Source organism: Achromobacter piechaudii NBRC 102461, assembly GCF_001571245.1.
GTDB classification, from domain to species: domain Bacteria; phylum Pseudomonadota; class Gammaproteobacteria; order Burkholderiales; family Burkholderiaceae_B; genus Achromobacter; species Achromobacter piechaudii.
Genome location: NZ_BCTK01000014.1, coordinates 166907 through 223287, shown reverse-complemented (window position 1 = coordinate 223287; position 56381 = coordinate 166907). Strand labels below are relative to the sequence as shown.

Annotated in this window: 55 protein-coding genes (2 of these 55 running past the window's edge); 36 read left to right on the top strand and 19 right to left on the bottom strand. The window is 65.1% G+C overall.

What is annotated here, in order from left to right; all coding sequences use genetic code 11:
- On the top strand, positions 1–538 hold the 3' portion of the coding sequence (locus API01S_RS25760) for an Ldh family oxidoreductase (RefSeq protein WP_006216315.1). 512 nt of this gene lie to the left of the window's left edge; 538 of the gene's 1050 nt are visible here — the last part of the coding sequence; its start codon lies beyond the left edge, outside the window; the stop codon is at positions 536–538.
- Between the two features lie 100 nt (positions 539–638).
- On the opposite strand, the gene rodA is transcribed toward API01S_RS25760, so the two are convergent.
- From rodA to API01S_RS25735, 5 genes are all read right to left on the bottom strand, one after another.
- A complete protein-coding gene (rodA, locus tag API01S_RS25755; protein WP_006216316.1) occupies positions 639–1775 on the bottom strand; it encodes a rod shape-determining protein RodA in 1137 nt (378 codons plus the stop codon).
- Positions 1772–3700 carry a penicillin-binding protein 2 gene (gene mrdA, locus API01S_RS25750; protein WP_050728490.1) on the bottom strand — a complete coding sequence of 643 codons (1929 nt, stop codon included), beginning with the start codon at positions 3698–3700 and terminating at the stop codon, positions 1772–1774. The genes rodA and mrdA overlap by 4 nt, the downstream gene beginning before the upstream one ends.
- A gap of 15 nt (positions 3701–3715) precedes the next feature.
- Positions 3716–4276 carry a rod shape-determining protein MreD gene (gene mreD, locus API01S_RS25745; protein ID WP_006216318.1) on the bottom strand — a complete coding sequence of 187 codons (561 nt, stop codon included), beginning with the start codon at positions 4274–4276 and terminating at the stop codon, positions 3716–3718.
- Positions 4263–5147 carry a rod shape-determining protein MreC gene (mreC, locus tag API01S_RS25740; protein WP_039882480.1) on the bottom strand — a complete coding sequence of 295 codons (885 nt, stop codon included), beginning with the start codon at positions 5145–5147 and terminating at the stop codon, positions 4263–4265. Before mreC ends, mreD begins: the two co-directional genes overlap by 14 nt.
- 84 nt (positions 5148–5231) lie before the next feature.
- Positions 5232–6275, bottom strand: a complete 1044-nt coding sequence (locus API01S_RS25735) for a rod shape-determining protein (RefSeq protein ID WP_006216320.1) — start codon at positions 6273–6275, stop codon at positions 5232–5234.
- Between the two features lie 227 nt (positions 6276–6502).
- Here API01S_RS25735 and gatC point away from each other — a divergent pair, with 227 nt between their 5' ends.
- From gatC to API01S_RS25710, 5 genes are all read left to right on the top strand, one after another.
- Complete coding sequence (gene gatC / locus API01S_RS25730) at positions 6503–6811, top strand: Asp-tRNA(Asn)/Glu-tRNA(Gln) amidotransferase subunit GatC (protein WP_006216321.1); 309 nt, start codon at positions 6503–6505, stop codon at positions 6809–6811.
- 3 nt (positions 6812–6814) lie between these two features.
- Positions 6815–8341: an Asp-tRNA(Asn)/Glu-tRNA(Gln) amidotransferase subunit GatA gene (gatA, locus tag API01S_RS25725; RefSeq protein ID WP_050728489.1), complete on the top strand. Its 1527-nt coding sequence runs from the start codon at positions 6815–6817 to the stop codon at positions 8339–8341.
- A 106-nt stretch (positions 8342–8447) separates the two neighbouring features.
- Complete coding sequence (gatB, locus tag API01S_RS25720; protein WP_061306491.1) at positions 8448–9905, top strand: Asp-tRNA(Asn)/Glu-tRNA(Gln) amidotransferase subunit GatB; 1458 nt, start codon at positions 8448–8450, stop codon at positions 9903–9905.
- Positions 9906–10003: 98 nt separating this feature from the next.
- On the top strand, positions 10004–10252 hold the full coding sequence (locus API01S_RS25715; protein WP_050728487.1) for a hypothetical protein: 249 nt from the start codon (positions 10004–10006) through the stop codon (positions 10250–10252).
- Positions 10249–10707, top strand: a complete 459-nt coding sequence (locus tag API01S_RS25710; RefSeq protein WP_061306490.1) for a type II toxin-antitoxin system VapC family toxin — start codon at positions 10249–10251, stop codon at positions 10705–10707. Before API01S_RS25715 ends, API01S_RS25710 begins: the two co-directional genes overlap by 4 nt.
- Positions 10708–10749: 42 nt before the next feature.
- Here the strand turns inward: API01S_RS25710 and pyrE are convergent, their stop codons facing one another.
- A complete protein-coding gene (gene pyrE, locus API01S_RS25705) occupies positions 10750–11469 on the bottom strand; it encodes an orotate phosphoribosyltransferase (RefSeq protein ID WP_156487185.1) in 720 nt (239 codons plus the stop codon).
- A gap of 98 nt (positions 11470–11567) precedes the next feature.
- On the opposite strand from pyrE, the gene API01S_RS25700 reads away from it, so the two are divergent.
- Both API01S_RS25700 and gdhA read left to right on the top strand, forming a co-directional pair.
- The gene (locus API01S_RS25700) at positions 11568–12356 is read left to right on the top strand and encodes an exodeoxyribonuclease III (RefSeq protein ID WP_039882487.1); all 789 of its coding nucleotides are present in this window, start codon (positions 11568–11570) and stop codon (positions 12354–12356) included.
- A gap of 474 nt (positions 12357–12830) precedes the next feature.
- Entirely contained in the window at positions 12831–14177 is a 1347-nt protein-coding gene (gene gdhA, locus API01S_RS25695; protein ID WP_061306488.1) for an NADP-specific glutamate dehydrogenase, read from the top strand.
- Positions 14178–14198: 21 nt separating this feature from the next.
- Here the strand turns inward: gdhA and API01S_RS25690 are convergent, their stop codons facing one another.
- Together API01S_RS25690 and API01S_RS25685 are read right to left on the bottom strand one after the other, a co-directional pair.
- Positions 14199–14690 carry a copper chaperone PCu(A)C gene (locus API01S_RS25690; RefSeq protein ID WP_006216329.1) on the bottom strand — a complete coding sequence of 164 codons (492 nt, stop codon included), beginning with the start codon at positions 14688–14690 and terminating at the stop codon, positions 14199–14201.
- Between the two features lie 19 nt (positions 14691–14709).
- Positions 14710–15609, bottom strand: a complete 900-nt coding sequence (locus tag API01S_RS25685; RefSeq protein WP_061306487.1) for a LysR family transcriptional regulator ArgP — start codon at positions 15607–15609, stop codon at positions 14710–14712.
- Positions 15610–15757: 148 nt separating this feature from the next.
- Between API01S_RS25685 and API01S_RS25680 the strand changes: the two genes are divergently transcribed.
- From API01S_RS25680 to API01S_RS25655, 6 genes are all read left to right on the top strand, one after another.
- A complete protein-coding gene (locus API01S_RS25680; protein WP_061306486.1) occupies positions 15758–16390 on the top strand; it encodes a LysE/ArgO family amino acid transporter in 633 nt (210 codons plus the stop codon).
- Between the two features lie 239 nt (positions 16391–16629).
- Positions 16630–17571, top strand: a complete 942-nt coding sequence (locus API01S_RS25675) for a LysR substrate-binding domain-containing protein (RefSeq protein WP_050728484.1) — start codon at positions 16630–16632, stop codon at positions 17569–17571.
- Positions 17572–17883: 312 nt separating this feature from the next.
- Positions 17884–19047 (top strand): ABC transporter substrate-binding protein, encoded by a 1164-nt coding sequence (locus tag API01S_RS25670; protein ID WP_006216334.1) that lies wholly within the window; start codon positions 17884–17886, stop codon positions 19045–19047.
- Between the two features lie 142 nt (positions 19048–19189).
- On the top strand, positions 19190–20062 hold the full coding sequence (locus API01S_RS25665; protein WP_006216335.1) for a branched-chain amino acid ABC transporter permease: 873 nt from the start codon (positions 19190–19192) through the stop codon (positions 20060–20062).
- A 3-nt stretch (positions 20063–20065) separates the two neighbouring features.
- On the top strand, positions 20066–21988 hold the full coding sequence (locus API01S_RS25660) for a branched-chain amino acid ABC transporter ATP-binding protein/permease (RefSeq protein WP_050728482.1): 1923 nt from the start codon (positions 20066–20068) through the stop codon (positions 21986–21988).
- An 18-nt stretch (positions 21989–22006) separates the two neighbouring features.
- Positions 22007–22729: an ABC transporter ATP-binding protein gene (locus tag API01S_RS25655; RefSeq protein WP_050728481.1), complete on the top strand. Its 723-nt coding sequence runs from the start codon at positions 22007–22009 to the stop codon at positions 22727–22729.
- Between the two features lie 88 nt (positions 22730–22817).
- Here the strand turns inward: API01S_RS25655 and API01S_RS25650 are convergent, their stop codons facing one another.
- From API01S_RS25650 to API01S_RS25640, 3 genes are all read right to left on the bottom strand, one after another.
- Positions 22818–23243: an organic hydroperoxide resistance protein gene (locus API01S_RS25650; RefSeq protein ID WP_061306485.1), complete on the bottom strand. Its 426-nt coding sequence runs from the start codon at positions 23241–23243 to the stop codon at positions 22818–22820.
- Positions 23244–23414: 171 nt separating this feature from the next.
- Positions 23415–23888, bottom strand: coding sequence for a MarR family winged helix-turn-helix transcriptional regulator (locus API01S_RS25645; protein ID WP_006216339.1), 474 nt, complete (start codon positions 23886–23888; stop codon positions 23415–23417).
- A gap of 65 nt (positions 23889–23953) precedes the next feature.
- Positions 23954–24661 (bottom strand): Crp/Fnr family transcriptional regulator, encoded by a 708-nt coding sequence (locus API01S_RS25640; RefSeq protein ID WP_006216340.1) that lies wholly within the window; start codon positions 24659–24661, stop codon positions 23954–23956.
- A 169-nt stretch (positions 24662–24830) separates the two neighbouring features.
- On the opposite strand from API01S_RS25640, the gene API01S_RS25635 reads away from it, so the two are divergent.
- From API01S_RS25635 to API01S_RS25605, 7 genes are all read left to right on the top strand, one after another.
- Positions 24831–26807 carry an AMP-dependent synthetase/ligase gene (locus tag API01S_RS25635; RefSeq protein WP_006216341.1) on the top strand — a complete coding sequence of 659 codons (1977 nt, stop codon included), beginning with the start codon at positions 24831–24833 and terminating at the stop codon, positions 26805–26807.
- A 5-nt stretch (positions 26808–26812) separates the two neighbouring features.
- Positions 26813–27610 (top strand): ABC transporter ATP-binding protein, encoded by a 798-nt coding sequence (locus API01S_RS25630; protein WP_006216342.1) that lies wholly within the window; start codon positions 26813–26815, stop codon positions 27608–27610.
- 11 nt (positions 27611–27621) lie between these two features.
- Positions 27622–28551 (top strand): branched-chain amino acid ABC transporter permease, encoded by a 930-nt coding sequence (locus tag API01S_RS25625; protein ID WP_006216343.1) that lies wholly within the window; start codon positions 27622–27624, stop codon positions 28549–28551.
- A gap of 25 nt (positions 28552–28576) precedes the next feature.
- Positions 28577–29641: a branched-chain amino acid ABC transporter permease gene (locus API01S_RS25620; RefSeq protein ID WP_061306484.1), complete on the top strand. Its 1065-nt coding sequence runs from the start codon at positions 28577–28579 to the stop codon at positions 29639–29641.
- A gap of 278 nt (positions 29642–29919) precedes the next feature.
- Positions 29920–31260, top strand: a complete 1341-nt coding sequence (locus API01S_RS25615) for an ABC transporter substrate-binding protein (protein WP_006216346.1) — start codon at positions 29920–29922, stop codon at positions 31258–31260.
- A 60-nt stretch (positions 31261–31320) separates the two neighbouring features.
- Positions 31321–32187, top strand: a complete 867-nt coding sequence (locus API01S_RS25610) for an ABC transporter ATP-binding protein (RefSeq protein WP_006216347.1) — start codon at positions 31321–31323, stop codon at positions 32185–32187.
- A 17-nt stretch (positions 32188–32204) separates the two neighbouring features.
- Positions 32205–33473 carry a phenylacetate--CoA ligase family protein gene (locus API01S_RS25605; RefSeq protein ID WP_050728479.1) on the top strand — a complete coding sequence of 423 codons (1269 nt, stop codon included), beginning with the start codon at positions 32205–32207 and terminating at the stop codon, positions 33471–33473.
- A gap of 71 nt (positions 33474–33544) precedes the next feature.
- Here the strand turns inward: API01S_RS25605 and API01S_RS25600 are convergent, their stop codons facing one another.
- Genes API01S_RS25600 through API01S_RS25590 form a run of 3 tightly spaced genes read right to left on the bottom strand, consistent with a single transcriptional unit; the run spans position 33545 to position 34729 of the window.
- Positions 33545–33964, bottom strand: coding sequence for a YeeE/YedE family protein (locus tag API01S_RS25600; RefSeq protein WP_050728478.1), 420 nt, complete (start codon positions 33962–33964; stop codon positions 33545–33547).
- A 1-nt stretch (position 33965) separates the two neighbouring features.
- Entirely contained in the window at positions 33966–34397 is a 432-nt protein-coding gene (locus API01S_RS25595; RefSeq protein WP_061306483.1) for a YeeE/YedE family protein, read from the bottom strand.
- Positions 34394–34729, bottom strand: a complete 336-nt coding sequence (locus API01S_RS25590; RefSeq protein ID WP_006216351.1) for an ArsR/SmtB family transcription factor — start codon at positions 34727–34729, stop codon at positions 34394–34396. The genes API01S_RS25595 and API01S_RS25590 overlap by 4 nt, the downstream gene beginning before the upstream one ends.
- A 95-nt stretch (positions 34730–34824) precedes the next feature.
- Between API01S_RS25590 and API01S_RS25585 the strand changes: the two genes are divergently transcribed.
- The 4 genes from API01S_RS25585 (at position 34825) to API01S_RS25570 (ending at position 38166) form a co-directional block, all read left to right on the top strand.
- Complete coding sequence (locus API01S_RS25585; RefSeq protein ID WP_061306482.1) at positions 34825–35679, top strand: MBL fold metallo-hydrolase; 855 nt, start codon at positions 34825–34827, stop codon at positions 35677–35679.
- Between the two features lie 81 nt (positions 35680–35760).
- On the top strand, positions 35761–37227 hold the full coding sequence (pap, locus tag API01S_RS25580; RefSeq protein ID WP_061306481.1) for a polyphosphate:AMP phosphotransferase: 1467 nt from the start codon (positions 35761–35763) through the stop codon (positions 37225–37227).
- A 28-nt stretch (positions 37228–37255) separates the two neighbouring features.
- Positions 37256–37705 carry a GNAT family N-acetyltransferase gene (locus API01S_RS25575; RefSeq protein ID WP_061306480.1) on the top strand — a complete coding sequence of 150 codons (450 nt, stop codon included), beginning with the start codon at positions 37256–37258 and terminating at the stop codon, positions 37703–37705.
- Complete coding sequence (locus API01S_RS25570) at positions 37702–38166, top strand: HIT family protein (protein ID WP_061306479.1); 465 nt, start codon at positions 37702–37704, stop codon at positions 38164–38166. Before API01S_RS25575 ends, API01S_RS25570 begins: the two co-directional genes overlap by 4 nt.
- 130 nt (positions 38167–38296) lie before the next feature.
- Here API01S_RS25570 and API01S_RS25565 read toward each other — a convergent pair whose 3' ends face one another.
- Positions 38297–39448, bottom strand: a complete 1152-nt coding sequence (locus tag API01S_RS25565; RefSeq protein ID WP_061306478.1) for a glycosyltransferase family 4 protein — start codon at positions 39446–39448, stop codon at positions 38297–38299.
- Positions 39445–39825 carry a hypothetical protein gene (locus tag API01S_RS29255; RefSeq protein WP_039882496.1) on the bottom strand — a complete coding sequence of 127 codons (381 nt, stop codon included), beginning with the start codon at positions 39823–39825 and terminating at the stop codon, positions 39445–39447. The genes API01S_RS25565 and API01S_RS29255 overlap by 4 nt, the downstream gene beginning before the upstream one ends.
- A 319-nt stretch (positions 39826–40144) precedes the next feature.
- Between API01S_RS29255 and nhaA the strand changes: the two genes are divergently transcribed.
- The 5 genes from nhaA to API01S_RS25535 all read left to right on the top strand — a co-directional run bounded on the left by nhaA (position 40145) and on the right by API01S_RS25535 (position 46534).
- A complete protein-coding gene (gene nhaA / locus API01S_RS25555; RefSeq protein ID WP_232294646.1) occupies positions 40145–41377 on the top strand; it encodes a Na+/H+ antiporter NhaA in 1233 nt (410 codons plus the stop codon).
- A gap of 179 nt (positions 41378–41556) precedes the next feature.
- Positions 41557–42342: a 3-hydroxybutyrate dehydrogenase gene (locus API01S_RS25550; RefSeq protein WP_061306477.1), complete on the top strand. Its 786-nt coding sequence runs from the start codon at positions 41557–41559 to the stop codon at positions 42340–42342.
- 36 nt (positions 42343–42378) lie between these two features.
- A complete protein-coding gene (locus tag API01S_RS25545; RefSeq protein WP_061306476.1) occupies positions 42379–43140 on the top strand; it encodes a uracil-DNA glycosylase in 762 nt (253 codons plus the stop codon).
- A 278-nt stretch (positions 43141–43418) separates the two neighbouring features.
- Positions 43419–45212 carry a DEAD/DEAH box helicase gene (locus API01S_RS25540; RefSeq protein ID WP_006216361.1) on the top strand — a complete coding sequence of 598 codons (1794 nt, stop codon included), beginning with the start codon at positions 43419–43421 and terminating at the stop codon, positions 45210–45212.
- Positions 45213–45346: 134 nt separating this feature from the next.
- Entirely contained in the window at positions 45347–46534 is a 1188-nt protein-coding gene (locus API01S_RS25535) for a class I SAM-dependent methyltransferase (protein WP_061306475.1), read from the top strand.
- 30 nt (positions 46535–46564) lie between these two features.
- Here the strand turns inward: API01S_RS25535 and API01S_RS25530 are convergent, their stop codons facing one another.
- Positions 46565–47674 carry a tRNA CCA-pyrophosphorylase gene (locus API01S_RS25530; protein ID WP_006216363.1) on the bottom strand — a complete coding sequence of 370 codons (1110 nt, stop codon included), beginning with the start codon at positions 47672–47674 and terminating at the stop codon, positions 46565–46567.
- Complete coding sequence (locus API01S_RS25525; RefSeq protein WP_061306474.1) at positions 47671–49812, bottom strand: lytic transglycosylase domain-containing protein; 2142 nt, start codon at positions 49810–49812, stop codon at positions 47671–47673. Before API01S_RS25525 ends, API01S_RS25530 begins: the two co-directional genes overlap by 4 nt.
- Positions 49813–49965: 153 nt before the next feature.
- Between API01S_RS25525 and API01S_RS25520 the strand changes: the two genes are divergently transcribed.
- From API01S_RS25520 to API01S_RS25495, 6 genes are all read left to right on the top strand, one after another.
- Complete coding sequence (locus API01S_RS25520) at positions 49966–50640, top strand: 5-formyltetrahydrofolate cyclo-ligase (RefSeq protein WP_061306523.1); 675 nt, start codon at positions 49966–49968, stop codon at positions 50638–50640.
- A 223-nt stretch (positions 50641–50863) separates the two neighbouring features.
- Positions 50864–52294 (top strand): circularly permuted type 2 ATP-grasp protein, encoded by a 1431-nt coding sequence (locus API01S_RS25515; protein ID WP_006216366.1) that lies wholly within the window; start codon positions 50864–50866, stop codon positions 52292–52294.
- 2 nt (positions 52295–52296) lie between these two features.
- On the top strand, positions 52297–53274 hold the full coding sequence (locus API01S_RS25510; protein ID WP_006216367.1) for an alpha-E domain-containing protein: 978 nt from the start codon (positions 52297–52299) through the stop codon (positions 53272–53274).
- Positions 53275–53289: 15 nt separating this feature from the next.
- Positions 53290–54093 carry a transglutaminase family protein gene (locus API01S_RS25505; RefSeq protein WP_006216368.1) on the top strand — a complete coding sequence of 268 codons (804 nt, stop codon included), beginning with the start codon at positions 53290–53292 and terminating at the stop codon, positions 54091–54093.
- Positions 54094–54147: 54 nt separating this feature from the next.
- Positions 54148–55014: a proteasome-type protease gene (locus tag API01S_RS25500; protein ID WP_006216369.1), complete on the top strand. Its 867-nt coding sequence runs from the start codon at positions 54148–54150 to the stop codon at positions 55012–55014.
- Positions 55015–55133: 119 nt separating this feature from the next.
- On the top strand, positions 55134–56132 hold the full coding sequence (locus API01S_RS25495; RefSeq protein ID WP_061306473.1) for a tripartite tricarboxylate transporter substrate-binding protein: 999 nt from the start codon (positions 55134–55136) through the stop codon (positions 56130–56132).
- A gap of 159 nt (positions 56133–56291) precedes the next feature.
- Here API01S_RS25495 and metF read toward each other — a convergent pair whose 3' ends face one another.
- A protein-coding gene (metF, locus tag API01S_RS25490; RefSeq protein WP_006216371.1) for a methylenetetrahydrofolate reductase [NAD(P)H] crosses the window boundary here: on the bottom strand, positions 56292–56381 show its 3' end. 753 nt of this gene lie beyond the right edge of the window; 90 of the gene's 843 nt are visible here — the last part of the coding sequence; the start codon falls outside the window, past its right edge — the gene reads right to left on this strand; the stop codon is at positions 56292–56294.

Genomic DNA, 56381 nt, shown 5'->3' with positions numbered 1-56381 from the left:
CCGGCCGCCTTTCATCGTGGACATGGCGACGAGTTCTATCGCCGTGAACCGCGCGCGCGTGTTGGCGGCCAAGGGCGAAAAGGCGCCGCCCGGGTCATTGATCGACGCCGAGGGCAACCCGACCACGGACCCGAACGCGCTGTTCTCCGATCCGCCCGGCGCGCTGCTGCCGTTTGGTGGCCACAAGGGTTATGCCCTGGGCCTGGTGGCCGAGCTGCTAGCGGGCGTGCTGTCCGGTGGCGGCACGATCCAGCCGCAGCACCCGCGCATCGGCGTGGCGACGAACAATATGTTCGCGCTGCTACTGGACCCGCAGGTCGATTTCAATACCGATTGGCGGTCGATGGAAGTGGGCGCGTTCATTGATTACCTGCATGCCTGCAAGCCGCAGCCCGGCGTGGAAAGCGTGCAGTATCCAGGCGAGTACGAGGCCCGCAATCGCGCCGTCAATGCGGATTCGGTGGAGTTCGACAGCCGGATCTGGGATGGCCTGACCAAGCTGGCTCGGGATCTGGGCGTGCCCGACGCCCTGCCCTGAGCCGTCGAACGGGTGGCGGAACCACGACGGTCCCGCTACAGACAGGCGGTGGATGCCTGCAAGGCCCACCGCCTGGCAAGAGCGATCACGCCAGGACCGGTCAAGCCTTTACCGAGCGGTGCCGGCTGATGCTCATCATGATGCCGAAGGCGATACCCATGGTGAACAAGGCCGTCCCGCCGTAACTCATGAATGGCAGGGGCACGCCCACCACGGGCAGGATGCCCGTGACCATGCCGACGTTCACGAACACATAGATGAACAACATCATGGTCAGTGCGCCGGCCAGCAACCGGCCGAACTGCGAAGCCGCGCGCGAGGCGATCGTCAGGCCGCGCGCCATCATCAGGCCGTACAGCACCAGGATGGCAATGCCGCCGTACAGGCCGAATTCCTCGGCATAGACCGCAAAAATGAAGTCGGTGGTGCGTTCGGGGATGAAGTCCAGATGGGTCTGCGTGCCCTTCATGTAGCCCTTGCCATACATGCCGCCCGACCCCACCGCGATCATCGATTGAATCGTGTGAAAGCCCTTGCCCAACGGGTCGGAGCTGGGGTTGAGCAGCGTGCAGACACGATGCTTCTGATAGTCGTGCAGCACCACCCAACTCACATCGGGCTCGCATAGCTGGTCTTCGTAGTACACCAGCGTGCCGATGGCGATGATGCCGGCCAGCATGACGGGCACCAGCAGCTTGAACGACAGCCCCGCGAAATAGATCACGAAGAAGCCGGCGCCGAACACCAGCAACGCCGTGCCCAGGTCGGGCTGCAACACGATCAGCCCGAAGGGCGCGGCCAGCATCGCGGCGGCGGCCAGGAAGTCGCGGATCCGCACGGCGCCTTCATGGCGCTGGAAATACCAAGCCAGCATCATCGGCACCGCGATCTTCATCATTTCCGACGGCTGGATGCGGGTCACGCCCAGGTTCAGCCAGCGGGTCGCGCCCTTGCTGGTTTCACCGAAGAATTCCACGCCCAGCAGCAGCACCACGCCCACCACGTAGAACGGCAATGCCAGCTTCATCAACCACTTGGGCGGAATCAGCGCCATGGTCCACATCGCGAAGAACGCGATGATGAAGTTGCGCGACTGTTCGGCGAAACGCCAGTCCGTGCCGCCCACGGCCGAATGCATGACCGTCAGGCCCAGCGCCGCGAACATCATCAGGATGGCCAGAAGCGGCCAGTCGAACGCCGTGAAGACGCGTAGCAGGATAAGGCCCAGGCGCTTCATTGTTGGCGCACCACGTCAGAGGTAATGGTTTCAACGGAAGCCAGAGGGTCGCCACGGTCGGGCCGCACGATCTTGTCCTGGCGGTCCTTGGCCAGCCAATAGTCGAAGACCTTGCGCGCAACCGGCGCGGCCACGCTGGCGCCCCAGCCGGCGTTCTCGACGATCAGCGAGACGGCGATGCGCGGGTGTTCCAGCGGCGCGAAGCCCATGAACAGCGCGTGGTCGCGCAAGCGTTCGTCGATGGCGCTGGCTCGGTAATGGCCGCCGCGCAGGCTGAACACCTGGGCCGTGCCGGTCTTGCCGGCGGCCTGATACGGTGCGTTGGCGAATGCGCGACGCGCCGTGCCGGCCCGCACCACGTCCGCCATGGCGTTCTTGATGACATCCACATTGGCCTGCTTGAGCGGAATGCGGTAGTCGGGCGTGGACTCGGTCGGCTTGGCGACGCCGGTGCGCGAGTCACGCACCGCGTGCACCAGATGCGGGCGGCGGTACAGACCGTTGTTGGCCAAGGTGGACGTGCCCTGCGCCAATTGCAGCAAGGTGAACGCGTTGTAACCCTGGCCGACGGCCACCGAAATGGTTTCGCCGGCGTACCAGCGCTGGCGGTCCTTGTCTTTGTAGGCCGCGCGCTTCCAGTCGGTGGACGGCAGCACGCCGCGCTTCTCGCCTTCCAAGTCGATGCCGGTGATCTGGCCAAAGCCGAACTGCTTGGTGAAGTCGTGCAGCGCGTTCACGCCGATCTCGGGTCCCAGCGAATAGAAATACGTATCGGACGACACCACGATGGCCTTGTGCATGTCGGTCATGCCGTAGGCAGCGCCCCCCGCGTTGCGGAATTTCTGTCCGCCGAATTCGAAATAACCCGGGTCCGAGATGCGGTCCGTCGCGCGGCGCTTGCCCAATTCCAGCGCGGCCAGGCCAACGAAAGGCTTGTAGGTCGAACCGATCGGGTAGGTGCCGTAAAGCGGACGGTTGATCAGCGGGTGGTCCGGCGACTCGTTCAACATGCGCCAGTTGTCCACGTCGATGCCATCCACGAACAGATTGGGATCGAACGAGGGCTGCGAGACGAAGGCCAGCACTTCGCCCGTGTCCGGGTCGATGGCCACCAGCGCGCCGCGCTGACCCTCGAAGGCTTCTTCGGCGACCTTTTGCAGGCCCAGGTCGATGGACAGCATGATGTCGGAACCGGGCACCGGGTCGATCCGGCGCAGGGTGCGCATGGGGCGTCCACCCGCCGTGACTTCGACTTCCTCAAGCCCGGTGCGGCCGTGCAGTTGCTCTTCCCAGGTCTTCTCGATGCCCTTCTTGCCGATGACATCGGTGCCCCGATAGTTGCCCAACTGGCCGGCGCGTTCCAGCTCTTCGTTGTCGCCTTCGGCAATGCGGCCGATGTAGCCGACCACGTGCGCGGCCGACACGCCTTGCGGATATTCGCGCACCCAGCGCGCTCGCAGCTCCACGCCTGGAAACTGGAAGGCGTGCGCGGCAAACCAGGCCGCTTCGGTTTCGTTCAGGTTGTTGCGCAGTTGCAGGCTGGCGTAGCGGCTGGACTCGGCGGCGCGACGCTTGAAGCGCCGCTGGTCGGTCGGGCTGATGTAGACCACTTCCGTCAGCCGCTCGAACAATTCGTTCATGTTGCCGGCGTGGGCCGGCACGACTTCCAGCGTGTAGGTGCGGTAGTTGCGCGCCAGCACTTCGCCGTTGCGGTCCAGGATCTCGCCCCGGCGCGGCGGGATGGGCACCACGGCGATGCGGTTGCGGTCGGCGCGTTCGGACAGGCCTTCGTAGCGATCCACCTGCAAATACCAGAACCGGCCGACCAGCACGCCAAAGCACACCAGCGCGAACACGCCGCCTACCCAGGCGCGCAGGCGGAAGCGCTGCTTTTGCTGCTGGCCGGTTTTCTTGAATTCAAACATGAGGCGACGCCGCCATCAGGCGGAGGAAGATTCGGCGTCGTCGGCACCGCGCTGCGGCAAGTGCAGGACCCAACCCGCCAACGGCCACAGGGCAGCCGTGATGGCCACGCTGATGCACCAGTCCCAGCCGGGCCATTTGCCCGCCACCCAGGCGTGGATGATCTGCGTGAGAAAGCGCGCAACGAAGAACACAGGCAGCATGTGCATCGCCTGGCTCCAGAGATCGAAGCGTTGCAATCGGCGGTGCAGCACCACGGCGCCATAGGCGACCAGCGTGTAGGACAGGGCGTGTTCGCCCAGCATGCCGGCGTCGTGTACGTCCATCAGCAGGCCGAAGAAGAACGCCGTGAACAGGCCGACGCGGCGCGGCTCGTGCACGCACCAGAAAGCGATGATCAGCAGCAGGACGTCGGGCGCGCCCTGCCACAGCCGCCACGGCAGCAGTGACACCAGCCACACCAGCAGCACGGTGCCCCAGACGAACACACCGTGCGCCGGACCGGACAGGCGGTCGGGGTGCACGTTGCTGGGCGTACCCAGGCGGCGCCTGGGTTGCGATGAGTTAGTCCGATCCACCGGAATCGACCTCCTGACGGTTGGACTCGGCGCGTGCCACATCCACCTGCAAGACCAGGAAGTGGCGATAGCGTTCGGGATGGGCCAGCGGTTCACACACGGCGCGGGCGAAACCGGAAGCGGTGTCGCGTTCGACCGAGGTCACTTTGGCCACGGGCAGGCCGGCGGGGAACAAACCACCCACGCCGCTGGTGACGATAGTATCGCCTTCCTTGATGTCGGCATTGGCGGCAAGGTAACGAACTTCCATCTTGCCGGGGGAATTGCCGCCAAATGCAATCAGGCGCAAGCCATTGCGCAGCAGTTGCACCGGGATGGAAACTTGCTCGTCGGTGACCAGCGCGGCCTCGGCCGTCATGGGCGTCACGCGCACGATCTGGCCGACCACGCCGCCTTCGTCGATGACCGGCATGCCGGGCGCCAGGCCCGCCTTGCTGCCCTTGTTGAACACCAGCCGCTGCGTGAAGGCATTGGTGGGTTCGTACATGACTTCGACCACCACGGCCGATTGCGCCACGGTGTCGGTCACGCCCAGCAGGCGGCGCAGTTGCGCGTTTTCAGCGGCCAACTGGGCAGCGTGCGACGCCACTTGCGCCAGCTCGATGCGCTGGCGCTGCAAGGCTTCGTTTTCACTGCGAATGAGGTTGGCCGCGTTGACCCATTCATTGACCTGCTGGACGAGGTCACGCGGCGCCATGACGGCGCGCTGGAACGGATAAAGCGCCACGGCGATGGTGCGGCGCGCCGGTTCCAGCATGCGCCATTGCGAATCGATGATGATCAGGGCCAATGCCAGGACGACCAGAACGACCAGCCGCACCTCCGCTGGTGGGCCGCGCCTGAATAAAGGGGGGGTCCCTTGTCGTTGCATGAATCTCAGCCCGGACGCCCGCGTCCGAAGCCCCCGCAGCGGCCGGAGCCGAAGAAAAGCGGGGCTCCGGGCTGGCGGGCGGTATTAATCGTTGATGAAGATGGCGCCCAGTTTCTCAAGGTGTTCCAGCGCTTCGCCGCAACCGCGCACGACGCAGGTCAGGGGGTCGTCGGCCACAACGACGGGCAAGCCGGTTTCTTCCTGGAGCAGGCGATCCAGATCGCGCAGCAGCGCGCCGCCACCGGTCAGGGCGATGCCCTTGTCGGTGATGTCGGCGCCCAGTTCCGGCGGGGTCTGCTCAAGCGCGATTTTCACCGCGGACACGATCTGGTTGAGCGGGTCGGTCAGCGATTCCAGGATCTCGTTGGACGACACCGTGAAGCTGCGCGGCACGCCTTCGGCCAGATTGCGGCCCTTGACTTCGATCTCGCGGACTTCGGAACCCGGGAATGCCGAGCCGATTTCCTTCTTGATCAATTCAGCCGTGGGTTCGCCGATCAGCATGCCGTAGTTGCGACGGATGTAGTTGACGATGGCCTCGTCGAACTTGTCGCCGCCCACGCGCACCGAACCCTTGTAGACCATGCCGCCCAGCGAGATGACCGCCACTTCGGTGGTGCCGCCGCCGATGTCGACGACCATGGAGCCGCTGGCGTCGGACACGGCCAGGCCGGCGCCGATGGCCGCGGCCATGGGTTCTTCGATCAGGAAGACGTGGGATGCACCCGCGCCCAGCGCCGATTCGCGGATCGCGCGGCGTTCAACCTGGGTCGAGCCGCAAGGCACGCAGACGATGATCCGCGGGCTGGGGGCCAGCATGTTGCGGGGGTGCACCATGCGAATGAACTGCTTGAGCATCTGTTCGGTGACCGTGAAGTCAGCGATAACGCCGTCCTTCATGGGCCGGATGGCCTCGATATTGCCGGGAACTCGACCGAGCATCTGCTTGGCTTCGTGGCCGACGGCCTGGATGATCTTTTTGCCGTGAGGCCCGCCTTCATGACGGATTGCGACCACGGAGGGCTCATCGAGCACGATGCCCTTGCCGCGGACGTAAATCAGCGTATTGGCGGTACCGAGGTCAATCGCCATATCGCTGGAAAAATAACTGCGCAGGAATCCGAACATGGGAGCTCAGCTAAATTCTGGGGGGAATTGGGTTCATGCCGGGGGGCGTTTGGCCCGAAAAAGGTCGGGTCCGCCTGTCATCACGGCGATTAAACCGTGAATCATAACTTATAATTTCACCGGAAATAGCGCATAAATGCCGGCTATTCAAGCTTTGTAACGGGTTTGGCGCATACATACTGCCCAGTCCCGCCCTTCGGCCTTCGCTTATCGATTTTGCAATCCCTATGGCGCTCAATGACACAGATGTGGCCCGCATTGCCCGGCTGGCCAGAATCGAACTTACCTCCGACCAGCGCGCTGTTGCGCAGGCCGAACTCAACGGCATTCTGCACTTGATCGAACGGCTTCAATCCGTCGACACCCAAGGCGTCGAACCGCTGGCCCACCCCCTGTCCGCCCATGAAGACATTGTGCTGCGCCTGCGTGAAGACGCCGTGACCGAGGCCAGCTCGGAAACGCGCCGCGAGGCGCTGCTGGCCAACGCCCCCGACGCCCAGGAAGGCTTGTTCCTGGTCCCTAAAGTCCTCGACTAAGCCATGACAAAACCTGCCTTGCATACCCAATTCGAGGGGATCGCCGCTTTGCGCGCGGCCCTCGCCCAACGCCAGGTCAGCGCCGTCGACCTGGCGCAAAGCGCCTTGGCGGCCGCCGACGCGGCCAGCGGCCTGAATTGCTTTTTACATATTGACGCTGAATTGACGCTGGCCCAGGCCCGTGCCGCCGACAACGCCTTGGCCGCCGGTACCGCCGGCCCGCTGGCGGGCGTGCCGATCGCCCACAAGGACGCGTTCGTCACCCGTGGCTGGCGCACCACCGCCGGCAGCAAAATGCTGGAGGGGTACGTCAGCCCGTTCGACGCCACCGTGGTCGAGCGCCTGGGCGCGGCGGGCGCCGTGTCCATCGGCAAGCTCAACTGCGACGAATTCGCCATGGGTTCCGGCAACGAGAACTCGGCCTACGGCGTCGTGAAGAACCCCTGGGACCACGCCGCCGTGCCGGGCGGCTCGTCCGGTGGCTCGGCCGCCGCGGTCGCCGCCCGCCTGGTGGCGGCCAGCACCGGCACCGACACTGGCGGCTCGGTGCGCCAGCCCGCCGCGCTTTGCGGCGTCAGCGGCATCAAGCCGACTTACGGCACCGTCTCGCGCTATGGCATGGTGGCCTTCGGCTCCAGCCTGGACCAGGCCGGCCCGTTGGCGCAAAGCAGCCGCGACCTGCTTGAGCTGCTGGACGTCATCAGCGGCTTCGACCCGCGCGACGCCACCAGCCTGGAAAAATGCGACGGCGCCGTGAACGAACCCGGCCGCGTCCGCCGCGACTTCGACGCCGCGCAAGCTGCGTTCGACGCCGCCGGCAGCCAGCCTCTGAAGGGCTTGCGCATCGGCGTGCCGGAAGAATATTTCGGCGCCGGCCTGGCGGCTGATGTGGCCGCCTCGGTCGAGGCCGCGCTGGCGCAGTTCGAAGCGCTTGGCGCCGTGCGCGTGCCCGTGTCGCTGCCGCGCACGGAACTGGCCATCCCGGCTTACTACGTGATCGCTCCGGCGGAAGCGTCCAGCAACCTGGCTCGCTACGACGGCGTGCGCTACGGACACCGCGCCGAGCAGTACGGCGACCTGAACGAGATGATCAGCCGCTCGCGCGCCGAAGGCTTCGGCGACGAGGTCAAGCGCCGCATCCTGATCGGCACCTATGTGCTGTCCCACGGTTACTACGACGCCTACTACCTGCAGGCGCAGCGCCTGCGCCGCCTGATCGCGCAAGACTTCCAGCGCGCCTACGCCGGCCAATGCGACGTCATCATGGGCCCGGTCACGCCGTCGGTCGCCAAGAACATCGGCGACAACCGCGACGACCCCACCGCCGACTGGCTGGCCGACGTCTACACCCTGGGCGTCAGCCTGGCGGGCTTGCCCGCGATGTCGATCCCCTGCGGCTTTGGCGGCGACAACGGCAAGCGCCCCGTCGGCCTGCAGATCATCGGCAACTACTTCGACGAAGGCAAGCTGCTGGCCATCGCCGACCGCTACCAACAAGTGACGGACTGGCACAAGCGGTCCCCGCTCTGATGATGCCCCCACGCTTCCTGCGCCTGCTGCCCCTGGACGGGGCCGCGCGCGCCTGGAGCGGCCCGGCGCCGCTGCGCTGCGGCACTATTGATTGGAACTACAGATAATGAACTGGGAAATCGTCATCGGCCTGGAAACGCATACGCAGCTTTCCACCGACTCCAAGATTTTTTCGGGCAGCAGCACCCAATTCGGCGCAGCGCCCAACACGCATGCCAATGAGGTGGACCTGGCCCTGCCGGGCAGCCTGCCGGTCATGAACCGTGGCGCGGCCGAACGCGCCATCCGCTTCGGCCTGGCCGTGGGCGCGACCATCGCGCCGCGCTCGGTTTTCGCGCGCAAGAACTACTTCTACCCTGACTTGCCCAAGGGCTATCAGATCAGCCAATACGAGCTGCCCGTTGTCGTCGGTGGATCGCTGTCGTTCTTCGTCGGCGAAGAAGAAAAAACCGTCAACCTGACGCGCGCCCACCTGGAAGAAGACGCCGGCAAATCGCTGCACGACGACTTCACGCTGGCCAACGGCTCGCCGGCCAGCGGCATCGACCTGAACCGCGCCGGCACGCCCTTGCTGGAGATCGTGACCGAACCCGAAATGCGTTCGGCCGCCGAAGCCGTGTCCTACGCGCGCGCGCTGCACAGCCTGGTCGTGTGGTTGGGCATTTGCGATGGCAACATGCAGGAAGGCTCGTTCCGCTGCGACGCCAACGTGTCGGTGCGCCCGGTCGGTCAGAAGGAATTCGGCACCCGCACCGAGATCAAGAACGTCAACTCGTTCCGCTTCCTGGAACGCGCCATCGTCTACGAGGCGCGCCGCCAGATCGAACTGATCGAGGACGGCGGCACGGTGGTGCAGGAAACGCGCCTGTACGACGCCGACCGCGACGAAACGCGCAGCATGCGCAGCAAGGAAGACGCGCACGACTACCGCTACTTCCCGGACCCCGACCTGCCCACGCTGGTGATTTCGCCCGCCTGGGTCGATGAAGTGCGCGCCGCCATGCCCGAACTGCCGGCCGCGCAGCGCGCCCGCTTCGAAAAGGAATTCGGGCTGCCTGCGTACGACGCCGCCCAATTGACCGTCAGCCGCGACCTGGCCGCTTACTTCCAGGCGGTGGCGAACGCGCTACCGGCGGGCCAGGCCAAGCTGGCCGCGAACTGGGTCATGGGCGAAGTGGCCGCCGCCTTGAACAAGGAAGAAAAGAACATCGCCGAATCGCCCGTGCAGGCGCCGGCGCTGGCCGCCCTGATCGGCCGCATCATCGACGGCACGATCTCGAACAAGATCGCGCGCGAAGTGTTCGGCGCCATGTGGGCCGGCGAAAACGGCGGCGACGCGGACGCCATCATCGACGCACGTGGCTTGAAGCAGATCAGCGACACGGGCGCCATCGGCGCCATGATCGACGAAGTGCTGGCCGCCAACCCGGCGATCGTGGAAGAGTACCGGGCCGGCAAGCAGAAAGCGTTCAACTCACTGGTCGGCCAGATCATGAAGGCCGCGCGCGGCAAGGCCAACCCGCAGCAAGTGAATGACCTGCTCAAGGAAAAGCTCGACAACTGATAGTCGGCGTAGGATCAGTCCTACAAAAGGCCGCGGCATCTTGCCGCGGCCTTTTCTTTTTTCAAGAATGGGGACTCAACTTTTGTTCGGAGTGCTCCATGTCTGACTACATCGAAGTTCCGCAGGAAACCGTGGCCGACCGCCTTGAAGCGCTGATCCAGGCGGCGCATAACGGGGCGCGCGTTGTGATCATGCGGGATGGCAAGGCGCGGGCATACATTCGGCCGGCAAATCCTGAAATGACGCCCGACGCCTACGATGCTCTGCTCGCACTCAAGCATTTTCCACGCGACCACGGTGTGTCCGACGAACAACTGCGCGCCTGGCAAGAAGAGGACCGACGTTGAACACGGTCCTGGACGCGTCCGTGGCATTGGGCTGGCTGGTCCACCGAAGCGATCCTTCGGAAGCCATGCTGGCAAACCATCTGTTCGAGGAAATCGAGCATTTCAATATGCTCGTGCCGCAGCATTGGCACGTGGAAATAGCCAACGGCATGCTGCGCTTGCAGCGGGCGAATATCATCGCTTCCGGACGGGTGACATCCTTCATGGCGCGTATTGGATCGTTTCCAATCCGCACCGACACAACTGGCACGCCTCGCCAATGGTCAGTCACCCATCAGCTCGCGCTTGCCCATGCCCTGACCGCCTACGATGCCACCTATCTTGAGCTGGCGGCCCGGTCCGGCAGTTGCCTGGCAACCTTCGACCGCAAACTTGCCGACGCGGCCAGGGCGCATGGCGTTTCGGTATTCGGGCAGGCTCATGGAGTAGCGGAACCCATGGCGCGCTATGGCTAAGGCGCCCGGCGCGTCGCACCGGGCAGCCTGACATCCGGGTTGTTACTTCACCCCATACTTCGTGCGATACGCCTGCACCGCATCGCGGTTTTCCGCGAACGACGCGTCGTCTTGCAGCAGGGCCATGATGTCCGACAGCGACGCAATCGCCACCACCGGGATGCCGTAGGTCTTGGCTACGTCCTGCACGGCGGAATGCGCCGACAGCGCGTCGTCCGCGCCCGCGCGTTCCATGCGGTCCATGGCGATCAGCACGGCGGCCGGCTCTGCGCCCGCGTTGCGGATGATTTCCACCGACTCGCGCACCGACGTGCCCGCCGTGATCACATCGTCGATGATGACGACTTTGCCTTCCAGCGGCGCGCCAACCAGGGTGCCGCCTTCGCCGTGATCCTTGGCTTCCTTGCGGTTGTAGGCAAACGGAACGTCGTTGCGCCCGTCCATCGCCGGGTGGCCCGCCAGCGCTACCGCCGTCGCGGTGGCCAATGGGATGCCCTTGTAGGCCGGCCCGAACAGCATGTCGAACTGCACGCCGGAATCCAGCAGCGCCTGTGCGTAGAACTGCGCCAGCTTGCCCACCGCGCGGCCGCTGTTGAACAGGCCGGCATTGAAGAAGTACGGGCTGATCCGGCCCGATTTGACCTTGAAGCTGCCGAAGCGCAGCACGCCTTCATCAAGGGCGAAGCGGACAAAATCGAGGGACGTGGCGGTAGAAGTGGCGGCGGGCATGCGAAAGGTCCGGTAGATAGCAAACCCTCGCATTTTATCCGGTGTCCGAGCCATTTCCTGCCCCCGCCGCCGAGTCGGTTAAATTCCTGGCATTGTTCCGGCCGCAAGGGCCGCCTTACAGGAGTTTCGCTTTGCTGCGCATCACGTCGATCAATCTCAACGGCATCCGGTCCGCCTTTCGCAAGGGTCTGCAACCCTGGATGGAAAAGCACGCCGCGGACATTCTTTGCCTTCAGGAAATCAAGATCGCCGACGCCGACCTGACCGAGGACCTGCGTCACCCGCCCGGCTACACCGGCCATTTTCACCACGCCGTCAAAAAAGGCTATAGCGGCGTGGGCATCTACCTGCGCGATGCCGCCGAACGCGTGAACATCGGCCTGGGCTGCGAAGAATTCGACCCCGAGGGCCGCATCATCCGCGCCGACTGGAAGAACCTGTCGGTGATCAGCGCCTACCTGCCCTCCGGCTCCAGCGGCGACGAACGCCAGCAGGCCAAGTATCGATTCCTGGATCGCTTCGGCCCGTGGATCGATGCGCTGATGCACGAACACAAGACCACCGGTCGCGAATTCGTCATCTGCGGCGATTGGAACATCGCCCACAAGGAAATCGACCTGAAGAACTGGAAGGGCAACATGAAGAACTCGGGCTTCCTGCCCGAAGAGCGCGCCTGGCTGACCGACGTGTTCGACAAGCGCGGGTTCGTGGACGTGTTCCGCACCATTGACGACCGGCCCGACCAATACACCTGGTGGAGCAATCGCGGCCAGGCATGGGCCAAGAACGTCGGGTGGCGGATCGACTATCAGATCGCCACGCCGGGCATCGCCGCCCGCGCGCGCAACGTCGCGATCTACAAGGACGAACGCTTTTCGGACCACGCGCCGCTGACGATCGACTACGACACGACGCTTTAAGCTTGCGGGCCGGCTCGGCCGGCCCCTGCCTCAACACGCCGTCGCCCGACAGCGTCGACGTCCCCGCCTACACAATTATTAAATGGGGACGTATAAATACAAAAATGGTCTGCACCTGCCGTCCCCGTTCGCGCGAAACCCTTGTATTCATGGGGAAAACGGGCGATCCGACCCGCCGACCAACCATGCCATAAAACGGGGACGTATTAATTTTCCCAGAAAAATCAATGCTTCCGATAACAATCGGCTTCGCGGCAGGATCAAAACGCATCTCCCCTTATTGATACGACCCCATTTTAAACAAAGAAAAACCGCTTTCTTTTCAAGGCTCTACCCACATTGGAGGGCTTTGCGCAGAGCAACAAATATCCATACACTTGCGCACCATGACGGTGCAGTCGATGCACCAGAATAATCAATCTGCGCCCCAAATTGGCGCAAGACGCACCCATTCGTAGCACCCCCGAGGAGATCATGTTGAAAGTGCAGAGTCTGGACGACTTCCTGCGTGCCGTCGCCGCGCGCGACCCGCAACAGCCCGAGTTCATGCAAGCCGTCCAGGAGGTCATGTGGAGCCTGTGGCCTTTCATCGAAAAGCACCCGCACTACGCCGAGCACGCGCTGCTTGAGCGTCTGGTCGAACCGGAACGCGTCATTCAATTCCGCGTGTGCTGGACCGATGACCGTGGCCAAGCCCGGGTCAATCGCGCTTTCCGCATCCAGCACAGCTCGGCCATCGGCCCGTTCAAGGGCGGCATGCGCTTTCACCCCTCGGTGAACCTGTCCATCCTCAAGTTCCTGGCTTTCGAGCAGACGCTGAAGAACTCGCTGACGACCCTGCCCATGGGCGGCGGCAAGGGCGGATCCGACTTCGACCCCAAGGGCAAGTCCGACGCCGAAGTCATGCGTTTCTGCCAGGCGCTGATGATCGAACTGTATCGCCACCTGGGTCCCGACACCGACGTCCCGGCCGGCGACATCGGCGTGGGCGCGCGGGAAGTGGGCTTCATGGCCGGCATGATGAAAAAGCTGTCGAACTCCACCGCCAGCGTCTTCACCGGCAAGGGCCTGACCTTTGGCGGCAGCCTGATCCGTCCGGAAGCCACGGGCTATGGCACGGTGTATTTCGCCGAAGAAATGCTCAAGCGCGTGGGCAAATCGTTCGACGGTCTGCGCGTGTCGGTGTCCGGCTCGGGCAACGTGGCGCAATACGCCATCGAAAAGGCCATGTCCCTGGGCGCCAAGGTCGTGACCGTGTCGGATTCGAACGGTACGGTGGTCGACGACGCCGGATTCACGCATGAAAAGCTGGTTGCGCTGATGCACATCAAGAATGACCTGCGCGGCCGCCTGGACAGCTATGCCCAGCAATTTGGCCTGAAGTACGAAGCGGGCAAGCGCCCGTGGCACGTGCCGGTGGACGTGGCCCTGCCGTGCGCCACCCAGAATGAACTGGAGCTGGCCGATGCGCAAACGCTGATCAAGAACGGCGTGTTGTGCGTGGCCGAAGGCGCCAACATGCCCGCCACGCTGGACGCCGCCAAGGCCTTCATCGCCGCGCGCGTGCTGTACGCGCCGGGCAAGGCGTCGAACGCCGGTGGCGTAGCGGTGTCGGGCCTGGAAATGGCGCAGAACTCCGCGCGCCTGTCATGGACGCGCGAAGAAGTGGACACCCGCCTGCACGCCATCATGCGCGACATCCACGAAAACTGCGTGCGCCACGGCCATAGCGAGCGCGAATACGTCAACTACCTGGACGGCGCCAACATTGCCGGCTTCGTCAAGGTTGCTGAGGCAATGCGCCAGCAAGGCCTGTACTGATAAAGGAAACGCGCGCGGCGCTCAGTGCTTCATGGCGCCGTGATCGTGGCTCATGCCGGGGTTGTGCGAGGCCGGCTTGACCTTGAACTGGACGGCGACCTCGCCGGCCTTTTCGAACTTCAGCGTGGCGGGCACCGTATCGCCATCCTTGAAGGGCGCGCGCAGCTTGATGAACATGACGTGGTACCCGCCCGGGCTGAGTTTCACCTCGGTATCGGCGGGCACCGCGATGCCGCCTTCCACCTGACGCATCTTGGACACGCCGTTCTCGGTCTGCACCGTGTGCAGCTCGACCCGTTCGGCGGCGTCCGACGTCACCGACACAAGGCGGTCCGCGGTCTTGGCATCGTTGTCGATGTCCATGTACCCCGCTCCATTCGATTGACCCGGCGCGGATGCGCGCACCCAAAGATCGTCAATCTCGACCTGGCCAACCTTGTAGTCCTTGGCCCACGCCGAGCCGGCCGTACACAGGCCCAGGGCGGCAATGAGTGCGAACTTGCGGATGTTCATGGGGTGTCCTCCTAGTGGGTTAACGCCGCCGGACCAAGCTGCGGGCGGCTGACAGAACCGAATCGGTCAAGGCTTCCATCGCCTCGGAGTTTACCCGCCAATGCTGCCAATACAGCGGCACATCCTCCCAGGCGCGGCTGCGAAGCATCATCAGATGACCGGCATCAAGATGTTCCTGCACCAAGGGCAGCGGATTCATCGTCCAGCCCAGGCCGCCCAGCGTCGCCTGCACGAACGCGCGCGTGGACGGCACCCACCACACGGGTGGCTGCCACGGCGCGGGATCTGAAATCTTGTGGGCAAAGCGCGCCTGCAATGCATCCTTGCGGTTAAAGACCAGCACCGGCGCCTGCGCCATCGTCTGCGCGTTCACGCCCTGGGCGAAATAGCGCTTGTGAAACTCGGGCGTGCAGGTCGCCACGTAACGCATGCTGCCCAGCGCATGGATGCGGCAACCCTGCACCGGGTCGGCCAGCGTCGTCACCGCCCCCAGCACCGAGCCGTTGCGCAACAGCGCGGCGGTGTGGTCCTGGTCTTCGGACTGCATGTCCAGGGTCGCGCGAGTGCGCTGGGAAAACAGCAGCGCGGCATCAACGAACCAGGTTTCCAGGCTGTCGTGGTTGACCGCGATCGGGATGCTGGCGTGCGGCACTTCGTCATCCGACACCCCCAGCCGGTTCAGCGCGTCGTGCTCCAGCAGCGCCGTCTGTTCGGCCAGCTGCACCAGCACCTGGCCATCGGCCGTGGCTGCCGCCGGCACGGTGCGTTGGACCAGCAAGCGGCCCATGCGGTCTTCCAGGGCCTTGATCCGCTGCGAGACGGCCGATGGCGTCACGCTGAGAGACAGCGCCGCGCGCTCGAAACTGCCTTCGCGGATCACCGCGGCCAGCGCGCGAAGATTGCCATGGTCGATTTTCACAGATTAGCTCACCTTAATATAGTGAAGGAAAATTAGCTGTATTTCATATCAATGGCAAGGGAAAATACCTTATTGCCGAACCGCGCAATGCGTTCGGAACTCTTATCAAAGCGCCGCCACAGGCGTTGCAGTCACAGGTATTTGCATCATGTTCGCCACCTTGTCATCCCCCCTCTTCCTTACTGCCTGGGCCAGCGGAACGGCCACCGGGCTGGGTCTGTTCGCCGTCGTGGGCGCGCAAAGCGCCTTCATCCTGCGGCAGGGGCTGATGCGTGCCCATCTGCTCAGCGTGGTCGCCATCTGCGCCTTGATCGACGCGGTCTTCATCTTCGCCAGCGTCTCGGGGCTGCAAGCGCTGACCACCTGGTTTCCCTGGCTGACGACCGCCGTGCTGTGGTTCGGCGTGGCCTTCCTGTCCTGGTACGCCGTGCAGTCCGCACGCCGCGCCTGGACGGCCACGGGTGGCCTTGCCGCCGCGCGCGACGTGGTGCCCTCGCGCCGCGCCGCGATGCTGGGCGCGTTGGGCTTTTCGCTGCTGAATCCGCATTTCTGGCTGGATATGGTGGTCGTGGGCTCGCTGGCGCACGGGTTCGACGACGCCCGCATGGCGTTCGCAGCGGGCGCCTTCACCGCCAGCCTGCTTTGGCTCGCCGTGCTGGGCATCGGCTCGCGCCTGTTCGCCCGCTTCTTCGCCAGCGCCTTGGCCTGGCGCGTGCTGGACGGCGTCATCGCCGTGATCATGGCGGCCCTGGCGGCCAGCCTGGCCATCAAGGGCATCTGACGCGGACAGCCCCCGCCTGCAAGGTCTGCCGCGCCTGACTTGGCGCGGCGGCTTGGCGGTTACCGTCGGGTTTGCGGTTGCCTTCGGGGTTGCCTTCGACTTTGCGTTCGCCTTTGCCATGGCCATGGCGTTCACTACAGCTTCCGCCGCCGCCTCCGCCTCGCCCCCCTCCCTCTTCACTTTTATAATGCGCCGTTGCCACTCTTTCGTCGGGCGCACGGCCGGCCCGCCAGACGATCATGCGCGGACCTACCCCTTCCAAAGACGTGCGGCTGCCGCCGTTGGCCGCCATCCAGGCCTTCGAAGCCGCCGCGCGCCTCGGTTCCTTCGAGCGCGCCAGCGAAGAACTGTTTGTCACCGCCAGCGCCATCGGCAAGCGCATTGCCGCGCTGGAGGCGATGCTGGACGTCTCGTTGTTCATCCGCAGCAGCCGGGGCGCCACCCTCAGCGCCGCCGGGCGCGACTACCTGAGCCAGGTGCGCACCGCGCTGGACCTGTTGTCCGACGCGTCCCTGCATCAGCGGGGTGAACCCAAGCCCGAGCCGCTGCGCGTGGTGTCCACGCCCACGTTCGCCCGGCAGGTACTGATTCCCTACCTGCCCGGGTTCACCGCCGCGCATCCCGAAGTGGAATTGGAAATCATGCTGTCCATCCCTTACCTGGACATCATGCCGCCCAACGCCGACGTCTGGGTGCGCTTTGGCAGCGGCAAGCATCCCGGCCTGCACGCCCGGCAACTGACCAACGACCCCGTCTTCGCCGTCTGCTCGCCCGCCTATCTGGCGTCGCGCGGGCCTTTCAATCGCCCGCAGGACCTGGCGCGCGCCGAGCTGCTGCGTTGTCCCATGGAGCCCTGGCGGCCCTGGCTGGACGCGGCCGGCCTGGACTGGCCGGAACCTTCGCGCGGCGTCTGGCTGGTGGATCTGGGCATGATGCTGGCGGCCGCCCGCGCAGGCCAGGGCGTGGCTCTCACTCGTCGCAGCCTGGCCGCCGAATGGCTGGACGAAGGCAAGCTGCTTCGCGTCACCGACATTGAAATCCCGGGCGAGTCGCAGTATTACCTTTGCACCGAGGCTTCGCGCACGCCCCGCCGCGTGGTGCAAGCGTTTTCCCTATGGCTGCAAGAGGTCTGCAAACTGGCGGCCCAGGACCCGCGCGGCCTGCACGCCAGTCAGGAATAAATTTCCAGTGATGGGCGGAAGGAATTTCCGCACAACGCGCCCTGCCGCTCGCTAGGATGCCGCGAACGCCGCTGTCTGCCCCCACATCGACCCGATCAGGCCCGCGTGCGACATCGCGACGAACGGCTGGCGGCCCCTTGCGCCCGTACTAGGTATTTACGCGGAAAAGGCCCGCGCGGTCAGATTCGCGTAAGCGATTAAGCAGACAGTCACAACACGCAACACAGGAGAGCGCCGCATCACGTAACACGCCGATCAGCGCCGGCACACGGTTTTCCACGCAGTTCACTAATTACTACAACGGAGACATCCATGGATTTTCGTTTGAAGCTGCTAGCAGGAACCCTTGCATTTGCCGCATCGGCCGCGTCCTACGCGGCCGACCCCATCAAGATCGGCGTGGCCGGACCCTACACGGGCGGCTCCTCCTCGATGGGCGTCAGCATGCGCGACGGCGTGCGCCTGGCCATTGAAGAGATCAACAAGAGCGGCGGCGTGCTGGGGCGCCAGCTGGTTGCCGTCGAACGCGACGACGAAGCCAAGAACGAGCGCGGCGTGCAGATCGCGCAGGAACTGATCAACAAGGAACAGGTGGCCGCCACGGTCGGCTACATCAACACCGGCGTGGCGCTGGCCTCGCAACGTTTCTACCAGGACGCCAAGATCCCGGTCTTCAACAACGTGGCCACGGGCAGCGTGATCACGCACCAGTTCAAGGCGCCGGAATACCCCGACAACTACGTGTTCCGCAACGCGGCCAATGACAGCATCCAGGCCCCGATGATCGTTGAAGAAGCGATCACCCGCCGTGGCTTCAAGAAGGTCGCCATCCTGGCCGACTCCACCAACTACGGCCAGCTTGGCCGCGAAGATCTGGAAAAGGCGCTGGACGCCAAGGGCATCAAAGCCGTGGCCGTCGAGAAGTTCAACATCAAGGACGTCGACATGACGGCCCAGCTGTTGAAAGCCAAGGCCGCCGGCGCCGAAGCCGTGCTGACCTACGGCATCGGCCCCGAACTGGCGCAGATCGCCAACGGCATGACCAAGCTGGGCTGGAAGGTGCCGATCATCGGCAGCTGGACCTTGTCGATGGCCAACTACATCGACAACTCCGGCGCCAACGGCGAAGGCGCGCGCATGCCGCAGACCTTCATCCAGGACCCGGACACGCCCAAGCGCAAGGCGTTCATCGACGCCTACCTGTCCAAGTTCAAGCCCAAGAACAACCGCATCGATTCTCCGGTGTCGGCCGCGCAGGGCTATGACTCGGTCTTCCTCCTGGCCGCCGCCATCAAGCAGGCCAACTCCACCGACGGCCCGAAGGTGCGCGAGGCGCTGGAAAACCTGCAAACGCCGGTGGAAGGCGTGGTGATGACCTACAACAAGCCGTTCACCCACGACAACCACGACGCCATCACGGCCAAGGAAGTGGTCATCGGCGAGGTCAAGGGCGGCCGCGTCGTCAAGGCCAACTAAGCCTCGCAACAGCAGGAAGGCGGCGGCTTCCCGGCCGCCGCCGCCCGCGTCCCGACCATCGGACGCGGGGCATGCAGCCGCCTGAAATCAGCGTTCTGCCCAAGGGGGTTGGGACGGAACACAGCGCCTCAAGACACACACCATGATTCTTCTACAGCTTATCTACAGCGGTATCGCGCTAGGCATGATCTATGCCGTGATCGCGTTCGGATACCAGCTCACCTTCGCCACGTCCGGCACGCTGAACTTCGGCCAGGGTGAAGCCCTGATGCTGGGCGCGCTGGTCGGGCTGACGCTCGTCGGCCTGGGCGTGAACTACTGGGTGATGATCCCCATCGTCTGCATATTCGGCTTCGCGCAGGGTGCGCTGGTCGAGCGGGTCGGGGTGCGCCCGGCCATCAAGACGCGATCGGAATTCGGCTGGATCATGGCCACCATCGCGCTGGGCATCATCTTCAAGAACGTGGCGGAGAACATCTGGGGCCGGGACGACCTGCGCTTTCCCTCGCCGCTACCCGAAGCGCCCATCCAGGTGCTGGGCGCCAACGTCCTGCCGATGGAGCTGCTGGTTGTGTTCGGCGCGCTGGGCATGATGATCCTGGTGGAAATCTTCAACCGCAAATCCATCTACGGCAAAGCCTTCGTCGCCACGTCCAACGACCGCGACGCGGCCGGCCTGATGGGCATCAACACCGGCATGGTGATCACGTTTTCGTATGCGCTGTCCTCGCTGACCGCCGCCTTCGCGGGGGTGCTGGTGGCGCCGCTGACGCTCACCGGCGCGACCATGGGCGCGGTGCTGGGCTTGAAAGCATTCGCCGTGGCGATCATCGGCGGCCTGTCCAGCGGGATGGGCGTCGTGGTGGGCGGCCTGATCCTGGGGATCGCCGAAACGACCACCGGATTCTATCTATCGACGGGGTACAAGGACGTGCCGGGATTGGTGTTGCTGCTGCTCGTACTGACCTTCAAGCCCGCCGGCCTGTTCGGCAAGACCGCGATCAAGAAGGTGTAAGCGATGAAACCCTTGCACCTCCTCCTATCCGTCGTGGCCATCGCCTGCCTGGCCGCCGTGCCCCTGGGCGTGACCAACACGTATTACCTGCACCTGATCGAAACGATCATGATCTATTCGATCCTGCTCTTCGGGCTCGATATCGTCGTCGGCTACACCGGCCAGGTGTCGCTGGGCCACGCCGGCCTGTTCGGCATCGGCTCGTATGTGGCCGGCGTGCTGTTCTTCCATTTGCAGATGCCCATCTGGGTGATCCTGCCAGCCGCCATCCTCATCGCCGCCGCCTTCGGTGCGGTGCTGGCGCTGCCGGCGTTGCGGGTGACGGGGCCTTATCTGGCAATGGTGACCCTGGCGTTCGGCACCATCATCCAGATCCTGATCAACGAAATGACCTTCATGACCGAAGGCCCGCTGGGCATCAAGATTCCCAAGCCTTCCATCGGTGGCCACATCCTGACCAAAAGCGAGTACTTCTGGCTGGTCGGCGCGCTGCTGGTGATTTCGCTGATCGTCGTGCACCGCATCCTGAAGTCGCACCTGGGCCGCTCGTTCGAGGCACTGCGCGACAGCCCCATCGCGTCCGACTGCATGGGCGTGTCGGTCTACCGGCACAAGGTGTTCGCCTTCGTGATCAGCGCCGGCTTCGCGGGCCTGGCGGGTGCGCTCTACTCGTATTCGGAACAGTACATCTCGCCCAACACCTACAACTTCGAACTGACCATCCTGTTCCTGCTGGCCATCATCATGGGCGGCCGCAAGAGCCGCACAGGCGCACTGCTGGGCGCGTCCATCATCGTGCTGCTGCCCAAGATGCTCGATGACATCAGCACCTTCCGCCTGATCGCGCTGGCCGTGGCTGTGCTGGTCACGGTGGGCAGTATCGTCGCCGTGTCCAAGGGCCGCGCCGAACCGCGCCGCGTCGTCGTGCCGGTGGTGGGCACCATCGTGCTGGCTGTCTTTTCGTACTGGCTGGAGGCCGTGACCGACTGGCGCCTGACCATCTTCGGCGCCATGATCCTGTTCGTCGTGTACTACCTGCCCGACGGCATCGTGGGCTTCGTGCGCAACCTGTTCTTCTCGAACCGCCGCGCGGCGCTGTCGGTCAAGACGGACCTGGTCAAGGAACAGGAGGCCGTGCCGGACGCCGTCGCGGGCAAGGGCGAAACGCTATTGAACGCCAAGAACGTGCTGATGCAATTCGGCGGTCTGAAGGCGTTGAATGAAGTCGACCTGACCGTCAAGCGCGGCACCATCCATGGCCTGATCGGCCCGAACGGTTCGGGCAAGAGCACCATGATGAACGTGCTGACCGGCATTTACGTGCCCACGGCCGGCGCGGTCGAATTCTCGGGCAAGTCGCTGGTGGGGCTGCCGCCTGCCGACATCGCCGCCGCCGGCATCGCGCGCACGTTCCAGAACGTGCAACTGTTTGGCGAGATGACAGCGCTGGAGAACGTGCTGGTCGGCCTGCACCACACCTTCACCACGGGGCTGGCCAGCATTGCGCTGCGCACGTCCAAATGGAAGAGCGAAGAGCAAGGCGCCCGCGCCCGCGCCATGGCGCTGCTGGAATTCGTGGGCCTGGAATCGCTGGCCAACGAAGAGGCCCGCAACCTGCCCTATGGCAAGCAACGCCTGTTGGAAATCGCGCGCGCGCTGGCGCTGGACCCGCAACTGCTGCTGCTGGACGAACCCGCCGCCGGGCTGACCGCGCCCGACATCGTCGAACTGCTGGCGATCATCCGCAAGGTGCGCGACCACGGCATCACGCTCATCCTCATCGAGCACCACATGGACGTGGTGATGGGGGTGTGCGATACGGTCTCGGTGCTGGACTTCGGCCAGAAGATCGCAGAGGGCCTGCCCAACGAAGTACAAAGCAACGCCAAGGTTATCGAGGCGTATCTGGGCGGCGCGCCCGCCTGACGCCAAGAGGACAACAAGATGCTATCGATCAAGAATCTGGAAGCGGGTTACGGCAAGGTCAAGGTGCTGCACGGCATCAGCATGGAGGTGCCCAAGGCGAAGGTCGTGACGCTGATCGGTTCCAACGGCGCGGGCAAGACCACGACGATGCGCGCGCTGTCGGGCATGATCCGCCCCACGGCGGGCGAGGTCACGCTGGGCGGCAAGCGCATCGACGGCCTGGAATCGCACCGAATCGCGCGGCTGGGGCTGGCGCATTCCCCGGAAGGCCGGCGCGTGTTTCCCACGCTGTCGGTCACCGACAACCTGTTGCTGGGCGCGTTTCCGCGCCTGACGGGCAGCCGCCCCAAGGGCGACGTGCAGGCCGACCTGGGCCGCGCCATGGACCTGTTCCCGCGCTTGAAGGAACGGCGCGATCAACTGGCCGGCACGCTGTCGGGCGGTGAGCAGCAGATGCTGGCGATGGCACGCGCCGTGATGCTGAACCCGGAACTGGTGTTGCTGGACGAACCCTCGATGGGGCTGGCGCCGATCCTGGTGGAAGAGGTGTTCCGCATCATCGCGCGCTTGAAGGACGAAGGCGTGACGATGCTGCTGGTGGAGCAATTCGCCGCTGCCGCCTTGCAGGTGGCCGACTACGGCTACGTGCTTGAAAACGGCAGGATCTCTGTGCACGGCAGCGCCGACAAGCTCAGGGATGACCCCGCCGTGGTGGCGGCCTACCTGGGCGGCGGCCACTAAGACGGCAAAACGCGACGGTCCGCATCGACTGCGGAGCCGTCGCGTGCGAGCCGGGCGCGGGCGACACGCCCTGCGCCCGAGTCGTTTCTTAGACGATCGTCAGCGTGACGTCGATGTTGCCACGCGTGGCATTCGAGTACGGGCAGACGATGTGCGCTGCGGCGACCAGCTTTTCGGCTTGCTCGCGGTCCATGCCCGGCAACGAGATCTTCAGCTCGACTTCGATACCGAAGCCGGTCGGGATCGCGCCGATGCCCACGATGCCGTTCACCGACACGTCGGCCGGAATGGCGATCTTGTCGCGGCCGCCGACGAACTTCATCGCGCCCAGGAAGCAGGCCGAATAGCCCACGGCGAACAGTTGTTCGGGGTTGGTGCCGGCTGCGCCCGCGCCGCCCAGTTCGCGCGGCGTGGTCAGCTTGACGTCCAGGTTGCCGTCATCGCTGACGCCACGGCCTTCACGGCCGCCGGTAGCGGTGGCATTGGCGCGATAGATAACTTTTTCGATAGACATGATGCGTTTCCTTTGTAGGATGAAAAGTTGAACTGCCTGGCCGGGCGGGCCTTCCCGCGCCGGCGCTTACTGATGACGTGCAAACCTGCCTGACTGCTTACCACTTATCTAGTGCACGACTATATCGTGCGCTATTTATTAGACCGGATGATGACAGGCATCACCCATCCTTCAAATACTGTCGACCAGCTTTTCCCGCAGCGCGTGCAGCGCTTTCATCATGCCCTGCGCCTCGTCCAGCGTGCACTGCGCGGCAGCGGCCACCGCGTGCGGCACGGCCTCGGCCTGTTCGCGCAAGTCGCGGCCTTGCCGGGTCAGGCCGACGATCACCTGGCGTTCGTCGTCCACCGCGCGCTTGCGGGTCACCAGACCGGCGGCTTCCAGCCGCTTGAGCAGTGGCGTCAGCGTGGCCGAATCCAGGAACAGCCGGGCGCCGATATCCGTCACCGTGATGTCCTCGCCTTCCCACAGCACCAGCATCACCAGATACTGCGGATAGGTCAGGTCCAGCCCGCGCAGCAGCTTGCGGTACACCTTGTTCATCGCCAGCGAGGTCGAGTACAGGGCGAAACACAGTTGGCTGTCCAGCAGCAGCGGGTTGAACGCGCTTTTGGCTTTGGGAAGAACTCTGGCCTTGGATTTCATTGCGCAATATTAAATAGCGCACTATTTAACGTCAAGGATTTTTTTTCAAAGCGCGCGGCGTGCGCTCAGGCCGCGTGCTCGCCTTCCACCGTGCTGCGGTCCGACCCGTATTGTTTCAGGCCGTCCAGATCCAGCACGCGCACGGCGCCGTACTCCACATTCAGCAACCCCGCTTCTTCCAGCTTGCGCAGCGCCTGGTTGGCGCGCTGACGCGACACCCGGGCCAGATAGCCGACTTCTTCCTGTGTAATCGTCAGCCGCATCCCCATGCCGGGGTACAGCAAAGGGTTGAACAGTTCAGCCAGGCAGCGGGCCACGCGCGCATCGGGATCCAGCAAGCGATCGTATTCGGCCTTGCCGATGAACTGCGCGACGCGCTCGTTCAGTTGATGCAACAGGTAGCGGTTGAACGGAATGCTGGTGTCCAGCAGCCAATCGAACGTGGGCGCCGGCAGCCGCGCAACGACGGAATCGCGCAGCGCGACGATGTCATATTTGCGGACTTCGCGTTTGAGCAGCGAACCCTCGCCGATCCAGCCACCAGCGGGCACGCCCGTCAGCGAGGCGACCTTGCCTTCGGCATTACCGACCGACACTTTGACCAGCCCGGCCAGGACGCCAATCCAAGCCTGTGCGAGTTCCCCTTTGCGCTCTATGATCGATCCGGCAACGACCTGCTGCACAGAGAGGTCCCGCTCGACGCGAGTTTGCTGCTCGGCGTTGAGCACGCGAAACCACGCCGCGGCAAGTTGAAGGGAGTCGGATAGCTGCATCGGGAATACCCTGAAAATTCCTTGAATGTCGCGATGGTGACAGTTGGTAGCAAGCCAACCTTATACCTTAAGTCCTGCCGTAAATCTAAAACCAACTGGTCAAGCCCCTCATCGCCACTGCCGCTCCCGCGGCCCCCTGGCGCGGTGTGCCCAAACCGGAGGAGACAACGTGGCACATTCATCGCCCGCATCCGCACAGGTGCCGGCGGCGCTGGACACCTTTCCAGCGCTGCTGTTCGCGCATGCCAATGTTCGTGGGTCGCGGCCCGCGATCCGAGAGAAAGATCTGGGGATCTGGCAAACCCTGACGTGGTCCGACGTGGCCACGCATGTACGCCATGTGGCCAATGGCCTGGCGGCGCTGGGCATCCGGCCCGGCATGCACGTGGCGGTCATCGGCGAGAACCGGCCGCGCCTGTACATGGCGATGATGGCCACGCAGTCGCTGGGCGCCATTCCCGTGCCGCTCTATCAGGATGCGGTCGCGCAGGAAATGGTCTATGTGCTGCAAGACGCCGAGATCAGCGTGGCGGTGGTGGAAGACCAGGAGCAGGTCGACAAGATGCTGGAAGTGCGCGAGCAATGCCCCGCGCTCAAGCATGTAGTGTTCGATGACCCGCGCGGCCTGCGCCATTACACCGACCCGATGCTGCAGTCCTACGAAAAGCTGGAAGCACTGGGCCAGGAATACGCGGCGCAGCATCCCGATTTTCTGGATCGCGCCATCGCTGCCGTGCAGCCGCACGACCCGGCCGCCATGTTCTATACGTCGGGCACCACCGGCAAGCCCAAGGGCGTCGTACTGACCCATCACGCGCTGATCGACCGCGCGCGCGCCGTGTCCGACATGGAAAAGCTGACCGACAAGGAAGACGTGCTGGCCTATCTGCCGCCCGCCTGGATCGGGCAGAACATGTTCTCGTATACGCAGCTTCTGGTGACGGGCTTCACGGTGAATCATCCCGAGTCGCCCGACACGGTATCGATCGACATGCGCGACATCGGCCCCACCTATTACTTTGCGCCGCCGCGCGTGCTGGAAGGCCTGTTGACGCATGTGATGATCCGCATGGAAGACGCGGGTTACATCAAGCGCAAGCTGTTTGGCGCATGCATGAAGCTGGCGCGCCGCGTGGGCACCCGCATCCTGGATGGCGAATCCGTCAACGCCTGGGACCGGCTGCGCTACGCGCTGGGCAACGCACTGATCTACGGCCCCTTGCGCAACGCGCTGGGCATGAGCCGCGTGCGCGTGGCCTATACGGCGGGCGAAGCCATCGGACCGGACCTGTTCGTGTTCTACCGGTCCATCGGCATCAACCTCAAGCAGTTGTACGGCTCGACGGAAACGTCCGTGTTCGTCTGCGTGCAGCCCGACGGCCAGGTGCGCGATGACACGGTGGGCCCGCCCGTGGCCGGCGTAGAAATCCGCGTGGCCGACAACGGCGAAATCCTGGTCAAGAGCCCCGGCCTGTTCAAGGAGTACTACCGCAACCCGGATGCCACGCAGGAGGCACGCAGCGCCGACGGCTGGTTCCACACCGGCGACGCAGGCTATCTGGACACCGATGGCCAGTTGAAGATCATCGACCGCGCCAAGGACGTGGGCAAGCTTGCCAACGGCAGCCTGTTCGCGCCCAAGTACATCGAGAACAAGCTCAAGTTCTTCCAGCACATCAAGGAGGCCGTGGCCTTCGGCGCCAATCGCGATGATGTCTGCGCCTTCATCAACATCGACCTGGAAGCCGTAGGCAACTGGGCCGAGCGGCGCGGACTGCCCTACGCGGGCTACACCGATCTTGCCGCCAAGGAAGAGGTCTACCAACTGATCGCCGAATGCGTCGAGCAGGTCAATGCCGACCTGGCCACCGATCCCAAGCTGTGCGCGTCCCAGGTCAGCCGATTCCTGATCCTGCACAAGGAACTGGACCCGGACGACGACGAACTGACCCGCACGCGCAAGGTGCGCCGCGCATTCATCGCGCAGAAATACGGCGTGCTGATCGATGCGCTGTTCGGCGGCAAGCAGTCGCAATTCATCGAGACCGAAGTGAAGTTCGAAGACGGACGCACCGGCAAGATTTCAGCCGACCTGAAGATCTGGCCCGTCAAGACGTTTCCCGCCATCACAGCCCGAGCCGCGTAGAGATCATGAGCAACAACGACCGCGACCAGCGTATTGGCGACGTCATGCTGGACATGCAGAACATCTCCCTGTCCTTTGGCGGCGTGAAGGCGCTGACGGACATCTCCTTCAATGTGCGCGAGCATGAGATTCGCGCCATCATCGGCCCCAACGGCGCGGGCAAGAGCTCGATGCTGAACGTCATCAACGGCGTCTATACGCCGCAGCAAGGCGGCATTGAATTTCGCGGCCAACGCTTCTCGAAGATGAACCCGCGCCGCGCGGCCGAAATGGGCATCGCGCGCACGTTCCAGAACCTGGCGCTGTTCAAGGGCATGAGCGTGCTGGACAACATCATGACCGGCCGCAACCTGCGCATGAAATGCGGGCTGCTGTCGCAGGCGTTTCGCCTGGGGCCGGCCGAGCGCGAAGAAACCCAGCACCGCGAATTCGTCGAGAACATCGTCGACTTCCTGGAAATCCAGGCATACCGCAAGACGCCCGTGGGCCGCCTGCCTTATGGCCTGCAAAAGCGCGTGGACCTGGGCCGCGCGCTGGCGATGGAGCCGCGCCTGTTGCTGCTGGACGAACCCATGGCCGGTATGAACATCGAGGAAAAGCAGGACATGAGCCGCTTCATCCTGGATGTGAACGATGAATTCGGCACCACCATCGTGCTGATCGAGCACGACATGGGCGTGGTCATGGATATTTCCGACCGCGTCGTGGTGCTGGACTACGGCAAGAAGATCGGCGATGGCCGCCCGGACGAAGTCCGCGCGAATGAAGACGTCATCCGCGCCTATCTTGGCGTGTCGCACTGAGGCGGACAGACATGGGATTTTTTCTAGAGACCTTATTCGGCGGCCTGATGAGCGGCATGATGTATGCGCTGATCGGCCTGGGCTTCGTCCTGATCTTCAAGGCGTCCGGCGTCTTCAACTTCGCGCAGGGCGCGATGGTGCTGGTGGCCGCCTTGTCGATGGCGCGCTTTTCCGAGTGGATACCGCGCTGGCTGGGCTTTGACAACATGATCCTGGCCAACGTGCTGGCCTTCATCGTCAGCGCCATGGTGATGTTCCTGCTGGCCGTGGCGATCGAACGCTTCGTGCTGCGCCACCTGGTCAACCAGGAAGCCACCACGCTCTTGATGGCGACGCTGGGCATCAGCTATTTCCTGGACGGCCTGGGGCAGATCACGTTCGGCAGTTCGGTGTACTCCATCAACGTGGGCATGCCGAAGGATCCGATGATGATCCTGGAATCGGTTTTCGAAGGCGGGTTGCTGATAAACCTTGAAGACCTGACTGCGGCTGTCATCGCGGCCTTGCTGGTCGCCGCGCTGGCGCTGTTCTTCCAATACACATCCACTGGCCGTGCCCTGCGCGCGGTGGCCGACGACCACCAGGCCGCGCAGTCCATCGGCATTCCGCTGAACCGCATCTGGGTGATCGTGTGGTGCGTGGCGGGCCTGGTCGCGCTGGTGGCCGGCATCATCTGGGGGTCGAAGTTCGGCGTGCAATTCACGCTGTCCACCGCCGCGCTGCGCGCGCTGCCGGTGGTGATCCTGGGCGGCCTGACCTCGGTGCCGGGTGCCATCCTGGGTGGCCTGATCATCGGTGTGGGGGAAAAGCTGTCCGAGGTGTACCTGGGGTCGCTCGTGGGCGGCGGTATCGAAATCTGGTTCGCCTATGTGCTGGCGCTGGTGTTCCTGCTGTTCCGTCCGCAAGGGCTGTTCGGCGAGAAGATCATCGACCGCGTGTAAACCACCAGGCCTCTAGGATAAAAACATGTTCTATCGCGAAAACGGCCAGTTCAAGACCACGTACCGGGCCGACCAGCAGATCTTCCCGATCCGCCAGGACCGCATCTTCATCTGGCTGCTGCTGGCGGTGGCGTTCATCGCCGTGCCGGCGCTGTCTTCCGACTACCTGCTGCGCGCCATCCTGATCCCGTTCCTGATCCTGTCGCTGGCGGCCGTAGGCCTGAACATCCTGGTGGGCTATTGCGGCCAGATCTCGCTGGGCACCGGGGCCTTCATGGCGGTGGGCGCGTATGCGGCCTGGAACTTCGGCGTGCGCTTTCCGGGCATGCCGCTCGTCATCCAGATTCTGCTGGGCGGCTGCTTCGCCACCTTGGTGGGCGTGATCTTCGGCATACCCAGCCTGCGCATCCGGGGCCTGTACCTGGCAGTGGCCACGCTGGCGGCGCAGTTCTTTGTGGACTGGGCGTTCCTGCGCATCCCCTTCTTCACCAACTACTCGTCGTCGGGCAACGTGTCGGTGCCGCCGCTGACGGCGTTCGGGCTGCCGGTGCAATCGGCCATGGAAAAGTACCTGTTCGTGCTGATCCTGGTGGTGATCTTCAGCCTGCTGGCCAAGAACCTGGTGCGCGGCGCGATCGGCCGGCAATGGATGGCGATCCGCGACATGGACGTGGCGGCTTCGGTCATCGGCATCCGCCCGATGTACGCCAAGCTGACGGCGTTCGCGGTCAGCTCGTTCATCGTGGGCGTGGCCGGCGCGCTGTGGGGCTACATCCACCTGGGTTCCTGGGAACCGCTCGCGTTCGATCTGACGCGCTCGTTCCAGTTGCTGTTCATGGTCATCATCGGCGGGCTGGGGTCGATCATTGGCAGCTTCTTTGGCGCGGCCTTCATCGTGCTGGTGCCGGTGGCGCTGTCGAACATCCCGCATGCGTTGGGCATCCCGCTGTCGGTGGACACCGCCGCGCACATCGAACACATGGTGTTCGGCGCGCTGATCGTGTTCTTCCTGATCGCCGAACCGCATGGCCTGGCGCGTCTGTGGAGCATCGGCAAGGAGAAGCTGCGCATCTGGCCCTTCCCGCATTAAGAGAGGGCCCACCCCGAAGCGCCGAAGGCGCGTTCCCCTCAAGGGGCGCCGCTGGGGACCGGCAAAGCCGGATCCGCCGCGGCCCCGCTGAGACGGATCGCGGCGACGCAAGAGGACCGCGCAAGCGGAACGAATTGGAATCGCAACGCACGACCGTTTTGATCGTTACCGGCCGTGGCGGCACAAGCGCCACGACCGGCATCCTGAATACCCGGCTCAAGACCGGGCCAATCCCGGTGTCCCAGGGTTACTGACCCCAAACACCACGCAGGAGGTAAATGGAGATGAAGCGTCTTAACCTGAAGTTGGCGGCAGCCCTGGTGGCCGCAGCCGGCGCCGTCGGCGCCGTGGCCACGCCGGCAATGGCGGCCGAAGAGCAGTTCGTTCCGTTGCTGGTGTATCGCACCGGGTCGTTCGCGCCGCTGGGCATTCCCTGGGCCGATGGCAAGCTGGACTACCTGAAGCTGGTCAATGAACGCGATGGCGGCGTCAACGGCGTCAAGATCACCTACGAAGAATGCGAAACCGCCTACGCCACCGATCGCGGCGTGGAATGCTACGAGCGCCTGAAGGGCAAGGGCACGGGCGCATCGGGCTTCGATACCCAGTCCACCGGCATCACGTTCGCCGTCAGCGACAAGGCCATGGTCGACAAGGTGCCGGTCGAAACGATGGGCTACGGCCTGTCGCAGTCGGTGGACGGCAGCGTGTTCGAATGGAACTTCCCGCTCTTGGGCACGTACTGGACCGCCGCCGACGTGATGATCCAGGACATCGCCAAGAAAGAAGGCGGGATGGACAAGCTCAAGGGCAAGAAAATCGCGCTGGTCTATCACGACTCGCCGTATGGCAAGGAGCCGATCCCGCTGCTGCAAAAGCGCGCCGCCAAGGAAGGCTTCGAGCTGGTGCTGTATCCCGTGACCGCGCCCGGCGTCGAGCAGAAGTCCACCTGGTTGCAGATCCGCCAGGCACGCCCGAACTATGTGCTGCTGTGGAGCGCGGGCATCATGACGCCCACCGCCATCCGCGAAGCGCAGGCCAGCGGCTATCCGCGCGACAAGATGTACGCCATCTGGTGGGCCGGCTCGGAAGGCGACGTGAAAGACCTGGGCGATGTCGCCAAGGGCTACAACGCCATCACCGTGCACAACAGCGGCGCCGAGCACGACAAGGTCTATGACGACCTGAAAAAGTTCGTCTACGACAAAGGCCAGGGCGCGGACAAGACCGGCAAGACCACGCTGGGCACCATCGCCCACACGCGCGGCATGATGATCTCGATGCTCCAGGTGGAAGCGATCCGCACGGCGCAGGAGAAGTACGGCAAGGGCAAGGCACTGACGCCCGAGCAGGTGCGCTGGGGTTTCGAGAACCTGAACCTGACGCAGGAAAAGCTCGACAAGCTGGGCTTTGGCCAGATCATGCGTCCCGTCAAGACCTCGTGCAGCAATCACAAGGGCGATGACTGGGCCCGCATCGTGCAGTGGGACGGCGCCAAGTTCAAGGTGGTGTCCGACTGGTACCAGGCGGACAAGGCCATTCTGGACCCGATGGTCAAGGACGCCGCGGCCAAGTACGCCAAGGAAAAGAACATCACGCCCCGCACTTGCGAGAACTGATGTGAACCGGCGGCCGGCGTCCTTGCGGGCGCCGGCCGCCACCACGCCGCAGGAATCGTCATGACCGCTGCAACTCCCGCTGCAACCCCGGTTGCAAACACCGCTGCCTCGCCCGCCGCCGCGCCCAACGTGCTGCTGGACGTGAACGGCATCGAGGTGATCTACAACCACGTGATCCTGGTGCTCAAGGGCGTGTCCCTGCAAGTGCCGGAGGGCAAGATCGTGGCCTTGCTGGGCGCCAACGGCGCAGGCAAGACCACGACGCTGCGCGCCATCTCGAACCTGCTCAAGGGCGAACGCGGCGACGTCACCAAGGGGCACATCCAGTACCGTGGCCAGCGCATCGAGCGGCTGTCGCCGGCCGAATTGGTCAAGCGCGGCGTCGTGCAGGTGATGGAGGGGCGGCATTGCTTCGCGCACCTGACCATCGAAGAAAACCTGCTGACGGGCGCGTACACGCGCAACATGAGCCGGGCCGATACGGCGGCCGCGCTGGAACGTGTCTATCAATACTTTCCGCGCTTGAAGCAACGCCGTACCAGCCAGTCCGGCTACACGTCGGGCGGCGAGCAGCAGATGACGGCGATCGGCCGCGCGCTGATGGCCAATCCCAACATGATCCTGCTGGACGAACCCTCGATGGGGCTCGCGCCGCAGATCGTGGAAGAGATCTTCGAAATCGTGCGCGACCTGAACCAGCGCGAGGGCGTGAGCTTCCTGCTGGCGGAACAGAACACCAACATTGCGCTGCGTTACGCCGACTACGGCTACATCCTGGAAAACGGGCGCGTGATGATGGACGGGGCCGCGCTGGACTTGGCCCAGAACGAGGACGTGAAAGAGTTCTACCTGGGCATTTCCAGCGGAGAACGCAAGAGCTTTCGAGACAACAAGTTCTATCGCCGCCGCAAACGCTGGCTGGCCTGAAGAGAGGGTGCGATCCCATGTCCGAGTTTTTCGATGTCCTGGAAACCCGCGCGCCCGAGCAACGCGAGCGCGAGCTGATGGCCGCCTTGCCCGCCGCGATCGCGCGTGCGATGGCGCGCGCGCCGGCGATTGCCGAGCAACTGCGCGGCGTTGACCCCGCTACCGTCACGTCGCGCGCGGCCCTGGCGCGCCTGCCGGTATTGCGCAAGCATGAATTGCTGGAACGCCAGCAGCACAGCCGCGACGACGCCGCCGCGCCCGCCAGCCCGGGCAAGGCGTTTGGCGGCTTCTCGGCCATCGGCTGGGGCGAAGCGATGCGCGTCTTCGCATCGCCCGGCCCCATCTACGAACCGGAGAGCGCGCGCGCCGACTATTGGCGCTTCGCCCGGGCGCTGTACGCGGCAGGCTTTCGCGCGGGCGAGCTGGCCTACAACTGCTTTTCCTATCACTTCACGCCGGCCGGCTCCATGATGGAAACGGCGGCCCACGCCGTGGGCTGCACCGTGTTTCCGGGCGGCACCGGGCAGACCGAACAACAGGTGCGCGCCATCCTGGATCTGGCGCCCAGCGGCTACACGGGCACGCCGAGCTTCCTGAAGATCATCCTGGAAAAGTCGGACGAGCTGGGCGTGAAGCTGGACTCGTTGCGACGCGCGCTGGTGTCAGGCGAAGCGTTTCCGCCCTCGTTGCGCGACTGGCTGGCGGCGCGCGGCATCGAAGGCTATCAAGCCTACGGCAGCGCCGACCTGGGCATGATTGCGTTTGAAACGCCGGCTCGCCAAGGGCTGGTGCTGGGCGAAGACATCATCGTCGAGATCGTGCGGCCGGGCACGGGCGAGCCGGTGCCCGATGGCGAAGTCGGCGAAGTCGTCGTCACCACCTTGAATCCGGATTACCCGCTGGTGCGCTTCGGCACCGGTGACCTATCGGCCGTCATGCCCGGCATCTCGCCCTGCGGGCGCACCAACACGCGCATCAAGGGTTGGATGGGCCGCGCTGACCAGACGACCAAAGTGCGCGGCATGTTCGTGCATCCGTCGCAGGTGGCGGACGTGGCAAGACGCCATCCCGAGATCCTGCGGGCACGGCTGGTCATCAGCGGCAGCACCGGGTCGGACCGCATGGTGTTGAAGGTGGAATCGCGCGTGCGCGGCGAGGACCTGTCCAAGCGCATCGCGGATTCCGTGCGCGACGTGACCAAGCTGCGCGCCGATGTCGAATGGGTGGACGCGGATGGTCTGCCCAACGATGGCAAGGTCATCGACGACGTGCGCACTTACGAGTAAGGCTTCGAGCCGGCGTCAGGCGGCGGCCTGCTCGCCACCACACTGGGACGCGTCGGAATTTCGACGCCGTCCTAGCGGCGTCGATACGCTTCGATTGCCGAGTAGATCGCCATGCCGGCGATCATCGCGGCGACGAAGATCAGCGCCTGCGGTACGCCGGCCGCAGCGGCCACCAGCGCGGGGCCCGGACAGAATCCCGCCAGCCCCCAGCCGGCGCCAAACGCCAGGCTGCCCAATGCCAGGCGCGGATCGACACGGGTAGCCGTGGGCCAATGCAGCGGCTCGCCGGACAGGCTGACGCGACGACGGCGCAACAGGGCGAATCCCAACGCGGTGACCACCACCGCGCCGCCCATCACGAAGGCCAGGGACGGGTCCCAACTGCCCGCGATATCCAGAAAGCCCAGCACCTTGGCGGGGTTGGCCATGCCGGACACGATCAAGCCCAATCCGAACACCAGGCCCGATGCGAACGCGATCAACATCACCATGTCAGCCTCCGAATCCGTGGCGCGTGGCGTAGACCATGGCGAAGCCGGCAGCCATGAACAGCGCGGTGGCGGCCAGCGACCGCATGGATCCGCGTGACAGCCCGCACACGCCATGACCGCTGGTGCATCCGGACGCATAGCGCGTACCGATGCCGACCAATAGGCCCGCCACGATCAGACGCGGGGTGCTGGCTTCAACCACGATGGGGGGCAAGGCCGCGCCCAGGCGGTACAGCCAGGGGGCCGCGAACAGGCCCAGCAAAAACGCCACGCGCCAGAGGCCGTCGCGCTGGGGCGGAAGCAAGCCGCCCACGATGCCGCTGATACCGGCGATGCGGCCGGCGCCCGCCATCATCAGCAGCGCCGCGGCCCCGATGAGCACACCGCCCAGCGTGGCGGTGGCGGGGGTGAAGGAAGACCAGTCCAGGTTCATGTGAGTGACGCCATCGTGCGGCCGCAGTACAAACTGGAGAGTGTTTTCATGACCTGGCTGACTTCGAAGCTGGCCATCTGGTAGTAGACGTATTTGCCGTCGCGGCGCGTCGCCACCAGCCCTTCATCGCGCAGTACAGCGAGTTGCTGGGAGAGGGTCGGTTGCCGGATGCCGGTCAGCGATTCCAGTTCGCCCACGTTGCGTTCGCTTTGCACCAGTTGGCACAGCAGCAGCAGCCGGTCTTCATTGGCCAGCGCCTTGAGCAGCGTGCAGGCCTGGGCGGCGGATTCACGCAAGGCGGCGAGTTCGCAGTCGGTGAGGGGGGAGTTCATGAATAGGGATAGCGAGAGAAGATTCGAACATTATATTTACGAATAAACTATAAAACAATATAATCAGAAAATATATATTGTCTTTGCGGGCGGCCATGAATCCTCAAATCCAAGCGTTTTTCGACTCCGTCACAGCGACCGTCACGTACGTCGTACACGACGGCAGCGCCTGCGCCATCATCGATTCCGTACTGGATTACGACCCGAAGTCGGGGCGCAGCAGCACGACCAGCGCCGACCGGGTCGTGGACTACGTGCGCGAACAGAAGCTGCAAACGCAATGGCTGCTGGAAACCCACGCGCACGCCGATCATTTGTCCGCCGCCCCCTACCTTCAGCGCCAGCTTGGCGGCGTCATCGCCATCGGGCAAAGCATCCGCACCGTGCAGGGCGTCTTCAAGCAGGTCTTCAACCTGGAACCCGAATTCCAGCTGGACGGCTCGCAGTTCGGCCACCTCTTCGCCGACGGCGAGACCTTCCAGATCGGCCAATTGCAAGCCACCGCGATCCACGTACCGGGCCACACGCCGGCTGACATGGCGTATCTGATTGGCGACGCCGCGTTCGTGGGCGACACGATGTTCATGCCGGACGTGGGCACCGCGCGCTGCGATTTTCCCGGTGGCGACGCCCACGAGCTGTACCGCTCCATCCAGCGCCTGCTGGCCTTGCCCGGCAACACGCGCCTGTTCATGTGCCACGACTATCCGCCCGCCAGCCGCAAGGCACAGTGGCAGACGTCGGTGGCCGAACAGCGGGCGGCCAATATCCACGTGCGCGAGGGCACCAGCGAAGACGCGTTCGTCGCCATGCGCACGCAGCGCGACGCCACCCTGTCCATGCCGACGCTGATCCTTCCCGCAATCCAGGTCAATATCCGCGCGGGCCATTTTCCGCCCGCCGAAGACAACGGCGTGCGCTATCTGAAGATTCCGGTCAACGGGCTGTAGGGCGCGCTTGCCGCACTTGCGCGGCACGGGCGAATCCCGCAAGATCGGCGGACCTACCGATAGCCGACCAGACGGATCCCCATGTTTGCAGAAGCCGAAGCCGACCCCAGCCTGTCCAAGGACGAGTTCAAACCACTGGAGGCCCGGCTGCGCGTCGCCCTGCTCAACGCGCAATACGGCCGTCTGGAAAAGGCGGACAAGACCTTGATGATCGTGATCGCGGGCATCGACGGCGCCGGCAAGGGCGCCACGGTCAACCAGTTGAACGAATGGATGGACCCGCGCCACATCAAGACCCTGGCCTACGGGCCAGCCGAAGGCGAGGAGCTGGAACGGCCGCCGTTCTGGCGCTATTGGAAAGACCTGCCGCCCAAGGGCAGCACGGGCATCGTGTTCGGATCCTGGTATGCGCCCCTGATCATCGAGGCCGCCAGCAAGAAACCCAACCAGGAATACATCGCGGCGCACTCGGCCGCCATCCTGCGCTTTGAAGCCATGCTGGCCGCCGAGGGCGTGCAGGTCTTGAAGCTGTGGTTCCACCTGTCGGCCAAGGCGCAGACGGATCGCGCGCAGCGGCTGCTGGCCAGCCCCGAAACGTCGTGGCAGGTCAGCCCGGTGGACCTGAAAGTCGCCAAGCGCTTTGACCGCATCCGCAACGGCGCGCAAATCGTGCTGAACCATACGGACAGCGGCCACGCACCCTGGGTGGTCATTCCCAGCGCCGACGAAAACATGCGCGCGACGCGCACGGCCGAAGCGGTGCTGGCGGCGATGCGCCAGCGTGGTGTGCCTCGCATCCCGGCATCGTTTCACGCGCATTCGAGCCCGACGCGCATCGTCGACCAGCTGGGCCAGCTGGACTACAACGCCAAGATCGACAAGGACGACTACGAGTCCGAGCTGGGCCTGCTGCAAGGCCGCCTGGCGCGCGCGGCACGCTCGCGAAAATTCCTGGATCGCTCGCTGATCCTGGTTTTCGAAGGCCAGGATGCCGCCGGCAAGGGCGGCGCCATCCGCCGCATCACGCATGCACTGGACGCCCGCCAGTTCGACATCACGCCCGTCTCCGCGCCCAACAGCTATGAATTGTCGCGCCCGTACCTGTGGCGCTTCTGGCGTCACCTGCCCCGCCACGGCCGCGTCGCCATCTTTGACCGGTCCTGGTACGGCCGCGTGCTGGTCGAGCGCGTGGAAAAGCTGATCGCCCCTGCGCAGTGGCGCCGCGCCTACGCCGAGATCAACGACTTCGAGGAACAACTGGCAGCCAGCGGCGCGATCGTGCTGAAGTTCTGGCTGGCGGTCACGCCGGACGTGCAGTTGGAGCGTTTCAAGGAACGCGAGAAATCGCCCTTCAAGAATTTCAAGATCACGCCGGACGACTGGCGCAACCGGGAAAAGTGGAAAGACTACTCGGCGGCGGCCAACGAAATGCTGGCGCGCACGGACGTCGCGCACGCGCCCTGGCATCTGGTGTCGGCCAACGACAAGCGGTACGCTCGCGTGCAAGTGCTGAGACACATCGTCCAGGCCATGGAAGACCAACTCTGAACCTGAATCCGCAAGGAGGCCTCGCGCCATGAGTACCGCTGAAATCCGCCCAATCGGGCCCGCCGACTTCGACGTGTGGCTGCCGCTGTGGAAGGGCTATCAGGCGTTCTATCGCGTCAGCATCGACGATGCCGTGACGCGCGCCACCTGGGAACGCCTGCTGGACCCCGCCGAACCCATGCACGCCGCCCTGGCCTATGAAGGCGGCCGCGCGATCGGCATGGTGCACTGGATCTTCCATCGCTCCACCTGGACGGCGGGCGACTACTGTTATCTGCAAGACCTGTACGTGGATGCCGACGTGCGCGGCACGGGCGCGGGCCGCAAGCTGATCGAACACGTGTACGCCGAAGCCGCCGCCGCCAACGCCGCGCGCGTGTACTGGCTGACCCACGAAACCAACGCCACCGCGATGCAGCTGTACGACCGCATCGCGGACCGCTCCGGCTTCATCCAATACCGCAAGGTGCTGGCATGAGCGCGCGCGACCCGAACTGCCCTTTGTGCCAGGAGGACGGCGGCACATTGTTGTGGCGCGGGCCGCATCTGCGCGTTATCGAGGTCGAGGACGCCGACTATCCCGGCTTTACGCGGGTGATCTGGAACGGGCATCTGGCAGAGATGACCAGCCTGTCCACGCATGGACGCGATCTGCTCATGCGCGCCGTGTACGCCGTGGAAGAGGCGCAGCAGGCGGTGCTGACGCCTGACAAGATCAACCTGGCGTCGTTGGGCAACATGGTGCCGCACCTGCATTGGCATGTGATTCCGCGCTGGCGCGGAGATCGCCACTTTCCCGATCCGATCTGGGCGGCTCCCCGCATTGCCCCTGGCGCGGAGCCGGCGCAATGGTCCGAACGCCAGGCGCACACGCGCGCCCTGCTGCCGCGTTACCGCAATCGGGTCGTGGAAGCGATGAACGCGCTGCTGATGCATTGAGCGGCGCGGCGGGTGCAGGGATGCGCTGAGGATCGGGCGGCTGGGCGGGCTGCCCGACCTCATGCGTCATGCCCCCGCCTGATGCCTTCGCCCAGTGCTTTCGCCTAATGCCTTCGCCTAATACCTCGCCTCAAGCCGCGAAGATGGCGTGACCCCGTTCCGCCAGCCATGTCGCATAGGCATGCTCCACCTGCCGGGCCGCGTTGTCAGCGCAGAACAAACCGTGCTCGCGGATCAGCGCGCGGCCAGCCTGGCCCATGCGTCGGCGCATATCCGGGTCGGCCAACAAGGTCGCCAACGCCGCCGCCAGCGCGACGGGGTCGCGCGGCGGCACCAGCAAGCCAGTCACACCCGCCTGCATCGTCTCCGGCACGCCGCCCACGTCCGTGCCCACCACGGGCAAACCCATCGCGGCCGCCTCGACGAACACCGTACCTAGCGCCTCGCGGTGCGTGGCCAGCGCAAAGATGTCGAAGGCCGTCAGCACGTTGCCGATGTCATGGCGTCGGCCGGTGAAGTGGACCCGCGCGCCCAGGCCTCGCGCCGCCACCATCGCCTGCAACTGCGCCATCAGCGGCATGCCGTCGCCCACCAGCACCAGATGCGCGTCGGGAAAGCGGGCAGCGATGCGTTCAAAGGCGGCGATCAGATCGGCGTGGCCTTTTTCAGCGCGCATGACCGCCACGCAGCCTACGACCCGCGCACTGGGCGACAGGCCCAGTTCGCGCCGGACGCAAACGCCTGGCGCCGCTTGCGGCAACACGACGGGCGAATGGATCGTCGCCACGGCTGCGGGCGCCGCGCCGCCGTCCAGCAACTGCTTGCGCACATACCGGCTGACGGCGATGACCCGATGCGCCAGCCAGGTGTACGCGTACAAAGAATGGATGGGCTTGGCCAGATGCCGCGTGCGCACGATGAGCGGCGTGCCGGCCAAACGGGCAGCCAGCGCGGCCAGCACGGTGTCGCGCCGGCTGTGCGTGTTGAGGACGTCAAAGCGTCCGCGCCGCAACAAGCCGCGCACGAACGCCACGCCAAGCAGGAAATTGCCGGGCCCGTCCATGGGGACGCGGTGCACCGTAAACCCGGCCTCGCTCGATCGGTCGCCAAGTTCAGCGCCCGGCTGGCAGACCAGTTCCAGATGGTGGCCGCGGTCGCGCATGGCGACCATTTCCTTGTAGATGCAGAACTCCTGCCCGCCGAACGAGGTGGCGGCTTCGGTGTGCAGGATGCGCAGTCGGGGCCCCGCGCCGGCTGCCGCCGTCAGTGGCGAACGCGTCATTGCGGCAGGCGGGCCGGGGCGGAATCGGGGCTGTTCCAGGCCTGGCCGCGCGCCAGCAGATAGGCTTCCAGATAGGCCACCTCGTCCTGGTCCAGCGCCACCACACGGGGCGCGCGGCAATCTTCGGGGCATTCGGATGCCGCCAGCCATTGCCCGAACCGGACCTGGACGCGGCCTTGAGCGGACAGGTCGAAGCGGGCGCCCTCGCGCTGCCACCTCAATACGCGAGGGCCAGGGGCAAGCCGCAATACCTGATACCGACCCTGAGCCGCCCCCACGGCAGGCGCGCGCACCGCGCTGCCGATGTCCACCAGCCGTGGGGCCGATCCCGGCGTGGCCGGCTGATAGGTCAGAACGGAAATAGAGTGAAGAAACATAGGCATCAGCAAATAATCAGCCCGCTGATGCTATCTATGAAGCTCGCGCCGATGCCTGAGAAAATTCTGACTTTCCAACCCGTTGCGGTGCGGCCCCGCCATATGGGAAGAATCCTATGAGAAGCCCCCCATCACTCTTTAAAAATTACTGAGATTCGGTGGCAATTGGCCGACGTTGCACTACAGTTGCTCAACTTTGCCCATGCCGCGCAGACTGCGCCCGCCGGGGCCCCATTGCCTGTTCAGGTAAAATTCAGAATCTTTTTCGCCCCGCATCACGCTCGGCGCAAACCCCTTCAAATTGCAAAAAGGACGCCCTGTGACCCAGCCGGCCCTGCCCCACCGCCCTGCCTCTTTTCTTCAGGCGTTCCTGCGCTCTGAAGCGCTGGGCGGCTATGTGCTCATGGCCGCCGCGCTGGTTGCGCTGATCGTCGCCAACAGCCCGGCCGCCCCCGCCTACTTCGACGTATTGGGCGCAAAACTGGGCTTCGAACTCGGCCCCGTCGTACTCAAGGAAACCGTGCTGCACTGGATCAACGACGGCCTGATGGCCGTGTTCTTCCTGCTGGTCGGCCTGGAAATCAAGCGCGAAGTGCTGGACGGCCAGTTGCGCGGGGTCTCGCGCATCGTGCTGCCCGGCGTGGCGGCAGTGGGCGGCATGGTGATGCCTGCCCTGATCTACGTGCTGCTCAACATGGGCACCCCCGACACCCTGCGCGGATGGGCCATTCCCGCCGCCACCGACATCGCTTTCGCGCTGGGCATCCTGGCGCTGCTCGGCAGCCGGGTGCCGACCTCGCTGAAGATCTTCCTGACCGCGCTGGCCATCCTGGACGATCTGGGCGCCATCGTCATCATTGCGCTGTTCTACACGTCCGAGTTGCAGGTTTTCGCACTGGCGATGGCGGGCGCGCTGCTGGCCTGCCTGTTCCTCATGAACCGCGCTGGCGTGCTGCGCCTGACGCCCTATCTGCTGGTGGGCGCGGTGCTGTGGTACTTCGTGCTGAAGTCCGGCGTGCATGCCACGTTGGCCGGGGTGGCGCTGGCGCTGACCATTCCGCTGCGTCCGCGCAACCAGGGCAAGCCCGACGCCCATTCCCCCCTGCACGACCTGGAACACGCCTTGCACAAGCCGGTCGCGCTGCTGATCGTGCCGATCTTCGGCTTTGCGAACGCGGGCGTGTCCTTTGCCGGCATGGGCCTGGCCAGCCTGGCGCAACCCGTGCCGCTGGGCGTGGCGCTGGGTCTGTTCCTGGGCAAGCAGTTGGGCGTCTTCGGCTTTGCCTGGCTGGCGATCAAGAGCGGCATGGCAAGCTTGCCGCGCCATTCCACCTTCACGCAGTTGTACGGGGTGTCGTTGCTGTGCGGTATCGGCTTCACGATGAGCCTGTTCATCGGCGCGCTGGCCTTCACCGACGCGGCGACGGTCGACGCCACCAAGATCGGCGTGCTGGCCGGATCGCTGGCCTCCGCCGTAATCGGATTTCTGCTGCTGCGCGGCAGCTCCGCCCCGACGACCCAGGCCGCGCCCGACGCCGTGCGACAAGGCTGATCCCGCTCTGGCAGGGCCGTTCAGCCGCCGCTCAAGCAGAAGGACTACCATCGGAACATGCTCCTTGCCACGGCAGCGGACGGCACGCCGCCCCGGTCATGGCAGGGCCTGTCTGTCGCCGGCCGTCGCGCCCTCATGGCGTAATCCCGGGCCGGCAATCCTTGTCCGGAGGTAGCAGCATGTCCCAGTTGAATGGAAAAGTGGCGGTCATCACAGGCGCCGCCAGCGGCATCGGCAAAGAAATCGCGCTGACTCTGGCCCGCGCGGGCGCAACCATCGCCATTGCCGATTTGAACCAGGCCGGCGCCGACGCCGTCGCCCGCGAGATCGAGCAGGCGGGCGGCAAAGCGATGGGCGTGGCGATGGACGTCACCAGCGAAGACGCCGTGAACCAAGGCATCGACAAGGTTGCCGCCGCCTATGGCAGCATCGACATCCTGGTCTCGAATGCCGGCATCCAGATCGTCAATCCCATCGAGAACTTCGCTTTTTCCGACTGGAAAAAGATGCAGGCCATTCATGTGGACGGCGCCTTCCTGACCACCAAGGCGGCGCTCAAGCACATGTACAAGGACAATCGCGGCGGCGTGGTGATCTACATGGGATCCGTGCACTCGCACGAGGCCTCGCCGCTGAAGTCCGCCTACGTCGCCGCCAAGCACGCGCTGCTGGGCCTGGCCCGCGTGCTGGCCAAGGAAGGCGCGGCGCACAACGTGCGTTCGCATGTCATCTGCCCGGGTTTCGTGCGCACGCCGCTGGTCGAAAAGCAGATTCCCGAGCAGGCGAAAGAACTGGGCATCAGCGAAGAAGAAGTGGTCAAGAAGGTCATGCTGGGCAACACGGTGGACGGAGTCTTCACCACGGTCGAAGACGTGGCCCAGACCGCGCTGTTCCTGTGCACCTTCCCCAGCGCCGCCTTGACCGGACAGTCGTTCCTGGTCAGCCACGGATGGGTCATGCAGTAGGCACGCGGCGCGCGCGGCTATGCCAAAATCGCGCCCATGCCGATCGATAACCGCCTGACCCCCAACGCCCTGGCCGCCCAGACCGCCGCGCTACCCGCCGCCTGGGCGGCTGCTTTTGCCCCCCGCCCGGTGGCCGACGCCTTGGCGCAGGCCATCGCCCACGTCGAAAAGCGGCTTGCCGAGGGTGCGCTCGTGTATCCCGCCACGCCACTGCGCGCGCTACAGGGCCTGGCGCCGTCGGATGTTCGCGTAGTGATCCTGGGACAGGATCCCTACCACGGCCCCGGCCAGGCGCAGGGTCTGGCGTTTTCGGTGCCCGATGACTGCAAGCGGCCACCCAGCCTGCGCAACATCTTCAACGAGATCGCACAGGAATACCCCGGCACCGCCATCCCCACCGGCAATGACCTGAGCCCCTGGGCCGACCAGGGCGTGCTGCTGCTGAACACCTGCCTGACCGTGGAGGACGGCCAGCCCGCCTCGCACGCCAAGCGGGGATGGGAAATGGTGACGGACTCGCTGATCTCGCTGGTCGCCCGCGACCCCGCGCCCAAGGTCTTCATGCTGTGGGGCGCCCACGCACAGGCCAAGCGCATGTTGCTGCCTGACGACAGCGGCCACCTGGTGTTGATGGCCAATCACCCTTCCCCGCTGTCGGCCCGCAGGCCGCCCATCCCGTTCCTGGGCTGCGGGCACTTTCAGATGACCAATTCGTGGCTGGTGAACCAAGGGAAAAACCCTATTGATTGGGGACTGGACAAAAAAATAATTCCCTTGCAGGGTGAATTCAGGTTATGATCGCCGCACTGCACAAAACGAGTTCGGCATTTACCGCTTTGATTTAGCGGCATTTTTTGCAGTTCGCCGGGCAACCTAGCCCGGGCCCCATGCCGAACTATCATCGATTCCTGACCTCCTTTCCTTTCGCCCTGCGTTCCAATCTGTTCCAGAGAACGCGCCACGCGCACGGTTGATTCGGTCGGCACGATGCTCCATCAACCGTCGCCTGGATCCGGCCGCCTAATCCCCTGGCCCGACCAAGCACTGCGTCGCATTGTCTGCGGCAAGGGAAAGTAATGTCTTTCGAAAACCTGGGTCTTGCACCCGCTCTGTTGTCGGCCGTTCAAGAAGCTGGCTTCAATACCCCCACCGCCGTCCAAGCCGCTGCCATTCCGCAAGCGCTGGCTGGCCACGACCTGATGGTGTCCTCGCAGACGGGCAGCGGCAAGACCGCCGCCTTCATGCTGCCGGCCCTGCACCGTATCGCCCAGATGCCCGCCAACAAGGGCGTCGGCGTGCAAGTGCTGGTGCTGACCCCGACCCGCGAACTGGCTCTGCAAGTCACCGAAGCCACGGCCACCTACGGCCGCAAGCTGGCTGACCTGCGCACCGCCACCGTCGTGGGCGGCATGCCCTACGGCGCGCAATTGAAGGCCCTGTCGCGTCGCGTTGACGTGCTGGTCGCCACGCCCGGCCGCCTGATCGATCACCTGCAATCGGGTCGCGTCAAGCTGAACACCGTGCACACGCTGGTGCTGGACGAAGCCGACCGCATGCTGGACATGGGCTTCATTGAAGACATCGAAACCATCGTCAGCCGCCTGCCGGAAGATCGCCAGACGCTGTTGTTCTCGGCCACGCTGGACGGCACCATCGCCAAGCTGGCCGCCAAGATGATGCGCGACCCGCAGCGTATCGAGATGGCCGGCGCCAAAGAAAAGCACACCAACATCACGCAAAGCCTGCTGTACGCAGACGACGCCAGCCACAAGATGCAATTGCTGGATCACGTGCTGCGCGACGCCAAGCTGGATCAAGCCATCGTCTTCACGTCCACCAAGCGTGGCGCTGACGACCTGGCCGATCGCCTGGCCGACCAAGGCTTTGCCGCCGCCGCCCTGCACGGCGACATGAACCAACGCCAGCGCACCCGCACGCTGTCGCAACTGCAACGCGGTCAGCTGCGTATCCTGGTTGCCACCGACGTTGCCGCCCGCGGCATCGACGTGCAAGGCATCAGCCACGCCGTCAACTTCGACCTGCCGATGCAAGCCGAAGACTACGTGCACCGTATCGGCCGTACCGGCCGCGCCGGCCGCAATGGCCTGGCGTTCACGCTGGCTACGCATTCCGAGCGCCACAAGGTTCGCCGTATCGAGCACTACATCGGCCAATCGATTACGCCTGAAGTCATCGCCGGCCTGGAACCCAAGCGCACGCCGCGTCCGTCGGCTGGCGGCAGCGGCGCCCCGCGTGGCGGCAAGCCGTTCGGCAAGCGTCCTGGCGGTTTCGGTGGCTCGCGCCACGAAGGCGGCTACCAAGGCAATCGCGAAAACCGCTCTTTCGGCGGCCCGCGTGAAGGCGGCGCACCCCGTGGCGAGTTCAAGCCGCGTGAAGGTGGTTACCAAGGCAACCGCGACGGCGCTCCGCGCGAAGGCGGCTACCAAGGCAATCGTCCCTTCGGCGACCGCCCGGCCCGCTCGTTCAGCGATCGTCCCAGCTTCGGTGATCGTCCCCAGCGCGAAGGCGGCTACCAGGGCAATCGCCCGTTCGGTGACCGTCCCCCGCGTGAAGGCGGCTTCCGTGGTGGTGACCGTGACGCCCGCCCCAGCTTCGGCGGCGACCGTCCCAGCTTTGGTGACCGTCCCCAGCGCGATGCCCGCCCGTTCAGCGAGCGCGCTCCCCGCGAAGGTGGTTTCCGCGGCGCTGACCGTGACGCCCGCCCCAGCTTCGGCGATCGTCCGGCCCGCGAAGGCGGCTTCCGTGGCGGTGACCGTCCGGAAGGCGGCTTCCGCGCCAAGCCCTCGTTCGACAAGCGCCCCGGCGGCCCCGCCAAGCGCTTCGCCAAGCCGGCTGATCGTCGCGGCTAAATCGCCCGACTGAACCCGTCGCAAAGACCCCGCGCCCGTCGCGGGGTTTTTTTTCGCGCTCCCCACGCGCGCGCGCCACGGCGAGCGCGCCGATTTTTTGGGAAAATGCCGACATGCCCACGTCTCAATCCCCCATGCAACGCCCCGCCCCCGCCAATCTCCCGCCCTTGTCCGCCGCCGCGCAGGCACACAGCGACGCCGCTGCCGCCCAACTGCGCGCCGCCGTCACCGCCAATGGCGGGTGGTTGCCATTCGATCACTGGATGGCCCAGGCCCTGTACGCGCCAGGGCTGGGGTATTACGCGGCCGGCAACGTCAAGCTGGCCGATGCGGACGACGACGCCAAGGCGCCCGCCGGCGATTTCGTCACCGCGCCGCAACTGACGCCGCTGTTTGCCCGCACCATCGCGCGTCAGGCCGCGCAGGTGCTGCGCCAGACGCAGACGCATGCGGTGCTGGAATTCGGCGCCGGCACGGGCGCGTTGGCGGAAGGCGTGCTGCGCGAGCTGGACGCGCTGGGCCTGACCGACACACAATACCTGATCCTTGAAGTCTCGGCAGACCTGCGGGCGCGCCAGGCCGAACGCCTCGCCGCTTTCGGCGCGCGCGTGCAATGGCTGGACGCCCTGCCCAATGCGTTTGCCGGTTGCGTGCTGGCCAACGAGGTGCTGGACGCCATGCCCGTGTCGCTGTTCTGCTGGAGCGAAGACGGCACGGTGATGGAACGCGGCGTGTCCCTGGACGCGCAGCAGGACTTCGTCTGGAGCGACCGCCCCGCCCCGCCCGCCTTGGCCCAGGCCGTGGCCGCGCGCATGCCGGCGCTGCCCGGCTACGTGTCCGAAATCAATTTGCAGGGCGAGGCCTGGATTGCCGCCATGGGCAGTTGGCTCGAACGCGGCGCGGCGCTACTGGTGGATTACGGCTTTCCGCGCAACGAGTACTACCACCCGCAACGCGCGGGCGGCACGCTCATGTGCCATTTGCGTCACCACGCGCATGGCGACCCCTTCACCGCGCCGGGCTTGCAGGACATCACTGCGCACGTGGATTTCACCGCCATGGCCGACGCCGCGCTGGAAGCCGGCCTGCAAGTGCTGGGTTACACGTCGCAGGCACGCTTCCTGATGAACGCGGGGCTGATGGACTTGCTGGCCCAGCTGGATCCCTCGGATGTGCAGCAATACGCGCAGGCCGTGGCGCCGGTGCAAAAGCTGCTGTCCGAAGCCGAAATGGGCGAACTATTCAAAGTGCTGGCCGTGGGTCGGGCGATGACGGAACCGCTGATCGGCTTTACGCGCGGTGACCGCCTGGGCAAGCTGTAAGCGCTGCCGAGGCGCGCGCTCAATCCGCCCTTAGCCCGCCCGCAAACGTTCCAGACGCGCCTGCCGCACGCTGTCTTTGATGCGGGCCGGCTCGCCCGCGCAGGCCTTGGCGATGGCGCCCGCATCCACGCCGCGCACGGCGTCGGCCCGCGCATGCCAGGCGGGCATGTCCACGGTGCGCAATATGCCCGCGCATTTGAGCAGGTCGAAAAACCGGTCGGGCTTGCGCAGCGCGTCCGCGCGTTCCATCAGCGCCAGCTGCGCTTCGGTGGCCTCGTCATTGCCCGACGCGCGTTCAACCGCATCCAGGCCCGACAAGACCTCGGGCAGCAAGCGCGCGTAATCATTGCATTCGGTGGGCACGCGCATGCGCCGGCCCAGGGCCTCGCGCTCTGGCGTCAAGCGGCACAACAGCGCATAACGGCCCGGCATCGACAAGTCTTGCGCGGCCGCGCGGTCCACATCGGCGCTGACCGTGTCAACGCCCTGCAACTCGGGCATCACGCGCGCCAGCGCGCCGCAGGTGTGCAGCACTTCCAGCATACGTGAAGGTTTTTTTGCCATCAGCCCGCGCGACAGTTCCTTCCACACCCGTTCGGCAACCAGCGCGTCGGCCTCGCCGGCATCAACCATGGCGCGGCACAGCGCCAGCGTTTCGGGCGCCACGGAAAAGTCATCGAAACGCGCGGCGAAACGGCCCAGCCGCAAGATGCGGACCGGATCTTCCTGGAACGCCTCGCCCACATGACGAAACACACGGGCACGCAGGTCGGCGACGCCGTTTAGCGGATCGACGAGCTGGCCATCCTGGGTCTGGGCGATGGCGTTGACGGTCAGGTCGCGGCGGCGCAGGTCTTCTTCCAGCGTTACGTCAGCGCCGGTGTAGAAGGTGAAGCCCTTGTATCCCCGGCCCGACTTGCGCTCGGTGCGCGCCAGCGCGTATTCCTCTTTGGTGCGCGGATGCAGGAACACCGGGAAGTCGCCGCCGACCGGAATGAAGCCCCGGCGGACCATGTCTTCGGGGGTGGCGCCCACCACCACCCAATCGTGATCGCCGGGCGGCAGGCCCAACAGCGCGTCGCGCACTGCGCCGCCCACGATATAGACCTGCAAGCCGTCGACGGCGGCGTCCCGCGTCATGGCACCGACGAGGTTTCGGCGCCCAGCGGCACGATATTGCCCAGGCGCTCTTTCAGAGACTGCGGCTGGCCCGTGAACATCGCCGCGTAATACACCGAGTTCGACATCACGTTCTTCACGTAGGTGCGCGTCTCGTTGAACGGGATGGTCTCGGCGAAGATGGCCCCTTCGACGGGATGCGAGAAGGTCGAGCGCCAATTGTGCGGACGACGCGGCCCGGCGTTATAGCCCGCGCTGGCCAGCATCTGCGAGCCGTTCAGATCGCGCAGCACCATGTTCAGATAATTGGTGCCCAGTTCGGTATTGGTGTCGAAATCGTTGACGCTGGCCGGCGTGAAATCGGTCATGCCGATCTTGCCGGCCACCCACTTGGCGGTTGCCGGCATCAGCTGCATCAGGCCCGAGGCGCCCACGTGCGAGCGCGCGTCCATGATGAAGCGCGATTCCTGGCGGATCAGGCCATAGACCCACGCCGGGTCCAGCGCAATGGCGTTGGCCTTGGCGGTGACGCGGCCTTCAAACGGTGCAATGAAACGCTGGCTGAAGTCGAACTCTTTTTCCGTGCGGTCCGACGTGTTGACCACACGGTCGTAGATGTTCTCGGCGCGCGCCAGTTCGGCGGCGGCCATCAACTGGCGGTCATTCATGCCGCGCAGCGTGTAGTTCCATTCAGGCACGGCCTCGCCGCGCCAACCCAAACGGAACAACTGCACGGCGCGCTGCAAGCCAGGATTGGCGCGGGCCTCGGCGATTTCTTTGTCGGTGATGGGCGCCGGACGCGGCGGCACATTGATGCGGCGGCCCAGTTCTTCGGCCGACAACTGGCCGTAGAAATCGAAACGGTCGGCAATGCTGGCGTACATCGCGTTGGCCTGATCCTTGCGGCCCGTCGCCGCCAGCCCGCGCGCCTTCCAGTACACCCACGACGCATCGTTGCGCTGCGCGGGCGGCATGTCGTCGATGGATTCGATGACCCACTTCCAGTCGATCTTCGGCTGGCGCAACGCGGCGCGTACCTTCCAGCCCGCGTTGTATTCCGTCATGCGGATGTGGCCGGCTTCGTGATACCAGTCATCGGCGCGGCTATCGAGCTTCAATGCGGCCATCAGCGCATATTGGCCACGCACCCAAGCCAGGTTGGGCTTGGACATGGACTTCGCCCATTCGCGGCGCAGGTAGGAATCCGCGACGCTGACGTCGGAACGCGCCAGACGCGCCAACGCGATGGTCACCAGTTCTTTTTCATTGCGGCCCACCGGCATGCGGTCTTGCCGGGTCAACCATTTCATCGGGTCCTTCATCAGGACGTCGTAGGTTTTCAGGTCGCGCGGCTCGAACATGTACTGCACCAGCTTGCGCGCATCGGTCGTCTTGTCGGCCTCGATGGCGTCGCGCAACTGCGGTTCCAGCTGTTCCCACCCCAGGATGCCGTCGGCCACCAGCTGGTCGTACAGCGCCCAGCAGGCGGAGCCGGGCGCAAACGCCGCCATGGCCTGCTCGGCGGTCGCGCGCTGGCCGGTCATGTGCTTGGCGTCCAGGATGGCGCATTCGATCTGGGCGTTGCTGTTCTTGACGGGCGCCAGCTTGCGCACCGTTTCGAAGTCGCCGCTGCGGGCGGCGGCCAGCAGCCAGTCGCCCCGCAGCCGGTCGGCCAGATAGGCGTCGCCATTGCTGCTGATGAAGCGTTGCAGGTCGGCCGTGGGGCGGCCGGTGGCCGGCGGCGTCCAGAGCTGATAGCGAAGCAACCAGTATTCGGGGTACATGCCCAGCGTGTCAGACTTGGCTTGCGGCACCATGGCGCCCAGGACGGACCACTGCTTGCGGTTCATCGCTTCGCGCGCGGCCACGACGGCGGCCAGCGCGGGCGTGTCGGCCGTGGGCGGCAGGCCCGCCAGCACGGCGGGCGGTACAGCGATGAGGGGTTGCGCGGCCGATTGCGCCGATTGCACGGGCGGCTGCGGTTGCGCGTTGATGGCGGCGCTGCGTTGTTGGGCGTCGACCGGCGCGCATGCGGCGGTGAAAAGCGCCAGCAATGGCAGCCAGCGGCGCAGGGCCAGGCGGGCGTCGGTCGGGGTCGGACCTTGCAGGGATTTCCGATGGATTTTCTGATACCGTCCAGATTGCCGCGAACGTGTCATGCCGTGTCCCTCATTTGCCGTCATACGGCGGCCTTGCCGAACGGCCACATGCGCTTGCCCGATGGCCGCATGCCTGTAACTCGCATGCTGGTTTGTCGCATGCCTGATTTCAGCACGTTCGCCTTCATTGTCCACCCCCATTACAGCCACTGCATGACTACGCAAAATACTCCAAAGGATACCGCAGTCCAGCACCGCATGCGATTGCGGAAACTGCGCGCCGAAATGCCTGAAGACCAGCGCAGCCGCGGCGCGCTGCTGATGCGCGCGCGCCTGTTCACCTGGCTCAATGTCGCCCGCGATGAAGCCGTGCGCGCCGGCCGCGCCGCGCCCGCCACCGTCGCGGCGTTCTGGCCCATGGACGATGAACCCGATCTGCGCCCGCTGCTGTCGCAATGGGTGGAAAACGGCATCGGCGTGGCGCTGCCCGTGGTGCGCGAACGCAACGCGCCGCTGGCCTTCCTGCCCTGGACGCCCGAAGCCGAGCTGCGCGCCGGGCCTTACGGCATCCAGGAACCCGTGGCCGGCCCCGACGTGCTGCCCGACGTGGTCCTGGTGCCCACCCTGGGTTACACGGAACAAGGCGACCGCCTGGGCTACGGCGGCGGCTACTACGACCGCACGCTGGCCGCCCTGCGCGAGCGCGGCCATCCGTTCATCACCATCGGCATCGCCTGGAGCTGCGGCGAACTGGACGCTGACTACCAGGCGGCCTCGCACGACGTCCCGCTGGACGCGGTGCTGACCCAGGACGGCTGGGTGCCCCAGGCGCCGCTGTCCCAGGGCGGCCCCGGCGGCACCACCTTGCATACGTTCCGCATGAACTGACGCACCAGTTGCGCCCGGTGGCACGCACCAAAACGGTGCCATCGGCCGCAACGGGGATGGCTTTTCCGCGCCCGTCAGAGGATATTGTGCCCACGGGCCCTGTGTCCCCGAAAGCTGGCATGCAGGTTGCTTATTGTTTATGACCGGCCAACCATCGGCCGGCAAATGACCGCGTGCAAGCCGGCCACCACAAGCCGGCAGCAGGCATTGCATCGGAGGAGCCATGAAGGACAGACCATCCCGTCCCGCCGCCTATGACGAAATGCGCGACAGCGCTGGCGGCATACGCTCCCAATACCAGGCGTTCGAACGCTGGCACCAAGAGCAGTCGGCCGAAGCCATGGCCGTGCGCCGGCTGGAGGCCGACCTGAGCTTTCGGCGGGTCGGCATCACTTTCTCGGTCGCGGGCGACGCCGCCGGCACCGAGCGCCTGATTCCGTTCGACCTCATCCCCCGCATCATTCCCGCCGACGAATGGCGGCACCTGGAAGCCGGGCTGAAGCAGCGCGTGCGCGCGCTGAACATGTTCATCCACGACATCTATCACGGCCACGACATCGTGCGCGCCGGCGTCGTGCCAGCCGAACAGGTGTTCCTTAACGCCCAGTACCGCCCTGAAATGCAGGACGTGGACGTGGCCGAGGACATCTACTGCCACATCGCCGGCGTGGACATCGTGCGGGCCGGCGCGGGCGAGTTCTATGTGCTGGAAGACAATCTGCGCGTGCCATCCGGCGTGTCCTACATGCTGGAAAACCGCAAGATGTCGATGCGGCTGATGCCCGATGCGTTCAGCCGCATCAAGGTCGAGCCGGTAGCGCATTATCCCGACCTGCTGCTGGACAACCTGCGCGAAGTGGCCCCGCATGGCGGCGACGATCCCACCGTGGTCGTGCTGACCCCGGGCATGTACAACTCGGCCTACTTCGAGCACGCCTTCCTGGCGCAGCAGATGGGCGTGGAACTGGTCGAAGGGCAGGACCTGTTCGTCGAACAGAACACCGTCTACATGCGCACCACGCAGGGTCCGCGCAAGGTGGACGTCATCTATCGCCGGCTGGACGACGACTTCCTGGATCCGCTGTCGTTTCGCGCCGACTCGGCGCTGGGCGTGCCCGGCCTGCTGTCGGTGTACCGCGCCGGCCGCGTCACGCTGGCCAACGCCATCGGCACGGGCATCGCCGACGACAAGTCCACCTACCTGTACGTTCCCGACATGATCCGGTTCTATCTCAGCGAAGAGCCCATCCTGTCGAACGTGCCGACCTGGCGTTGCGGCCGGCCGGACGAGCTGTCCCACGTGCTGGCCAACATGCACGAGCTGGTCGTCAAGGAAGTGCATGGCGCGGGCGGCTACGGCATGCTGGTGGGACCATCGGCCAGCCGCGCCGAGGTCGAGGCCTTCAAGGAACGCGTGCGCGCCAACCCCGCCAACTACATCGCGCAGCCCACGCTGGCGCTGTCCACCGTGCCCACCTACGTGGAATCGGGCGTGGCGCCGCGCCACATCGACCTGCGTCCGTATGTGCTGTGCGGCAAGGACATCCGCACGGTGCCCGGCGGCCTGTGCCGCGTGGCGCTGACCGAGGGCTCGCTGGTGGTCAACAGCAGCCAGGGCGGCGGCACCAAAGACACCTGGGTTCTGGAGGACTGAACATGCTGAGCCGAACCGCCGACAACCTGTTCTGGATGTGCCGCTACATCGAACGCGCCGAGAACACGGCCCGCATGCTGGACGTGAACCTGCAAATGTCGCTGTTGCCGCAAGACACGCAAACTCGTGAGGGCTCGTGGCTGGGCGTGCTGCGCATCTCCGAACTGCAAGGGCTGTACCAAAGCAAGTACGCGTCGATCTCGCCCGGCGACGTGCTGCAATACATGGTGCGCGATCCGGAAAACCCTTCGTCGATCTATTCCTGCATGCGCGCCGCCCGCGAAAACGCGCGCGCCGTGCGTGGGAGCCTGACGACCGAAGTCTGGGAAACCTACAACACCACCTGGCTGGAGCTGCTCAAGCATCTGCATACCGGCCTGCTGGAACGCAATCCCGGCGAATTCTTCGAATGGGTGAAGTTCCGCTCGCATCTGGCGCGCGGCGTCACCATCGGCACCATGCTCGAAGACGAAGCGCTGTACTTCCTGCGCATCGGCATGCACCTGGAGCGCGCGGACAATACCGCCCGCATGCTGGACGTGAAATTCCATGAACGCGCCAGCCATGCCGCCGCTACCGAATCGCGCGGCGAGGCATCGGGCAACGCCGCGCTGCAAAGCGAGTTCTACCGATGGTCGGCGCTGCTCAGTTCCGTGTCCGGGCTGGAGATCTACCGCAAGGTGTACCGCGACGTCATCACGCCGGACCGCGTGGCCGAGTTGCTGATCCTGCATCCCGACATGCCGCGTTCGCTGCTGGCCTCGATGCGGGCAGTGTCCGAAGACCTGGCGCGCGTGTCCAACCAGCGCTCAACGGAAACCCAGCGACGCGCCGGCATGCTGTGCGCCGAGCTGCAATTTGGCCGAGTCGAAGACATTCTGGATAGCGGCCTGCACCAGTATCTGGACCATTTCCTGGACCGCATCAACGATTTGGGCAACCGGATCAGCCAGGACTTCCTGGTCCCGCTGTCGGCATAACACGGAGACAGCACCATGAAACAGTTCATCACGCACGTCACGCATTACCGCTACACCACGCCGGTCACCTACAGCATCCAGACGCTGCGCATGACCCCGCGCGATGACGAGCACCAGCGCGTGCTGCGCTGGAACATCGAAGCACCCGGCGCGCTGGAAAAGCAGATGGATGCGTATGGCAACATCACGCACACGCTGACTCTGAACCGCCCTCATACCGACATCGAGCTGCGCGTGGTGGGTCAGGTGCAGGTGTCGCCGCTGACGCGCGGCCTGCTCGGCAGCGAAGACAGCCGCCTGCCCGTGCATGCCTATTGCGTGCAGACGCCCCTGACCCAGGCCGACGACACCATCCTCGCCTTCGTGCGCGGCGTGCTGCCCAACGGCCTGACCACGCCGGACGACATCCTGCTGCTGGCCAACGCCATCAGCGACCGCGTCGCCTACGAGCCGGGCACCACCGACGTCACCACGGCCGCCAACCAGGTGCTGGCGATGGGCCACGGCGTCTGCCAGGACCACGCGCACCTGTTCCTGGCCTGCGTGCGCGGCCTGGGCGTACCCGCGCGCTACGTCAGCGGCTACGTCCACACTACCACCGAACACTCGGCCAGCCATGCCTGGGCCGACGTGTTCCTGGCCGACGTCGGCTGGACCAGCGTTGACATCACCAACCGCCAGTTCGCGTCGGACAGCCATTGCCGGCTGGCCGTGGCGCGGGATTACGATTCGGCCTCGCCCGTGCGCGGCGTCCGCAGCGGCGGCGGCGACGAATCCATGGAGATCAGCGTGCAGGTGCAGGTTTCCGGCCAGCAATAACCGTCGCGCCCACGCCGCAATACAATGCGGCGTGGTTTCTTTGAATGATCGATCATGACTTATTGCGTAGCCGCCCGCCTCGACGCCGGCCTGGTATTCCTCTCTGACTCCCGCACCAACGCCGGGGTGGACCAGATCAGCGTCTTCCGAAAAATGACCGTCTTCGAGCGTCCGGGCGAGCGCGTCATGGTCCTGATGACCTCGGGCAACCTGGCCATCAGCCAGGCCGTGCTGCATGCGTTGGTGCGCCAGCACGAAGTCGGCGGCGAAACCATCTGGAACGCGCCCGACCTGTTCGAAGCCACCCGCTGCGTGGGCGCGGCGGTGCGCGAGGTCTACCACCGCGAAGCGCCCGCACTGCACGAGCAAGGCGTGGAGTTCAACGTCAGCCTGATATTCGGGGGACAAATCGGCAACGAAGGTTGCCGCCTGTTCCAGGTCTACGCGGCGGGCAATTTCATCGAAGCCAGCCAGGAATGCCCGTACTTCCAGATCGGCGAAGCCAAGTACGGCAAGCCCATCCTGGACCGCGTGCTGCGCCCCGACACCTCGCTGGACGAGGCCGCCAAGTGCGCGCTGATCTCCATGGATTCGACCTTGCGCTCGAACATCTCGGTGGGCCTGCCGCTGGACCTGCTGGTCTATGACACGGGCGCGCTGCGCGTTACGCATTTCGCCAGCATCGACGAACGCAACGAATACTTCCGCATGATCCGCGGCACCTGGGGCGAGCGCCTGCGCCAGGTCTTTGCCGAAATCCCGGACCCGCTGTGGACCAACCCGGACGATCCCGGATCGCTCGTGCCGCCCAGCCGCGTGCACCAGCCGCTGCGCGTGGATCCGGCCGATGCGCCCGCGCCCGACAGCTATCCCAACCCCCAAGTGCTGGCGCAGGATCCGGGCAAGGATCAGGCCAATTAAGCGGCACCCGCGTTAACCCGGCTTTCCGTCGGCTGAAACCCGGCTTGCGAAACGGCGAATTCTCATCCTTGTTCTGACGGGCCACACTGGGCCCACCAGAAAACCACAAGGAGCGAGACATGCCCCACTTTTTCGCGCGCGCGGCCACGCGTGCTGCCTGGCCCGTGCTGGCCTTGTCCTGCCTGACCTGGGGCTCGGCCAGCGCGCAAGGCGCTTACCCGAACCATCCCATTTCGCTGGTCGTGCCGTTCGCGGCGGGCGGGCCGACCGACGTGGTGGCGCGCAGCCTGGGCGCGTCGATGGCCAAGACGCTGGGGCAAAGCATCATCATCGAAAACCGCACCGGCGCGGGCGGCACGCTGGCTTCGCAGCACGTGGCTCGCGCGGCCCCCGACGGCTACACCTTCCTGATTCACCACAACGGCATGGCGACCGCGCCGGCGCTGTACCGCAAGCTGTCGTTCAATCCCCTGACCGACTTCGCCTACGTGGGCCAGGTGGCCGACGTACCCATGACGCTGCTGGGCCGCAAGGACCTGCCGGCCGACGGCATGGCGGGCTTCATCAAGTACGCACGCGAAAACGGCAACAAGATCAACCTGGCGAACGCGGGCCTGGGCGCGGTGTCGCAGCTGTGCGGCATGCTGTTGCAGGAATCGCTGGGCGTGCAGTTCACCACCGTGCCCTATGCCGGCACGGCTCCCGCGATGACGGCGCTGTTGGGCGGCCAGGTCGACGTGCTGTGCGACCAGACCACGCAGACCATTCCCCAGATCAAGGCGCAGCGCGTGAAGCTGTATGGCGTGACGACACTGGATCGCATCAAGACACTGCCGGACGCACCGACGTTGCAGGAAGGCGGCTTGAAGGGGTTCGAGGTCAAGGTCTGGCACGGCGTCTACGCGCCCAAGGGCACGCCTCCAGAGGCCATCGACAAGTTCAACGCGGCGTTGCGCGCGGCGCTGAAAGACCCGGCGTTCTCGCAGAAAATGGCGGAGCTGGGCGCGGAGATCGTGCCCGAGGCGAAGCAGACGCCCGAAGGTTTGCAAACGTGGTTGCAGTCGGAAGTGGATAAGTGGGGCACCGTTATCCGCAAGGTGGGCGTGTACGCGGATTGATACGCGCGGGGCGCGGCAAGGCTGGCGGCAATCCTGTCCGGCCTCGTTCCCTGCGCGCCGTCCACGCTGGCCGTCGACGCTGGCCCCCCAACGCACGCCGCACAAAGAAAAGGCCCGCACATGATGCGGGCCTTGCGTTGCCTGGACTGCCTCGCGCGATTACAGCGCGAGTTCCTTCCACACCGCCAGCGGTGCATCCGCGTGGTTCAAGGTGTAGAAATGCAGGCCGGGCGCGCCGTTGTCCAGCAA

What these genes read in the sequence shown, in the direction of transcription:
- rodA (WP_006216316.1), bottom strand. Translation starts at nt 1,775, where the DNA reads ATGAAGCGCCTGGGCCTTATCCTGCTACGCGTCTTCACGGCGTTCGAC.
- API01S_RS25575 (WP_061306480.1), top strand. Translation starts at nt 37,256, where the DNA reads ATGAGTACCGCTGAAATCCGCCCAATCGGGCCCGCCGACTTCGACGTG.
- API01S_RS25660 (WP_050728482.1), top strand. Translation starts at nt 20,066, where the DNA reads ATGAAACCCTTGCACCTCCTCCTATCCGTCGTGGCCATCGCCTGCCTG.
- API01S_RS25650 (WP_061306485.1), bottom strand. Translation starts at nt 23,243, where the DNA reads ATGTCTATCGAAAAAGTTATCTATCGCGCCAATGCCACCGCTACCGGC.
- API01S_RS25610 (WP_006216347.1), top strand. Translation starts at nt 31,321, where the DNA reads ATGACCGCTGCAACTCCCGCTGCAACCCCGGTTGCAAACACCGCTGCC.
- API01S_RS25545 (WP_061306476.1), top strand. Translation starts at nt 42,379, where the DNA reads ATGCCGATCGATAACCGCCTGACCCCCAACGCCCTGGCCGCCCAGACC.
- mreC (WP_039882480.1), bottom strand. Translation starts at nt 5,147, where the DNA reads ATGCAACGACAAGGGACCCCCCCTTTATTCAGGCGCGGCCCACCAGCG.
- API01S_RS25630 (WP_006216342.1), top strand. Translation starts at nt 26,813, where the DNA reads ATGAGCAACAACGACCGCGACCAGCGTATTGGCGACGTCATGCTGGAC.
- API01S_RS29255 (WP_039882496.1), bottom strand. Translation starts at nt 39,825, where the DNA reads ATGTTTCTTCACTCTATTTCCGTTCTGACCTATCAGCCGGCCACGCCG.
- API01S_RS25505 (WP_006216368.1), top strand. Translation starts at nt 53,290, where the DNA reads ATGAAACAGTTCATCACGCACGTCACGCATTACCGCTACACCACGCCG.
- API01S_RS25550 (WP_061306477.1), top strand. Translation starts at nt 41,557, where the DNA reads ATGTCCCAGTTGAATGGAAAAGTGGCGGTCATCACAGGCGCCGCCAGC.
- API01S_RS25565 (WP_061306478.1), bottom strand. Translation starts at nt 39,448, where the DNA reads ATGACGCGTTCGCCACTGACGGCGGCAGCCGGCGCGGGGCCCCGACTG.
- gdhA (WP_061306488.1), top strand. Translation starts at nt 12,831, where the DNA reads ATGTTGAAAGTGCAGAGTCTGGACGACTTCCTGCGTGCCGTCGCCGCG.
- API01S_RS25590 (WP_006216351.1), bottom strand. Translation starts at nt 34,729, where the DNA reads ATGAACTCCCCCCTCACCGACTGCGAACTCGCCGCCTTGCGTGAATCC.
- API01S_RS25640 (WP_006216340.1), bottom strand. Translation starts at nt 24,661, where the DNA reads ATGCAGCTATCCGACTCCCTTCAACTTGCCGCGGCGTGGTTTCGCGTG.
- API01S_RS25665 (WP_006216335.1), top strand. Translation starts at nt 19,190, where the DNA reads ATGATTCTTCTACAGCTTATCTACAGCGGTATCGCGCTAGGCATGATC.
- API01S_RS25715 (WP_050728487.1), top strand. Translation starts at nt 10,004, where the DNA reads ATGTCTGACTACATCGAAGTTCCGCAGGAAACCGTGGCCGACCGCCTT.
- gatC (WP_006216321.1), top strand. Translation starts at nt 6,503, where the DNA reads ATGGCGCTCAATGACACAGATGTGGCCCGCATTGCCCGGCTGGCCAGA.
- API01S_RS25585 (WP_061306482.1), top strand. Translation starts at nt 34,825, where the DNA reads ATGAATCCTCAAATCCAAGCGTTTTTCGACTCCGTCACAGCGACCGTC.
- API01S_RS25530 (WP_006216363.1), bottom strand. Translation starts at nt 47,674, where the DNA reads ATGACGCGGGACGCCGCCGTCGACGGCTTGCAGGTCTATATCGTGGGC.
- API01S_RS25525 (WP_061306474.1), bottom strand. Translation starts at nt 49,812, where the DNA reads ATGACACGTTCGCGGCAATCTGGACGGTATCAGAAAATCCATCGGAAA.
- API01S_RS25605 (WP_050728479.1), top strand. Translation starts at nt 32,205, where the DNA reads ATGTCCGAGTTTTTCGATGTCCTGGAAACCCGCGCGCCCGAGCAACGC.
- API01S_RS25670 (WP_006216334.1), top strand. Translation starts at nt 17,884, where the DNA reads ATGGATTTTCGTTTGAAGCTGCTAGCAGGAACCCTTGCATTTGCCGCA.
- API01S_RS25620 (WP_061306484.1), top strand. Translation starts at nt 28,577, where the DNA reads ATGTTCTATCGCGAAAACGGCCAGTTCAAGACCACGTACCGGGCCGAC.
- pyrE (WP_156487185.1), bottom strand. Translation starts at nt 11,469, where the DNA reads ATGCGAGGGTTTGCTATCTACCGGACCTTTCGCATGCCCGCCGCCACT.
- API01S_RS25515 (WP_006216366.1), top strand. Translation starts at nt 50,864, where the DNA reads ATGAAGGACAGACCATCCCGTCCCGCCGCCTATGACGAAATGCGCGAC.
- API01S_RS25570 (WP_061306479.1), top strand. Translation starts at nt 37,702, where the DNA reads ATGAGCGCGCGCGACCCGAACTGCCCTTTGTGCCAGGAGGACGGCGGC.
- API01S_RS25645 (WP_006216339.1), bottom strand. Translation starts at nt 23,888, where the DNA reads ATGAAATCCAAGGCCAGAGTTCTTCCCAAAGCCAAAAGCGCGTTCAAC.
- pap (WP_061306481.1), top strand. Translation starts at nt 35,761, where the DNA reads ATGTTTGCAGAAGCCGAAGCCGACCCCAGCCTGTCCAAGGACGAGTTC.
- API01S_RS25495 (WP_061306473.1), top strand. Translation starts at nt 55,134, where the DNA reads ATGCCCCACTTTTTCGCGCGCGCGGCCACGCGTGCTGCCTGGCCCGTG.
- API01S_RS25690 (WP_006216329.1), bottom strand. Translation starts at nt 14,690, where the DNA reads ATGAACATCCGCAAGTTCGCACTCATTGCCGCCCTGGGCCTGTGTACG.
- API01S_RS25655 (WP_050728481.1), top strand. Translation starts at nt 22,007, where the DNA reads ATGCTATCGATCAAGAATCTGGAAGCGGGTTACGGCAAGGTCAAGGTG.
- API01S_RS25595 (WP_061306483.1), bottom strand. Translation starts at nt 34,397, where the DNA reads ATGAACCTGGACTGGTCTTCCTTCACCCCCGCCACCGCCACGCTGGGC.
- API01S_RS25600 (WP_050728478.1), bottom strand. Translation starts at nt 33,964, where the DNA reads ATGGTGATGTTGATCGCGTTCGCATCGGGCCTGGTGTTCGGATTGGGC.
- API01S_RS25680 (WP_061306486.1), top strand. Translation starts at nt 15,758, where the DNA reads ATGTTCGCCACCTTGTCATCCCCCCTCTTCCTTACTGCCTGGGCCAGC.
- API01S_RS25615 (WP_006216346.1), top strand. Translation starts at nt 29,920, where the DNA reads ATGGAGATGAAGCGTCTTAACCTGAAGTTGGCGGCAGCCCTGGTGGCC.
- API01S_RS25735 (WP_006216320.1), bottom strand. Translation starts at nt 6,275, where the DNA reads ATGTTCGGATTCCTGCGCAGTTATTTTTCCAGCGATATGGCGATTGAC.
- gatB (WP_061306491.1), top strand. Translation starts at nt 8,448, where the DNA reads ATGAACTGGGAAATCGTCATCGGCCTGGAAACGCATACGCAGCTTTCC.
- gatA (WP_050728489.1), top strand. Translation starts at nt 6,815, where the DNA reads ATGACAAAACCTGCCTTGCATACCCAATTCGAGGGGATCGCCGCTTTG.
- API01S_RS25520 (WP_061306523.1), top strand. Translation starts at nt 49,966, where the DNA reads ATGACTACGCAAAATACTCCAAAGGATACCGCAGTCCAGCACCGCATG.
- API01S_RS25675 (WP_050728484.1), top strand. Translation starts at nt 16,630, where the DNA reads ATGCGCGGACCTACCCCTTCCAAAGACGTGCGGCTGCCGCCGTTGGCC.
- API01S_RS25625 (WP_006216343.1), top strand. Translation starts at nt 27,622, where the DNA reads ATGGGATTTTTTCTAGAGACCTTATTCGGCGGCCTGATGAGCGGCATG.
- API01S_RS25540 (WP_006216361.1), top strand. Translation starts at nt 43,419, where the DNA reads ATGTCTTTCGAAAACCTGGGTCTTGCACCCGCTCTGTTGTCGGCCGTT.
- mrdA (WP_050728490.1), bottom strand. Translation starts at nt 3,700, where the DNA reads ATGTTTGAATTCAAGAAAACCGGCCAGCAGCAAAAGCAGCGCTTCCGC.
- API01S_RS25535 (WP_061306475.1), top strand. Translation starts at nt 45,347, where the DNA reads ATGCAACGCCCCGCCCCCGCCAATCTCCCGCCCTTGTCCGCCGCCGCG.
- API01S_RS25510 (WP_006216367.1), top strand. Translation starts at nt 52,297, where the DNA reads ATGCTGAGCCGAACCGCCGACAACCTGTTCTGGATGTGCCGCTACATC.
- API01S_RS25500 (WP_006216369.1), top strand. Translation starts at nt 54,148, where the DNA reads ATGACTTATTGCGTAGCCGCCCGCCTCGACGCCGGCCTGGTATTCCTC.